The sequence below is a fragment of the Pseudomonas sp. LSJ-87 genome (assembly GCF_032971465.1).
In the GTDB taxonomy this organism is placed as follows: domain Bacteria; phylum Pseudomonadota; class Gammaproteobacteria; order Pseudomonadales; family Pseudomonadaceae; genus Aquipseudomonas; species Aquipseudomonas putida_Z.
In genome coordinates this window covers 169524-219209 of sequence record NZ_JAWJYQ010000017.1, presented here as the reverse complement: position 1 = coordinate 219209, position 49686 = coordinate 169524, and the positions used below count along the sequence as shown (strand labels likewise).

The following is a 49686-nucleotide window of genomic DNA, read 5'->3' as shown; positions in this document are numbered from 1 at the left end:
CAGTCGGCCAAGCAGGCGATTTCTACCCTGGGGCTGGATGGGGTGTTGTATCTGCTGGGCCTGCGCGACCGCGACGCGCGCGGCTGATTTGCAAATTTGGGGCTGCTTCGCAGCCCTTCGCGGGCACGCCCGCTCCCACAGAGAGAGCCGCGCTTACCCTGTGGGAGCGGGCGTGCCCGCGAAGGGCTGCGAAGCAGCCCCAATAAAAAGGCCCTGCAGTGCAGGGCCTTTTCATACTGCTCGAATCAAGCCTGCACAGGCACCGCCAACTGCTGGCCCATGCGCACCGCGGAACCAGCACCCAGGGTCTCCGCCCACTTCACCTGCTCCGGCCCGAACAGCACGATAGCAGTCGACCCAAGCTTGAAACGGCCCAGTTCGGCGCCTTTCTCCAGGTGGATCGGCGCGCGGCTGGCTTCGTCGTAGCGGAAGGTCTTCAGTTCACGCTTGGGTGGCGTCACCAGCCCGGCCCACACGGTTTCGATCGAAGCGACGATCATCGCGCCCACCAGCACCACGGCCATCGGCCCGCGCTCGGTATCGAACAGGCAGACCACACGCTCGTTGCGGGCGAACAGCTCGGGGACGTTCTCTGCGGTGGTCTGGTTGACCGAGAACAGGCGGCCCGGCACGTAGACCATTTCACGCAGGGTACCGGCCAGCGGCATGTGCACGCGGTGGTAATCCTTGGGCGACAGGTAGATGGTGGCGAACTCGCCGCCCATGAACGGCGCGGCCATGGCCGGGTCACCGCCCAGCAGCTCCTGTGCGCTGAAACCGTGGCCCTTGGCCTGGAAAATGCGACCGTGCTCGATCGGGCCAAGCTGGCTGACGGCACCGTCGGCTGGGCACAGGATGGCGCCCGGGGCCTCGTCCAGCGGGCGGGCACCCGGCTTCAGGGCGCGGGTGAAGAATGCATTGAAGTGCTCGTAGGCGCTCAGGTCCTCGACCAGCGCTTCGCTCATGTTGACCTGGTAACGCTTGGCGAACCAGGCGGTGAAGGCGTTCTTGAACCAGCGCACGCGGCACTCGGCGATGCAGCCGGCCAGCCGCGACAGCAGGTGGTGCGGCAGCAGGTACTGGCTGATGATGAACAAACGGGATTTCATGCAGGTTCCTTAGACTTCTACAGGCGTGTCCGGGTGGTTGCCCCATTCGCTCCACGAGCCGGCGTAGGCCTTGACGCGCGGGTAGCCGAGGGCCTTGGCCACCAGGTAGGTGAAACCGGAGCGGCGGTGGGTCTGGCAGTGGGTGATCACTTCCTTGTCGGGGGTGATGCCCAGGTTCTGCAGGACTTCGGCGATGTCCTGGCGGATGCGCAGGTGGTCGTTGAGGTCCATGCCGGCGGTCCACTCGAAGTTGATCGCGCCGGGGATGTGGCCGCCCTTGGCTGCCAGCACTTTCTCGCCGCTGAATTCCTGCGGGCCACGGGCGTCCCAGATGACCAGGTCGTCGGCGCCCAGGCGGCTTTGCAGGTACTCGCGGGTGGCGGTGGGCGAACTGTCGATGCGCAGGTGCACCGGCGTGTTGCCGCTGGCGGGCACTTCTGTGGAGAGCTTGTCGGCGGGCCAGGCCTGGATGCCGCCATTGAGGTAGTGGTAACGCTTGTGGCCGATCACGTCGAGCAGCCAGATGAAGCGCCCGGCCCAGCCGCCGCCCTCATCGTCATACACCACATACACGGCATCGTCGCGGTGGCCGAGTTCGCTGAACAGTTTTTCCAGCTCGCCCAGGGCCGGCAGCAGGCCGGGGGCGGGGGGCTGGCCAAGCTGGGTACGCTTGCCTTCGACGAAGCGTGCGCCGGGGATATGCCCGCTGACATAGCGGTTGGCGCTGCTCAGGTCGACCAGGATCAGCTGTGGCGAATCCAGGCGCGGCAGCAGGTCCGCGGCTTCGATCACCAGGGGCAGGCCGGAAAAGTCAGTCATCCACGGTCTCCAGTGTGGAAAGAGGGGCGATTGTAGCGCAAGGCTCAGGCCTTGCGGTTGGCAAACACCGACAGCGCCCGTTCGGTGCACTGTGCGGTCTTGCCGAAGGCTTGCACGCTGATGTCGGCCAGCGGCCGGCAGCCCTGGTCAGCCACCATCAGCATCAGCACCTGGTCCGCCACCGCCAGCGAGCGCAGCAGCACGTGTTCGCTGCGGAACAAGGCACGCAGCGGGGCCGGCAGCAGGGCCGAGAACTGGCTGTGGTTTTCCGGGGTGATACGCAATTGCCCGGCCTTGGCCAGCAGCTTTTGCAGCAGTTTGTTCTGCGCCACCGGCAGTACCAGTGCCCCGGCTTCCTTGGGCAGGCCGGCCATCTGTTGCACGCGCAGCTGGTCGTTGGCCTTGTCCAGGCTCAGCAGCAGGATCCGCTGCATGCCAGAGGCCAGAAGGGCCTCGATAACCTGCGTGGCCAGGTGCACGCTGTTGGTGAACGGGCTGGGCTGGGCCAGAAGGTCTTGGCACAGCTTGCGCCAGCGCGCCAGTTCGTCGCCGGTGGGCGGTGGCGGAGCCAGCATGTCTGGGTGCGGGCGGCGCTGGTGCCAGGGCCAGATCAGCGCTTCGGCCGGGTGGAACAGGGCATGCTGGGCATGGCGGCGGGCGCTGGCCGCAGCCTGCTGGTGCACCTGCTGCTGCACGTCTTCCAGCGAGGTCTGCAGGTACAGTGCGGTCAACAGCTGCCAGCGCAGCAGGTGCGGGTTGTCCCAGCCCACCTGTGCCGCCAGGGCCAGGTTATTGGCCAGCAGCACGGTGTTGGCCGGCTGGTTGAACCAGCGGCGCAGGCCAGGCTCGGCGTCCAGGCGGTGTTGTTGGCTGAGCAGGTCCGGGTCGCGGGCGATACTGAGCACCTGGGCCAGTTGTTCGCGTTCTTCCAGCAACAGGCGGTAACCCTGGGTCACCCATTGTGGCAGGCGCCAGTACTCCGCCATGGTCTGGCAAAGCTCCATGATGCGCACGCCAAACAGTTCTTCCTCGACATGGGCGGCGTCTTCGCCCTTGTGGATAACCCGCAGCTCCCAGGTATCGAGCAGCTTGGGGTAGGCCAGCGCCAGCGGCCAGAGTGGCGACAGGAACAACAGGCTGCCCCAGTGGATTTCCTGCCACAGCCGTGCCAGGCGGCTGGCGAACAGGCCGCTGGCCTGCTGCGAGGCGTGCTGGCTGATCAGCTGGAACTGGCACAGTACCGGCGGGATCTCTTCGACGGGCACAGCTGGCAGGCGTTTGAGCAGCTGTTCGCTGCGCTCCAGGCCCAGGCGGTTGAGGGCGACTTCCAGGCTTTCGGCGGGCTCTGCCAGGCTGGCATTGGTGGGGTGATTGGCTTCGCGCATCACCGACAGCACCAGTGCCGGGCTATCCTGCATCAGTTCGGCGATATCGCGCAGCGAGCGGCGGCTATCGTGGATGGCGGCCATGACCCGGTCGTAGCTGTGCTTCGGCACGGGGATGCGAACACTCTCGAGCAGCTTTACCCAGGCCTCTAGCGTACGTGGAGCCTGAGCGGGCACCTTGGTTTCAATTGGCATTTTGACATCAGTCCGAACTGGCTTTTCGCATTGAGTGGCTATAGTCTGGCGCAGTTCTGCCGATAAGTAGAAGAAGAGTTTTAAAGCTCCCGTCTCTTCCCCTGACCACGACAGCAAGTGCTTTGAACCTATGGCTAAAATTATCGGCATCATCGTCGTATTCGCGAGCGTGCTCGGCGGATACGTGCTTTCCCACGGCAAGATCGCGGCGCTGATCCAGCCGTTCGAAGTACTGATCATCGGCGGTGCGGCCTTTGGTGCATTCCTGCAGGCCAACCCTGGCCACATGACCATGCACGTCATCAAGAAGTCGATGAAGATGTTCGGCTCGCGCTTCACTCATGCCTTCTACCTGGAAGTGCTGGGCCTGGTGTACGAGATCCTCAACAAGAGCCGGCGCGAAGGCATGATGGCCATCGAGGCCGACATCGAGGATGCCGCCGCCAGCCCGATCTTCGCCAAGTACCCGACGGTGCTGGCCGATGAACGCATGACCGCGTTCGTTTGCGATTACCTGCGCATCATGTCCACCGGCAACATGGCCCCGCACGAGCTCGAGGGCCTGTTCGACATGGAACTGCTGAGCATGAAGGAAGAACTGGAGCACCCGTCCCATGCGGTGACCGGCATCGCCGACGGCATGCCCGGCTTCGGTATCGTTGCGGCGGTACTGGGTATCGTGGTGACCATGGCCTCGCTCGGCGACGGTGACCAGGCCTCCATCGGCCTCCATGTGGGTGCGGCACTGGTGGGTACCTTCTTCGGTATCCTGGCGGCCTACGGCTTCTTCGGCCCGTTGGCCAAGTGCCTGGAACACGATGCCAAGGAAGAGCTGAACCTCTACGAATCGATCAAGGCTTCGCTGGTGGCCTCGGCCTCGGGCATGCCGCCTTCGCTGGCGGTCGAGTTCGGGCGCAAGGTGCTGTACCCCAAGCACCGCCCAAGCTTCGCCGAACTGGAACAAGCGGTTCGCGGTCGCTGAGTCATGGAGAACAATCAGCCCATCATCGTCAAGCGCGTCAAGCGCTTTGGCGGCGGCCATCACGGCGGCGCCTGGAAAATCGCCTTCGCCGACTTCGCCACGGCGATGATGGCGTTCTTCCTGGTGCTGTGGCTGTTGTCCACGGCCACACCAGAACAGAAGATCGCCATTGCCGGCTACTTCAAGGACCCGATCGGCTTCTCGGAAAGCGGAACGCCCTACGTCATCGACTTGGGCGGCTCGCCTCAGCTGGCGCCGGAAAAGACCATCAACCCCGAAGCCAAGTCGGAGCCGACGCCTGATACCAGCATCCAGCTGGACAAGGACCAGGTGGAGACCATGGCCGAGCAGGTCGAGCGTGAGCGCCTGGAGTTGCTGCTGCAGGAACTGCAGAACAAGGTAGAAGAGAACCCGCAGCTGCAGAAGTTCAAGGACCAGATCCTGTTCGAGATCACCCAGGACGGCCTGCGCATCCAGATCATGGACGCCGAGAACCGGCCGATGTTCGACATTGGCAGCGCGCGCCTGCAGCCGTACTTCGAGGACATCCTGCTGGCCATGGCCGACACCATCAAGGCGGTGCCGAACAAGATCAGCATCAGTGGCCACACCGACGCCAAGCCTTATGCCGGTAGTGGCGAGTTCGGCAACTGGGAACTGTCGGCCAACCGCGCCAACGCCGCGCGCCGTGCACTCGTGGCCGGCGGCTACCCGGATGACCAGGTGGCGCGGGTGGTGGGTTATGCCTCGTCGTCGCTGTTCGATCGCAAGGACCCGTTCAACCCGGTTAACCGCCGCATCGACATCATCGTGCTGACCAAAAAGGCCCAGCGCAATATCGAAGGCGAACAGGGCGTGCCGGAAGCACCGGCTGCCGAGCCTGCACCGCCGGCCGCTGCGGCACCGGCGGCGCCAGGGGAGGCCGGGCAGGCCCCCATGCAGCCGCGTGAACTGCGCCAGAAGCTGAACATCTTCGAAGAGGGGACGCTGAAGATGGATGAGGCCAAGGACCAGTAAACCGTTTTTCGTCCGGCGCGGTCCCTTGTGGGAGCGGCCTTGTGTCGCGAAAGGGCCGCAACGCGGCCCCGGCAATATTTGCTGCTGATATCTGGGGCCGCTGCGCGCCCCTTTCGCGACGCAAGGCCGCTCCCACAGGATCGCGCCGTAGCTGAAGCCGGCGCAGAACCTGTGGCGCAAGCGGTCAGTAAGCGTCTTCCGGCAAACTGGCAATGATCGAACGGTAGCTGTTCATCCGTTGCTGCTTGATACGCCCCTCGTCCAGCGCCTTGAGCAGCGCACAGCCCGGTTCGCGATCATGCTTGCAGTCGCGGAAGCGGCAGGTGCCGAACAGGTCGCGGAACTCGATGAAACCATCCTCCACATCACTGCGGCTGACGTGACCCAGGCCGAACTCGCGGATGCCCGGCGAGTCGATCAGGTCACCACCATTGGGGAAGTGGTACAACCGCGCGGTGGTGGTGGTGTGCGTGCCCTGGCCAGACCACTCCGACAGGTCGCCGACACGGGTGCCGGCGTCCGGCAGCAGGCTGTTGACCAGCGACGACTTGCCCACCCCCGACTGGCCGACGAACACGCTGATGTGGCCGTCGAGCATCTGCTGCAGGCGTTGCATGCCGTCACCGTGGTGGGCCGAGACCTCCAGCAGCGGGTAGCCCAGCTCGCGGTAAACCTCCAGCAGCGCATGCAGGCCCGGGCCGTTTTCGTCGTTGATCAGGTCGGCCTTGTTCAGCAGCAGCAGCGGGCGAATGCCGGCGTGCTCCGCCGCCACCAGATAACGGTCGATGAGGTTGGGGTGCGGCTCGGGTGCGGGGGCGAAGACGATCACGATCAGGTCGACGTTGGCCGCCACCGGTTTCAGCTGGCCGTGGTTGTTTGGCCGGCACAGCTCGGTACTGCGCGGCATCTGCGCGACGATCACGCCAATGCCCTGGTTGCCCGAGCGCCATACCACGCGGTCGCCGGTAACCAGCGCCGGCAGGTTGGCGCGCAAGTGGCAGCGGAACACCTGGCCCGCGGCTTCGCCGTCCTGGGCTTCCACTTCTACCTGCACACCGAAGTGCGCAATCACCAGGCCCAGCTGCTCCGGCCCCAGGTCGCCACCCTCCAGTTCCTGCAGCACGTGCTGTTCGCGTTTGGCCGCACGCGCGGCGCGCTCGTTCTGGATTTTTTCGATGCGCCAGTTCTGGCGGCGATTGAGCTGGCGTTTGGCCATGAAGGTTCCGTGCGTGGGGGCAGGTTGAAAACGGCAGGCAGTTTAGCACGCCAGGCGCCGGACCATTTGGCTTACCTTCGCGCCGTGAATGGGCGTGCCTTGGCCACTACGCTACTATGACGGCCTATACGAGGAGCCCCCGCATGCAAAACCCACAGAACCTGATCTGGATCGACCTGGAAATGACCGGCCTGGATCCGGACAGCGACGTCATCATCGAGATGGCCACCATCGTCACCGACAGCGAACTGAACACCCTGGCCGAAGGGCCGGTGATCGCCATCCACCACAGTGACGAAGTGCTGGCGCGCATGGACGAGTGGAACACCCGCACCCATGGCGCTTCGGGCCTGACCCAGCGCGTACGCGAGAGCAAGGTCGACATGGCCGACGCCGAGGCGCAGACCATTGCCTTCCTCGAGCAGTGGGTACCGAAAGGCAAGTCGCCGATCTGCGGCAACAGCATCTGCCAGGACCGCCGCTTCCTCTACCGGCACATGCGCAACCTGGAAAACTACTTCCACTACCGCAACCTGGATGTCTCGACCCTGAAGGAGCTGGCTGCACGCTGGGCGCCTGATGTGCGTGACAGCTTCAAGAAGGGCAACACCCACCTGGCGCTGGACGACATCCGCGAATCGATCGCCGAACTGCGCCACTATCGCGAGCACTTCATCAAGGTATGAGCCGAAAAAGGCGCAGATATTGTATCTGCGCCCTCTTTTGGTGCCATGGGCAACTGGTTAGACTGCGCGCCTTTCTCGCCCGCCCGCACGGACCCCGCACCATGTTGTTGATGCTCTACCTCATCGCCATCACCGCCGAAGCCATGACCGGCGCGTTGTCTGCTGGCCGCCGCGGCATGGACTGGTTCGGCGTGGTGCTGATCGCCTGCGTCACCGCCCTGGGTGGCGGCTCGGTGCGTGATGTGCTGCTCGGGCATTACCCGCTGACCTGGGTGAAGCACCCGGAGTACCTGGTGCTGACCAGTTGTGCGGCGCTGCTGACCATCTTCATCGCGCCAATGATGCGCCGCCTGCGCTCGTTGTTCCTGGTGCTCGATGCCCTGGGGCTGGTGGCCTTTACCCTGATCGGTTGCATGACCGCACTGGAGATGGGGCAGGGCATGCTCGTGGCGTCGATCAGCGGGGTGATCACCGGGGTATTTGGCGGGATCTTGCGGGATATCTTCTGTAACGACATTCCCCTGGTATTCCGCCGCGAGCTGTACGCCAGCGTGTCGTTTGCCGCGGCTTGGTTCTACCTGGGCTGCGTGTATTTCAAGGTGCCGGCGGAGCAGGCGATGCTGCTGACCTTGTTTGGCGGGTTCCTGGTGCGGTTGCTGGCGATTCGGTTCCATTGGGAAATGCCCAAGTTCCACTACAACGACCAGCAGTAGCCTTGACATGCGCCCCCTGTGGGAGCGGGTTCACCCGCGAACACGGGCGCAGCCCGTGCCATCCACCGCGCGGGTAAACCCGCTTTCATAGAACTGTACATAACTCATTGAATTAGCAGGGACCCTGTGGGAGCGGCTTTAGCCGCGAACACCGGCGTAGCCGGTGCCATGCACCGCGTTGGATTCTTCGCGGCTAAAGCCGCTCCCACAGGGTACGAGGATCGCTTGCGAGTTCAGTTATCTGTGCGACAACGCAGCCCATATGGCTGGGCAATCTCCCTCAGGGGGGCTACGAAATGCCGTGCTGCGCCAGCGCCCACTCCACATGCTCCCTCACCAGCTCCGAGGCATCTTCGCGCCGCGCCTTCAGCGCTTCGATCACCGGGATCGTAGATGGCGCATTGCCAAGCCCCACCGCCAGGTTGCGCAACCAGCGCCCATACCCGGCCCGGCGCAATGGCCCGCCTTCGGTCTTGCGCAGGAAGGTCCTTTCATCCCACAGGAACATCTCCGCCAGCTCGGCATTCTCCAGCCCGTGCCGTGGCTGGAAGTCCTGTTCCTGGCTGTGCCTGGCAAAGCGGTTCCACGGGCAGACGATCTGGCAGTCATCGCAACCGAACACCCGGTTGCCCATCTTCGAACGCAACTCGACGGGGATCGGCCCCCGCAGTTCGATGGTCAGGTAGGAGATGCAGCGTCGTGCATCCAGCACATACGGCCCGACGAAGGCCTGGGTCGGGCAGATGTCCAGGCAGGCCTGGCAGCGCCCGCAGTGTTCGCTGGTGGTGGCTTCGTCCACCGGCAGCGGCAGGTCGACGAACAACTCGGCGAGGAAGAAGTAGCTGCCCGCCTTGCGGTTGAGCAGCAGAGTGTTCTTGCCGATCCAGCCCAGCCCGGCCTGCTCGGCCAGGGCCTTTTCCAGCACCGGAGCGCTGTCGACGAAGGCGCGGTAGCCGAACGGGCCGATGGCTTCCTGAATGCGATCGGCCAGGAACTGCACGCGCTTGCGCACCAGCTTGTGGTAGTCCCGGCCCAGGGCGTAGCGCGATACGTAGGCTTTTTCCGGCTGTGCCAGGCGCTGCGCCATCTGCGTGTCGCCAGGCAGGTAGTCCATGCGCAGCGATACCACGCGTACCGTGCCGGGGATCAGTTGCTCTGGGTGCGCGCGTTTGCTGCCGTGGGCGCCCAGGTAATCCATCTCGCCCTGGTAGCCGGCGTCGAGCCAGCGCTGCAGGTGGTGTTCGTGTTCGCCAAGGTCGACCCCGGCGATGCCGACATGGGCAAAACCGAGTTCTTGGCCCCAAATCTTGATCGATTGGGCCAGTTGGGCGAGGTCAGGCGTACAGGCGGACATGGATGGGCAAGGCAATACGGGCTCAGGTGCGTATAATTCTGCCAGACATTGGAGCCTTTGACCCCATGCCGCAGACCAAACACCCCGGCCATACCCCTCAATTGCTCAGCAGCGTGACTGTCGCGCACCTGCCGGCACGGCATGCGCATGCCCATAAAGGCGACTTCGGCCATGTACTGGTGGTCGGTGGCGACCTCGGTACCGGCGGCGCCGTGCTGCTCAGTGCCGAGGCCGCCCTGCGCTGTGGCGCGGGGCTGGTCAGCGTGGCGACCCGGCCTGAACACGTGACTGCCAGCCTGGCGCGCCTGCCCGAGGTCATGTGCCTGGGCGCCACTTCGGCCAACCAGCTGATGGGCGTGCTGGAGCGCGCTTCGGTGCTGGTGGTCGGCCCTGGCCTGGGCCAGGCGGCCTGGGGCCGCAGCCTGCTGTCGGCGGTGGCCAATGCCGAGCGCCCGCAGGTGTGGGACGCCGATGCCCTGAATTTGCTGGCGCGCACCCCGCTGGCCCTGCCCAGTGGCAGCATCCTTACCCCGCACCCCGGGGAGGCGGCGCGGCTGCTGGGTATTTCCACCGAGGCTGTGCAGGCGGACCGCGCGGGCGCCGCACGCAAGCTGGCGCGCCGTTACAACAGCGTCTGCGTGCTCAAGGGAGCCGGCACTCTGGTGGCCGACCCGGCCGGGCAGCTGCTGCTGTGCGAACGTGGCCACCCGGCCATGGCCGGTGCCGGCCTGGGCGATGTGCTGACCGGTGTATTGGCGGCGCTGCTGGCCCAGGGCCTGGATGCCTGGCATGCCGCGGGGCTGGGGGTATGGCTGCACGCCTGTGCCGGCGAGCGTCTGGGCGTTAAAGGTAGAGGCCTGGCTGCCAGCGATCTGGCGCCGGTCATTCGTGAGTTGTTGGAGGAGCATTCTGCGTGTCTGGCTTAAACCTGTTTCTGGCCGATGAAGCGGCCACGGTCGAATTCGGCGCACAACTGGCCGGGGTGACCGGCGGTCACGGCGTGATTTTTCTGGAAGGTGACCTGGGCGCGGGCAAAACCACGCTGTCGCGTGGCCTGATTCGTGGCCTGGGCCATACTGGTGCAGTGAAAAGCCCGACCTTCACCGTGGTCGAGCCTTACGAGATCGGTGAGGTGCGGGCATTCCATTTCGACCTGTATCGCCTGGTCGATCCGGAAGAGCTGGAGTTCATGGGCATTCGTGACTATTTCGAGGGCGACCCGCTGTGCCTGTTCGAGTGGCCACAAAAGGGTGCGGGCGTTTTGCCAAAGCCCGACCTGACCATTACCATAAGCCCCCAAGCGGGCGGACGCTCGCTGATCCTTTCGCCGCAGGGGGCTCGCGGCGAGGCCTGGTGCGTTGCACTGGCCGAACACTATAAACAGTAAGTGGGGTAGGTATGCGCATACGCGCACTGGTCGCCATCGTTGGGCTGCTGCTGACAACGGTGACCGTTGACGCTCTGGCCGTCACTCAAGTCAAGAGCATGCGCCTGTGGCGCGCGCCGGACAACACGCGGCTGGTCTTCGACCTGTCTGGCCCCGTGCAGCACAGCGTCTTCACCCTGAGCGCACCTGATCGCCTGGTTATCGACATCAATGGCGCGACCTTGGCCGCGCCACTGAACGTGGCTACCTCCAATACGCCGATCAGCAGCGTGCGTTCGGCTCAGCGCACCCCGACCGACCTGCGCGTGGTGGTCGACCTGAAAAAGTCGGTCACCCCAAAAAGCTTCACCCTGGCGCCCAACGCCCAGTACGGCAACCGCCTGGTGGTCGACCTGTACGACCAGGAGGCTGACGCCATCGCGGCCAGCGCGCCTGCTCCGGCCCCGACTCCGGCACCAACGCCTGCAACCACGCCAGCAGTGCCGGTGACCCCGGCCCAGCCTGCCATCAAGCTGCCGCCGGTTCCCAACGGCAAGCGTGACATCGTGGTTGCCATCGACGCCGGTCACGGCGGCGAAGACCCGGGTGCATCCGGGTCGCGTGGCCAGCATGAAAAAGACATCGTGCTGCAGATCGCCAAGGAACTGCAGCGCCAGATCAACAGCGAAAAAGGCTTCCGGGCCGAGCTGACCCGTACCGGCGACTACTTCATCCCACTGCGCAAGCGCACGGAAATCGCCCGCAAGAAGGGCGCCGACCTGTTCATCTCGATCCACGCCGACGCCGCGCCGTCCCGCGCCGCCTTTGGCGCCTCGGTGTTCGCCCTGTCCGACCGCGGTGCTACCTCCGAGACCGCGCGCTGGCTGGCTGACACGGAAAACCGTTCCGACCTGATCGGTGGTGCCGGTAACGTCAGCCTCGACGACAAGGACCGCATGTTGGCCGGCGTGCTGCTCGACCTGTCGATGACCGCCACGCTCAGCTCCAGCCTCAATGTCGGGCAGAAGGTGCTGGGCAACATGGGCCGCATTACCTCGCTGCACAAGCAGCGGGTGGAACAGGCCGGCTTCATGGTGCTGAAGTCGCCGGATATTCCGTCGATCCTCGTTGAAACCGGGTTCATCTCGAACAACAACGAAGCCGCCAAGCTGGCCACCGCCAGCCATCAGCAGGCCCTGGCCCGTTCGATCCACACCGGTGTGCGCCAGTACTTCCAGCAGAACCCGCCGCCTGGCACCTACATCGCCTGGCTGCGCGACACCGGCAAGATCGCCGCTGGCCCGCGTGAGCACACGGTACGCCCTGGCGAGACCCTGGCGATGCTTGCCGTGCGCTACCAGGTCAGCGTGACCAGCCTGCGCAGCACCAACAGCCTCAAGACCGATGAGCTGAAGGTCGGCCAGCGCCTCGATATCCCCGCTACCACGTTGGCCTCGCAATGAGTGGTGGTTCGCGCATCCAGCTGCTCAGCCCGCGGCTGGCCAACCAGATTGCCGCCGGTGAGGTTGTCGAGCGGCCGGCTTCTGTCGCCAAGGAGTTGCTGGAAAACAGCCTGGACTCCGGCGCCCGGCGTATCGACGTGGAAGTGGAGCAGGGCGGCGTCAAGCTGCTGCGGGTGCGTGACGATGGCAGCGGCATTTCCGCCGACGACCTGCCGCTGGCCCTGGCCCGTCACGCCACCAGCAAGATCCGCGAGCTGGAAGACCTGGAAGGGGTATTGAGCCTGGGCTTCCGTGGTGAGGCCCTGGCCTCGATCAGCTCGGTGGCGCGCCTGACCCTGACCTCGCGTACCGCCAGCGCTACCGAGGCCTGGCAGGTGGAAACCGAAGGCCGCGACATGACCCCGCGGGTGCAGCCGGCGGCGCACCCGGTGGGTACTTCGGTTGAAGTGCGCGACCTGTTCTTCAATACCCCGGCCCGGCGCAAGTTCCTCAAGGCCGAGAAAACCGAATTCGATCACCTGCAGGAAGTGATACGGCGCCTGGCGCTGGCGCGCTTCGATGTCGGCTTCCACCTGCGCCACAACGGCAAGAGCATCCTCAGCCTGCACGAGGCCCACGATGAAACCGCCCGTGCGCGGCGGGTGGGCGCCATCTGCGGCCCGGGCTTCATGGAGCAGGCGCTGCCGATCGACGTGGAACGCAATGGCCTGCGCCTGTGGGGCTGGGTCGGCCTGCCGACCTTCTCGCGCAGCCAGGCAGACCTGCAGTATTTCTTCGTCAACGGCCGTGCGGTGCGCGACAAGCTGGTCGCCCACGCCGTGCGCCAGGCCTACCGTGACGTGCTGTTCAATGGTCGGCATCCGACCTTCGTGCTGTTCCTGGAGCTGGAGCCCAACGGCGTCGACGTCAACGTGCACCCGACCAAGCACGAAGTGCGTTTCCGCGAGGGGCGCTCTGTGCACGACTTCCTGTATGGCACCTTGCATCGCGCCCTGGCCGATGTGCGCCCGGAAGACCAGTTGGCGGCGCCTGCTGCCGTGCCCGAAGTGGTTCGCCCCACGGGCCAGCAGGCCGGTGAGTTCGGCCCCCAGGGCGAAATGCGCCTGGCCTCGCCGGTGCTCGAGCAGCCGCGAGCCCCGCAGCAGTCGTTTTCCAGTGGCGGCAGTGGCGCGGGTTACCAGTACCAGTACGCCCCGCGCCCCTCGCAGCCGCTGCCAGCCGCCGAGGCACAGGCGGTTTATCGCGAGTTTTACAAACCGCTGGATGAAGACGCGGCGCCAACGGCGTTGCCCGAAAGCCAGGGTGACATTCCCCCGCTGGGCTACGCGCTGGCGCAGCTCAAGGGCATCTATATCCTGGCCGAGAACGCCATCGGCCTGGTGCTGGTAGACATGCATGCGGCCCATGAGCGCATCATGTACGAGCGCCTGAAGGTAGCCATGGCCAGCGAAGGCCTCAGCGGCCAGCCGCTGCTGGTGCCCGAGACCCTGGCCCTGAGCCAGCGTGAAGCAGACTGCGCCGAAGAGCACGCGCAGTGGTTCCAGCGGCTGGGCTTCGAACTGCAGCGGCTGGGCCCCGAGACCCTGGCCATCCGCCAGATCCCGGCTTTGCTCAAGCAGGCCGAGGCCAACCGACTGGTGCAGGATGTACTCGCCGACCTGATGGAATACGGCACCAGCGACCGTATCCAGGCGCACCTCAACGAGCTGCTCGGCACCATGGCCTGCCACGGCGCCGTGCGCGCCAACCGGCGCCTGGCGATCCCCGAGATGAACGCCCTGCTGCGTGACATGGAAAACACCGAGCGCAGCGGCCAGTGCAACCATGGTCGCCCCACCTGGACCCAGATGGGCCTGGATGACCTGGACAAACTCTTCCTGCGCGGTCGATGAAATGAGTGGCAAGCCCCCTGCAATATTCCTGATGGGCCCGACGGCGGCCGGCAAGACCGACCTGGCCATCGAGCTGACCAAAGTGCTGCCGTGCGAGCTGATCAGCGTCGATTCGGCGCTGGTCTACCGCGGCATGGACATCGGTTCGGCCAAGCCGTCGAAAGAAATCCTCGCCGCTCACCCGCACCGGCTGATCGACATTCGCGACCCGGCCGAGAGCTATTCGGCTGCGCAGTTCCGTGCCGATGCCCTGGAGGCCATGGCCGAGATCACCGCGCGCGGCAAGATCCCGCTGCTGGTGGGCGGCACCATGCTCTATTACAAGGCGTTGATCGATGGCCTGGCCGACATGCCGGCGGCCGATGCCGCGGTGCGTGCCGAGCTGGAAGCCCAGGCCGAGGCGCTGGGCCTGGCCGAGTTGCACCGCCAGTTGGCCGAGGTTGACCCTGAGTCGGCGGCGCGCATCCACCCCAACGACCCGCAGCGGTTGATCCGGGCGTTGGAGGTGTACCGGGTGAGTGGCGAGAGCATGACGGCACATCGACAGCGTCAATTCGCGGAAAGTCGCGGCGCAGACGCAGGCGCTGGCGGACATTTGCCCTATACTGTCGCGAGTTTGGCGATTGCTCCTACAGATCGTCACATTTTGCATCAGCGAATTGCGTTACGATTTTCACAGATGCTGGAACAGGGCTTCGTCGACGAGGTCCGATCGCTGCGAGCCAGAAGTGACTTGCACGCCGGGCTGCCGTCTATACGGGCAGTGGGGTATCGGCAGGTCTGGGATTACCTGGACGGCAAGCTGACTGAGAATGAGATGCGTGAACGCGGTATCATTGCCACCAGGCAGCTGGCCAAGCGGCAGTTCACCTGGTTGCGTGGCTGGCCCGAAGTACACTGGCTTGACAGCCTGGCCTGCGACAATCTGTCCCGCACCTTGAAATACCTTGGGGCCATCTCCATATTGAGCTGAGTCCCTGCTGATTGCCGTCTATTCTTGCGAAGGGGCGGCCTAATTTATCGATTTTCTTGATTTTCTATTATTTATCCTTACAGGAGTGCGGCATATGTCAAAAGGGCATTCGCTACAAGACCCTTACTTGAACACCTTGAGAAAAGAAAAGGTCCCGGTATCCATCTACCTGGTCAACGGCATCAAACTGCAGGGTTCGATCGAGTCCTTCGACCAGTTCGTGGTACTGCTGAAGAACACCGTCAGCCAGATGGTCTACAAGCACGCCATCTCGACCGTGGTTCCTGCCCGTCCGGTTCGTCTGCCAAGCCCGTCCGATTCCGAACACGGCGACAGCGAGCCAGGCAACGCCTGATAGGAGCCTGCATTGTTCTTTGAGCGCCACGGTGGTGGTGAGCGGGCGTTGCTCGTTCACTTGGAAGGTCAGAACCCTGAGGCGCGCGAAGACCCGCAGGAGTTCCAGGAGCTGGCATTGTCGGCCGGTGCCGACATCGTCTCGCTGGTCACGGTGACAAGGCATCAGCCTTCCGCCAAATACCTGATTGGCAGTGGCAAGGTCGAAGAGTTGCACGACCTGGTCCATGCCGAACAGGTAGACCTGGTGATTTTCAATCACACCCTCACGCCCAGTCAGGAGCGCAACCTCGAACGTGTGTTCGAGTGTCGTGTGCTCGACCGTACCGGGCTGATCCTCGATATCTTCGCCCAACGGGCGCGTACCCATGAAGGCAAGCTGCAGGTCGAACTGGCCCAGCTCGAACACATGAGCACGCGGCTGGTGCGCGGCTGGACCCACCTTGAGCGACAGAAGGGTGGTATCGGCCTGCGTGGCCCGGGTGAAACCCAGCTGGAAACCGACCGCCGCCTGTTGCGGGTGCGCATTCGCCAGATCAAGTCACGCCTGGAGAAGGTGCGCAGCCAGCGCGAGCAGGCGCGCCGCGGGCGCAAGCGCGCGGACATTCCGTCGGTATCGCTGGTGGGTTATACCAACGCCGGCAAGTCCACGCTGTTCAACGCCCTGACCGAATCCGAGGTGTATGCCGCGGACCAGCTGTTCGCCACCCTCGACCCGACCCTGCGTCGGCTCGAGCTGAACGACCTGGGGCCGATCGTGCTGGCCGACACCGTGGGCTTCATTCGCCACCTGCCGCACAAGCTGGTCGAGGCATTTCGGGCTACGCTCGAAGAGTCGAGCAACTCCGACTTGTTGCTGCATGTGATCGACGCCCATGAGCCGGAGCGCATGGAGCAGATCGAGCAGGTGCTGGCGGTGTTGGGCGAGATTGGTGCCGAAGGGTTGCCGATCCTCGAGGTGTATAACAAACTCGACCTGCTCGAAGATGTCGAGCCGCAGATCCAGCGCAATGCCGATGGCAAGCCGGAACGGGTCTGGGTATCGGCACGCGATGGGCGTGGCCTGGAGCTGGTCGGCCAGGCGATTGCCGAGTTGCTGGGGGATGATCTGTTTGTCGGTACCCTGTGTCTGGAGCAGCGTTTTGCCCGCTTGCGCGCGCAATTCTTTGCCCTGGGTGCCGTGCAGAGTGAAGAGCATGATGAAGAAGGGCGCAGCCTGCTGAGCGTGCGACTGCCCATGGTCGAACTGAATCGCCTGGTCAGCCGCGAAGGCATGGAGCCGCAAGTGTTTGTCGAGCAACACACTTTGCAATAAATGCTCGTCGAGGTCGCCGGGCAGCAGTGACAGGCATTCTGTAGCATTGGACGGCGCGCCGTGGGCGCGTCTTTGCTTTATCAGATGGAGAGCGCTATGGCTTGGAACGAGCCGGGTGGCAACTCGAACAATCAGGATCCCTGGGGCGGTCGCCGGAATGGCGGTGGCGGCGGTGGTGACAAGAAAGGTCCACCGGACCTGGACGAGGCCTTCCGCAAATTGCAGGACAGCCTGAACGGCATGTTCGGCAGTGGCAAGAAACGTGGCGGCGGTGACCGCAATGTCGGCAAGGGCGGTGGCCTGGGCCTGCTGGGCATCGGCCTGGCGGTGCTGGCTGCTATCTGGCTGTACAGCGCCGTGTACGTGGTCGACGAGCAGGAGCAGGCCGTGGTGCTGCGCTTCGGCAAGTACTATGAGACGGTCGGTCCCGGCCTGAACATCTACTTCCCGCCGATCGATCGCAAGTACATGGAGAACGTCACGCGCGAGCGTGCCTACACCAAGCAGGGCCAGATGCTGACCGAAGACGAGAACATCGTCGAGGTACCGCTGACCGTCCAGTACAAGATCAGCAACCTGCAGGACTTCGTGCTCAACGTCGACCAGCCTGAGGTCAGCCTGCAGCACGCGACCGACAGTGCCCTGCGCCACGTGGTGGGTTCCACCTCGATGGACCAGGTGCTGACCGAAGGCCGCGAGCAGATGGCCGTGGATATCCGCGAACGCCTGCAGCGCTTCCTCGACACCTACCGCACCGGTATCAGCGTTACCCAGGTCAACGTGCAGAGCGCGGCAGCCCCGCGTGAAGTGCAGGAAGCCTTCGACGACGTGATCCGTGCCCGCGAAGACGAGCAGCGTGCCCGCAACCAGGCCGAGTCCTACGCCAATGGCGTGGTGCCGGAAGCCCGTGGTCAGGCCCAGCGCATCATCGAGGACGCCAACGGTTACCGCGACGAAGTCATCGCCCGCGCCAAGGGTGAGGCCGACCGCTTCACCAAGCTGGTCGCCGAGTACCGCAAGGCACCTGACGTGACCCGTCAGCGTCTGTACCTGGAGACCATGCAAGAGGTCTACAGCAATTCGAGCAAGGTCATGGTGGCGACCAAGGACGGGCAGAACAACCTGCTCTACCTGCCGCTGGACAAGATGGTCGAAGGCAGCCGCAACCCGTCCGCGCCGACCGCCAGTGTGTCGCCATCGGTCAACGATGCGGCCGCGCGTGCAGCGCAGGACCTGCAACAGCAACAGCAGCCGCTGCGCACTAGGGAGAGCCGCTGATGAGCAACAGATCGCTGATCGCCCTGATCGCCGCCGTGGTCCTGGCCATCGTGGCCTGGAACAGCTTCTACATCGTGTCCCAGACCGAACGTGCGGTACTGCTGCGCTTCGGTAAGGTGGTCCAGGCGGATGTCCAGCCGGGCATGCACGTGAAGATTCCGTACGTGAACCAGGTGCGCAAGTTCGACGCCCGCCTGATGACCCTCGACGCCCCGACCCAGCGGTTCCTGACCCTGGAGAAGAAAGCGGTGATGGTCGACGCCTACGCCAAGTGGCGCGTCAAGGACGCCGAACGCTTCTACACCGCCACGTCCGGCATGAAGCAGATCGCCGACGAGCGTCTGTCGCGTCGTCTGGAAAGCGGCCTGCGTGACCAGTTCGGTAAACGTACCCTGCACGAAGTGGTTTCCGGTGAACGTGACGCGCTGATGGCTGACATCACTGCTTCGCTGAACCGCATGGCCGCCAAGGAGCTGGGTATCGAGGTGGTCGACGTGCGCGTCAAGGCCATCGACCTGCCGAAGGAAGTCAACCGCAGCGTATTCGACCGCATGAGCACCGAGCGTGAGCGTGAAGCCCGCGAGCACCGCGCCAAGGGTAACGAGCTGGCTGAAGGTATCCGTGCCGATGCCGACCGTCAGCGCCGCGTATTGCTGGCTGAGGCCTATCGCGAAGCAGAGGAAACCCGCGGTGACGGCGACGCCCAGGCGGCCGCCATCTACGCCAAGGCCTACACCCAGGACGCTGATTTCTATGCGTTCTACCGTAGCCTGCAGGCGTACCGCGAGAGCTTCTCGAGCAAGAGCGACGTGCTGGTCCTGGACCCGAAGAACGAGTTCTTCCGCTTCCTGGACAAGAGCAGGCCGTGATGCTCAGGCCCTGATTTTCATGCAGCGGCGCCCCGCCTGGCAGCTAAAACACCAGGCGGGGTGCATCCTGAATGAAAAGGGGTGTATGATGAGGCAGCCGGGAAATTTCCCGGCTTTTTTGCGTCTGCAAGGTTGATTGGCAAACCGCCAGTTGACGGTTTGGTCAGGTCGCAAGGCAATTCGAGGGTGTCGGGTACGGTGGCTGCGCTGGGATCAGTGCTGCCCGCTGCTGTGCGCGATACCGGCTTTACTGACGGCTAGCCTGCTGGCAAGCCGCCCGGACCAGAGGGGAAATGGCGTAATGGCAACGGTAGACCGCTGGCTGCTGCCAGATGGCATCGAGGAAGTACTGCCACCTGAGGCTGCGCGTATCGAGATCGCGCGCCGCCAGGTGTTGGACCTGTTCCAGAGTTGGGGCTACGAACTGGTCGTCACCCCGCATATCGAGTACCTGGAGTCGCTGCTCACCGGCGCCGGCCAGGACCTGGATCAGCGTACCTTCAAGGTAGTGGACCCGCAGTCCGGCCGCCTGATGGGCTTCCGCGCCGACTTCACCCCGCAGGTGGCACGTATCGACGCCCACACCCTGCGCCGTGAAGGCCCGAGCCGCCTGTGCTATGCCGGCAGCGTGCTGCACGCCCAGCCGCGTGCCTTGTCCACCTCGCGCAGCCCGATCCAGCTGGGTGCCGAGCTGTACGGCGACGCCAGCCCCACCAGCGATGTCGAAGTCATCAGCCTGATGCTCGCCACGCTGCAACTGACCGATGTGCCGGATGTGCACATGGACCTCGGCCACGTCGGTATCTATCGCGGCCTGGCCCGTGCTGCCGGCCTGTCCGGTGCGGTCGAGCAGCAGCTGTTCGACGCGCTGCAGCGCAAGGCCGTGGATGAAGTTCAGGTGCTGACCGCCGACCTGCCGAAGGACCTGGGCAACATGCTGCGCGCGCTGGTCGAGCTGTGCGGTGGCCGCGAAGTGCTGGCCGAAGCCCGCGTGCGCCTGGGCCGTGCCCCGGCCAGCGTGCTGGCGGCGCTGGACGACCTGCTGGCGATCGCCGATCGCCTGGCGTCGCGCTTCCCGGACCTGCCGTTGTACTTCGACCTCGGCGAGCTGCGCGGTTACCACTATCACACTGGCGTGGTGTTCGCCGTGTTCGTGCCGGGCGAAGGTCAATCGATCGCCCAGGGCGGGCGCTATGACGACATCGGCGCCGATTTCGGCCGGGCTCGCCCGGCCACCGGTTTCTCCACGGATTTGAAGACCCTGGTCACACTGGGGCGAGCGGAGGTCGTATTGCCAACTGGCGGCATCTGGATGCCGGACAGTGGCGACGCGGCCCTCTGGCAGCAAGTCTGCCAGTTGCGCAACGAGGGCCAGCGTGTGGTCCAGGCCCTGCCTGGCCAGCCGTTGAGTGCTGCTCTCGAGGCGGATTGTGATCGGCAATTGATTCAGCAAGACGGGCGCTGGCAGGTTCTGCCGCTGGCCCAGTGAGTTTCTGCGCCGGCAGTAGGCCGGCAACCAAGTTTGCGTGAATGAGGACCAATGTAATGGGTAAGAATGTCGTCGTCCTGGGCACCCAGTGGGGTGATGAGGGCAAAGGCAAGATCGTCGATCTGCTGACCGAACATGCTGCCGCCGTAGTGCGCTACCAGGGTGGCCACAACGCGGGTCACACCCTGGTGATCAACGGTGAAAAGACCGTTCTGCACCTGATTCCGTCCGGTATCCTGCGTGAAGGCGTACAGTGCCTGATCGGCAACGGCGTGGTCGTTGCCCCGGATGCCCTGATGCGTGAAATCACCAAGCTGGAAGAGAAGGGCGTACCGGTGCGCGAGCGCCTGCGCATCAGCCCGGCTGCGCCGCTGATCCTGTCGTACCACGTTGCCCTGGACCAGGCCCGCGAAAAAGCCCGTGGCGAAGCCAAGATCGGCACCACCGGCCGTGGTATCGGCCCAGCCTACGAAGACAAGGTCGCACGCCGCGGCCTGCGCGTGGGCGACCTGTTCCACCGCGAGCGTTTCGCCGCCAAGCTGGGTGAGCTGCTGGACTACCACAACTTCCAGCTGGTGAACTACTACAAAGAGCCGGCCATCGACTTCCAGCAGACCCTGGACGAATGCATGGCCTACGCCGAACAGCTCAAGCCGATGATGCTCGACGTCACCGCCGAGCTGCACAACCTGCGTCGCGCCGGCAAGGACATCATGTTCGAAGGTGCCCAGGGCTCGCTGCTGGACATCGACCACGGTACCTACCCGTACGTCACCAGCTCCAACACCACCGCTGGCGGTATCTCCACCGGTTCTGGCGTTGGCCCGATGTACCTGGACTACATCCTGGGTATCACCAAGGCCTACACCACTCGCGTAGGTTCCGGTCCGTTCCCGACCGAACTGTTCGACGAGACTGGCGCTACCCTGGCCAAGCGTGGCCATGAGTTCGGCTCCACCACCGGCCGTGCACGCCGTTGCGGCTGGTTCGATGCCGTGATCCTGCGTCGCGCCATCGACGTCAACAGCATTTCGGGGATCTGCCTGACCAAGCTGGACGTGCTGGATGGCCTGGAAACCATCAACATCTGCGTTGGCTACAAGAACGAGAACGGTGCCGTCATCGACGCGCCTTCCGATGCCGACAGCTACATCGGCCTGGAGCCGGTGTACGAAGAGATGCCAGGCTGGAGCGAGTCGACCCTGGGCGTGAAAACCCTGGAAGATCTGCCAGCCAACGCTCGCGCCTACATCAAGCGCATCGAAGCGCTGATCGGCGCGCCGATCGACATCATCTCCACCGGCCCGGACCGCAACGAGACCATCGTTCTGCGTCATCCGTTCGCCTGATCTGCCTTCCAGGCTGATCTGACGCCGTGGCCCTGAAAGGGGCTGCGGCGTTTTCATTTGTGGGGTATGCCTGTCCCGGCCCTATCGCCGGCAAGCCAGCTCCCACAGGTACACCACAGGCCTCAAGACATGTGGAGTACCTGTGGGAGCGGGCAAGCCCGCGAAGAGGCCAGTACAGGAAAACCCATTGCTGAACCTTGGCACTTATCCCTGCTGACCCCGGCACAACCCTTGCTGTAAGAAGTTTCTGAAGATGCCATCAAAATAGTGGCGCCAGAAAACACGAGGGTTACACCGTGTCTGCCATCCTCTCACTGTTACGAAGCCGCCTTTTGCGGCCTGTGTTTGTTGCCCTTGGTATCGCTCTTTTGGTGCAGGTGCTGGTCGCCGTTGCGCTTACCCGAAGCACGGTCACCGCCTTGGAAGCCGACCTGGGCGAACGCCTGGGCAATGACAGCCGCCAGCTCGCCAGTGAGCTGGAGCAAGCCGGGCAAGACGTGCGCTCAGGCCTCGACGGCCTCTCCAGCAGCACCCGCCAGCGCCTTAGCGCAGGTTTGTCGGCGCGCCTGCAAAGCGAGCAGCAGCAGCTGCGCAGCACGTTGGAAAAGAACCTCAAGGACTCCGCCAACGATATGGCCGAGCTGCTGGCGTCGGTCGCACCGCGGGCGATATGGGACAACGACGTGCCGGTGCTCTCCGACTTCGCTCGGCGTGCGCAGCGCAACCCTAACGTGCTGTTCGTGGTCTACGACGACGCCCAGGGCCAGCACCTGACTCGCTACCTGAACCGGCAAAACCCGATCAACCAGGCATTGATGGACAAAGGCCAGGGCGAGCGTGCGCTGGACAAGGTGATCGACGCGGCCCGGCGCGACCCGGCGGTGTACTTCGTCGAGGCCTCGATCAACCCCAATGGTGCAGAAATCGGCAAGGTGGTGATGGGCGTTTCCACCGCCGGCATCGACCAGGAGCTCAAGGCTCTCGACCAGCGCTTCGCCGCCCTGATCGCCAGCGGCGAGCAACTGGTCGGCGACAGCCTGGTCGGTGCTGCAGCCGACAGTGGCAAGACCTTGCGCGAGCGCCTGGAAAAGGCGCAGGGCAGCGCAGCCGCGATGCAGGCCAATACCGCACAGACCGTGCGCGATGCTGCCGCCGAACTGCGCTGGCGTATCGGCCTGGGCCTGATGCTGGTCGGCCTGGGTGTGCTGGTTGTGGTGGCTGTGGTGCTTGGCCGCCGGGTGCTGAGCAAGCTGCGCCTGCTGATTGCCGCCCTCGATGACCTGGCGGCTGGCGAAGGCGACCTGACCAAGCGTGTGCCCCTCGACAGCCGCGACGAAATTGGCGACATGGCTTCGGCGGTGAACCGCTTTGTCGACAAGCTGCAACCCATCGTGCGCGAGGCGGGCGAGGTGGCGCAGCGCACCGGCGTTGAGATTGGCGCGATGGCCCAGCGCAATGCCGGTGCCGATGCTGCTGCTGCACTGCAACGCGACGAAGTGGCGGCCAGCCTGCGCGACCTGTCGAGCATGGCCGACGAGGCCCAGGCTGAAAGCCACGCGATGCAGGCAGCCCTGCAGCAGGTGGTGGATATCCGCCAGGCAACTGACGAGAACAGCCGCACATCGACCCAGCTAGCCGGTCTGATCGAGAACTTGGCCGGGCAGGTGGAGGCCGGCTCCCAGGTGATCGAGCGCCTGGCCAAGCAGAGTGAGCAGATCGAAGTGGTGCTGACGGTTATCCACGGCATCGCCGAACAGACCAACCTGCTGGCCTTGAACGCGGCCATCGAAGCCGCCCGTGCTGGCGAAACCGGGCGCGGGTTTGCCGTCGTGGCCGATGAGGTGCGGGCGTTGGCGAGCAAGACGCAAAGTTCCACGGGAGATATCCAGGCGCATATCGCCGCGCTGCAGAAGGGGGCCAAGGAGGCCGTGGCCACCATCAGCCAGGCCGGGCTCAAGGCCAGCGAAGGGCTGCTGGTGCTGCGTGACAACGAGCGCCGCCAGCAGTCGGTGCAGGCAGCGGTGGAGCAGGTGCACGCGGCCATCGGCCTGGCCACCCGGGCGGCCGAACAGCAGGCGAGCGGGGCGCAGGCAGTGCGTGGACGGGTGGAAACCATACACGCCCAGGCCGAACGCTCGGCCGAGGTGGTGATGCAGACCACCGCCAGCAGCAAGGTGCTGGATGACCTGGCGGCACAGCTGCGTGCCAGCCTGGGCCAATTCAGAGCCTGACCCGATCATTGTGGGAGCGGGCGTGCCCGCGAAGCAGGCGACACGGTGGATGGCACCGGCTTCGCCGGTGTTCGCGGGCATGCCCGCTCCCACATCGATCGCGACACAGGGCCCTTACCTCTGTGGGCAGCAGGGCTGCGCGGTATCTGTGGGAGCGGGCAAGCCCGCGAAGAAGGTTACGCCTTGTTCAGATACATCCGCGTAGTCAGCAAATACACTGGCAACCCCGAAACCACAATCAACAACGCCGCATAAGGCGCTGCCGCCGCGAACTCGACGTTGGCCGTGTGTGCCCACACCTCCGTGGCCAGGGTGGTCATGCCGGTCGGGCTGAGCAGCAAGGTAGCTGTCAGTTCCTTCATGGCATCCAGGAACACCAGGGCAAAGGCTGCCGCCATGGCCGGGAAGATGATCGGCAGGGTCACCCGGCAGAACGCGGCAAAGCTGCTCGCGCCCAAGGTTCGTGCCGCTTCCTCCAGGGTAGGTGAAGCCTTGTTCAGTGCGGTGCGCACCGGCGACTGCGCCAGCGGCAGGAACAGCAGCGCATAGGCCAGCAGCAACAGTGCCGTGGTCTGGTACAGCGCCGGCACGTAATGCAGGGCGAAGAATACCAGGGTCAGGGCAATCACCAGGCCGGGCAGGGCGTGCAACAGGTATGGCAGGCGCTCGGCCCAAATTGCCAGGCGGCCCTTGTAGCGCACCACCAGGAAGCTGATTGGCAGGGCTAGCAACACGCAGAAACCGGCACCCCCCAGCGACACCGACAATGAGGTGAACAGCGCCTTGGAAATGGCTGCCACAGGGAATGCCGCCGATGAACCCACGCTCAACCAGTAGCCGAGCATGGCCAGCGGAATACCGCTGCCCAACACCGCCAGGCCCACGCAGAACAGTTGCGCCAGCACTGCCCAGCCACGCAGCCGCACCGGCTGTGCTCGCCGCGCCACACCCTGGCCGATGCGCACATGACGGGCTTTGCCACGTACCCGCAGTTCAAGCCACAGCATTACCAGGCACATCGCCAACAGTACGGCGGACAGCATGGCCGCGTTGGCATTGCTGAACTCCAGTTCGAACTGCTGGTAAATCGCCGTGGTGAAGGTTTGCAAGCCGAGGATCGACAAGGCGCCGAACTCTACCAGCATGTGCAGGGCGATCAGCAGCGCGCCGCCCAGCATCGATGGCCATAGCAGCGGCAGGGTGACCTTGATGAATACGCCCCAGCGGCTGCAGCCCAGCGTACGTGCCGACTCCTCCAGCGAGGTATCGAGGTTGCGCAGGGTCGCGGCCACCGGCAGGAACACCAGTGGGTACTTGGACAGGGCCATGACCATGATCGCCCCGCCCAGCCCTTCGAAGTCCGAGCTCAGCGACACCCAGGTGAAGCTGCTGACGAACGACGGCACGGCGAACGGCAGGCACAGCACCACGCCCCACAGCCGGCGGCCGGCCAGGTTGCTGCGCTCCAGCAGCCAGGCCAGGGCCAGGCCGACCACCATGCAGGTCAGCGTCACCCCGACCATCAGCATCAGGGTGTTGCGCATCAGCCCCCAGACAAACGGCCGCCACAGCAGGTGCAAGGCTTCGCGCCAGCCGGCCTCCCAGGCTTTCATGGCAACGTACAGCAAAGGCAGCAAGCTCATCGCTACCAGGAACAGCACAGGCAGCACCACCCAGACAGAGGGGCGCTTGCGGCGCGGTACGAAGCGTACCGGCACCGGCTCGGACAGGGCGGCAGTCATCAGAGCAGGCCGACCTCGCGCTCAAGCTCGATCGCTTCCTCGGCATTGCCCAGGTCGGCTGGTGAGATCTTCGGTGGGCGCAGGTCCTCGAACGGCTTCAGGCCACGGTCGGAGACCATGCCTTTGTGCAGCGGGTACTCGGCGGTGGTCTGGGTGATCACGCGCTGGCCTTCTTCGCTGGCCATCCAGTTGAGCAGGGCCTGGGCTTCTTTCGGGTGCTTGCTGGCCTTGACCACGGCTGCGCCGGAAATGGTGACCAGGTTGCCGGCATCGCCATCGGCCAGGTAGTAGAGCTTGGTGTCCAGCTTGCCGCGCTCGCGCTCAAGCGCATACCAGTAGTAGTTGTTCACCAGTACCGCAGCCACTTCGCCTTTTTCCACGGCTTTGAGGGCGACCATGTTGTTGGTGTAGGTCTTGCCGAATGCCTTCAGGCCGGTCAGCCATTCTTCGGTGGCTTCTCGCCCGTGCATCTTCAGGATGGCCACGGCCTGTTCCTGGAAGGCGCCGCTGGTGGGCACATAGCCGACGCGGCCTTCCCACTCAGGGTTGGCAAAGTCCATCACTGTGGTCGGCAGGTCTTTCTCGTCGACCTTCTTCGGGTTGAACACGACGATGCGCGTACGGGCGGTAATGCCCATCCAGGTGCCGTTGGCGCCAACGTACTCCTTGGGCATCATGTTCGCGGTGGCGTCGTCGATCTTCGCCAACAGGCCCAGTTCGCCCAGGTTGTTCAGGGGAGGGGACTCTTCGGTATAGATGATGTCGGCCGGCGAGCGTTCGCCTTCCTCGATGATCTGGCTGGCCAGCTGGTTGCTGCTGCCCTTGCGGATATCGATGTGGATGCCGGTCTTGGCCTCGTAGGCCTTGGCGATGGCCTCGCCGATTTCCTTGTGCTGACCGTTGTACATGGTCAGGGTGACCGGTGCGTCTGCCATGGCGGCCGGAGCGCCGATGGCCAGGCTCAGCACGGCGGCGGCCAAGGTACGCATCAGCGGTTGCGGGCGGATCGTCATGCGGGTACTTCCTCGCTTACGGCTACATATTTGGAAACAATGGTAAACGAAATCGTTTCTCAAGTGGCCGGGTGACGAGAAATTCATGGTCAGACCATGGTGCAAGAGTCTGAAGGTGGGTTGGCTGTGTTGGCCTCTTCGCGGGTAAACCCGCTCCCACAGGGGCATCACAGGTCTTGAGGGGAGTGAAATACCTGTGGGAGCGGCTTTAGCCGCGAAGAGGCCGGCACAGGTTTGCACCTATGACTGAAAGAGGAGGGATATAAAAATCGCAGGCAAGAAAAAACCCACTAGCAAGCTAGTGGGTTTTTGTATGGTGCCCAGGAGAAGACTCGAACTTCCACGACCGTTAAGTCACTGATACCTGAAACCAGCGCGTCTACCAATTCCGCCACCTGGGCAAAGCTTTACATCATCTGGAGAAGGCGACTATCGTTCGCTTTCACACAGTAGTAACAGATCCTTGGTCATCTGTTACTTGAAAATATTTGGTGCCCAGGAGAAGACTCGAACTTCCACGACCGTTAAGTCACTGATACCTGAAACCAGCGCGTCTACCAATTCCGCCACCTGGGCAAAGCTTTACATCATCTGGAGAAGGCGACTATCGTTCGCTTTCACACAGTAGTAACAGATCCTTGGTCATCTGTTACTTGAAAATATTTGGTGCCCAGGAGAAGACTCGAACTTCCACGGCCGTTAAGCCACTGATACCTGAAACCAGCGCGTCTACCAATTCCGCCACCTGGGCACACATTCGAGATTACTTGATGCTTTACAGCGCCGCTCATCTCTACTACAACTTCGGGGTTGTCCGTCGTTGTGGTGCGCACTATACGGACGGTCCGGGGGGCTGTAAACCCCCCAAGCGAAAAAAATTTCAAAAAATTCAACTTGTTGATTCCGCAGGCCTATTCCTGCTCGCCGGAGGCGCCGGTGGGGCTGTCCAAGGCTGACATTTCCGGTTTCAATACGCCTATGCCAGAATTCATATCTATATACCCCAAGGTGAACCCCTTCTGATGGCCGATTGGCAATCCCTCGATCCCGAGGCCGCTCGCGAAGCGGAAAAATACGACAACCCCATTCCCAGCCGTGAGCTGATCCTGCAGCGCCTCGCCGACCGTGGCGAACCGGCCGCACGCGAGGAACTGGCGGCCGAGTTCGGTCTTTACGACGAAGACCAGATCGAAGCCCTGCGCCGCCGACTGCGTGCAATGGAGCGCGATGGCCAGCTTATCTATACCCGGCGCGGCACTTATGCCCCGGTAGACAAGCTGGACCTGATCTGCGGCCGCGTCTCCGGTCACCGCGATGGCTTCGGCTTCCTTATTCCGGACGACGGCAGCGAAGATCTGTTCCTCAGCCCGTCGCAGATGCGCCTGGTGTTCGACGGCGACCGCGGCCTGGCCCGCGTATCTGGCGTCGACCGCCGTGGCCGCCGTGAAGGCGTGCTGGTCGAAATCATCTCCCGTGCCCACGAAAGCGTGGTCGGCCGTTACTTCGAAGAAGGCGGTATCGGCTACGTGACCCCGGACAACCCGAAGATCCAGCAGGAAGTGCTGGTCACCGCCGGGCGCAACGGCGGGGCCAAGATCGGCCAGTTCGTCGAGATCAAGATCACCCATTGGCCGACCCCGCGCTTCCAGCCGCAAGGCGATGTGGTCGAGGTCATCGGCAACTACATGGCGCCGGGCATGGAAATCGACGTTGCTCTGCGCAGCTACGATATCCCGCACGTCTGGCCCAAGGACGTGATCAAGGAAGCGCGCAAGTTCCGCTCCGAAGTCGAAGAGAAGGACAAGGAGAAGCGCGTCGACCTGCGCCACCTGCCGTTCGTCACCATCGACGGCGAAGACGCCCGTGACTTCGACGACGCCGTCTATTGCGAGCCGCTGGGCAAGCTGCGCCTGTTCTCCGGCGGCTGGCGCCTGTATGTGGCCATTGCCGACGTGTCCAGCTACGTGCGCCTGGGTTCGGCCCTGGACGTCGAGGCCCAGCAGCGCGGCAACTCGGTGTACTTCCCCGAGCGCGTGGTGCCGATGCTCCCCGAAGAGCTGTCCAACGGCCTGTGCTCGCTGAACCCGCATGTCGATCGCCTGGCCATGGTCTGTGAAATGACCATGAACAAAGCCGGCCAGATGGTCGACTACCAGTTCTACGAAGGCGTCATCCACTCCCACGCCCGCCTGACCTACAACAAGGTCAGCAGCATGCTCGAGCACTCCCGCACCCGTGAGGGCAAGGCGCTGCGCGAGGAGTACAAGGCAGTCGTGCCGGACCTGAAGAACCTGTACAACCTGTACAAGGTGCTGGTGGACGCCCGTCACACCCGTGGCGCGATCGACTTCGAGACCCAGGAAACCCGCATCATCTTCGGTGACGAGCGCAAGATCGCGGAAATCCGCCCGACCGTGCGCAACGACGCCCACAAGCTGATCGAGGAATGCATGCTGGCGGCCAACGTGGCCACCGCCGAATTCCTGCAGAAGCATGGCGTGCCGGCCCTGTACCGCGTGCACGACGGCCCGCCGCCGGAGCGTCTGGAAAAGCTGCGCGCCTTCCTGGGCGAACTGGGCCTGACCCTGCACAAGGGCAAGGACCCGTCGCCGAAGGATTACCAGGCTCTGCTGGCGAGCATCGCCGGGCGCCCGGACTTCCACCTGATCCAGACCGTGATGCTGCGTTCGTTGAGCCAGGCGGTGTACAGCACCGACAACAACGGCCACTTCGGCCTGAACTACGAGGCGTACACCCACTTCACCTCGCCGATCCGTCGCTACCCGGACCTGCTGGTGCACCGCGCCATCCGCAGCATCATCCGTTCCAGGGTCGAAACCCCGCACGTCAAGCGTGCCGGCGCCATGAGCATCCCCAAGGCGCGCATCTACCCGTACGACGAGAACACCCTCGAGCAGCTCGGCGAGCAGTGCTCGATGACCGAACGCCGGGCCGATGAAGCCACCCGTGACGTGGTCAACTGGCTCAAGTGCGAGTTCATGAAGGACCGCGTGGGCGAGACTTTCCCGGGTGTGATCACTGCGGTGACCGGTTTCGGCCTGTTCGTCGAGCTGACCGATATCTATGTGGAAGGCCTGGTGCACGTCAGTGCGCTGCCGGGCGACTACTACCACTTCGACCCGGTGCACCACCGCCTGTCTGGCGAGCGTACCGGGCGCAGCTTCCGCCTGGGCGACACGATCGAGGTCAAGGTCATGCGCGTCGACCTGGACGAGCGCAAGATCGACTTCGAAGTGTCGGAAAAGACCCTCGCCGCCCCGATCGGCCGCAAGCAGCGTGGTGCCGCACCGGCTGCCGGCCAGGCCGAGCAGGCTCCGGTCGAGGCCAAGGCCACGCCGAAGCCACGCAGCCGCAAGAGCGAGACCGCCGAGGCGTACTTCCCGAAAGACGCTGTGCAGCGTAACGCCGAAGTGCGCAAGAGCCGCGAAATGAAGAAGGCGCTGATGAGCGAGGCGCGCAGTGGCGGCCATGCCAGCAGCAAGTCGGACAAGGGCGGCAAGGCCTCCGGCAAGCCGACCAAGCACCGTAAAGGCCCGTCGAAGTCCGGCGCGCCACGCAAGAGCAAGAGCAAGTCATGAGTCAGCTGGAAAAGATCTACGGCGTGCACGCCGTGCAGGCATTGCTGCAGCACCATCCGAAGCGGGTCAAGCAGATCTGGCTGTCGGAAGGGCGCAGCGAGCCACGCCTGCAGGCGCTGCTGGCGCTGGCCGCGGAAAATCGCGTGGCGGTCGGCCAGGCCGAGCGCCGTGAGATGGATGCCTGGGTAGAGGGCGTGCATCAGGGTGTGGTCGCCGAGGTGAGCCCGAGCCAGGTCTGGGGTGAGTTGATGCTCGAGGAGTTGCTCGAACGCACCGAAACACCACCGTTGATCCTGGTGCTGGATGGCGTGACCGACCCGCACAACCTTGGCGCCTGCCTGCGTACCGCCGATGCCGCCGGTGCCACGGCAGTGGTGGTGCCCAAGGACAAGTCCGCAACCCTGACGCCGGTCGTGCGCAAGGTGGCCTGTGGCGCTGCGGAGGTGATCCCGCTTGTGGCCGTGACCAACCTGGCGCGCACCCTGGAAAAACTGCAGCAGCGTGGCCTGTGGGTGGTAGGTACCGCCGGCGAGGCCGAACAGGAAATCTACCAGCAGGACCTGACCGGGCCGCTGGTGATGATAATGGGCGCGGAAGGCAAGGGCATGCGCCGGCTGACCCGCGAGCATTGCGATTTCCTGGTGAAGTTGCCGATGGGCGGTAGTGTCAGTAGCCTGAACGTGTCGGTGGCGACTGGCGTGTGCCTGTTCGAGGCTGTGCGTCAGCGTCAGGCCAAGCGCTGATCTTCGGCCTGTACCGGCCCTATCGCCGGCAAGCCGGCTCCCACAGGTGCAACACAAGGTTCAGCACCTGTGGCGATCCTGTGGGAGCTGGCTTGCCGGCGATAGGGCCAGTGCAGGAATAAAGTGCTTCAGGCTGTTCAAATATTCACCAATCACCTTGCTTGTACGCCTCGCCTTCTCTACAATTGCGCCCCTTGCCGAGCTGGCAGGCGCACATGTGCCTCCCCTCCGTGCAAGACATACAGTGTCATTCACTCCTTGTCTGACCAGATTCGCTGGCAGACTACTAACCCGTAAGGAGCATTCATGCGTCATTACGAAATCATCTTCCTGGTTCACCCGGACCAGAGCGAGCAAGTCGGCGGCATGGTTGAGCGTTACACCAAGCTGATCGAAGAAGATGGTGGCAAGATCCACCGCCTGGAAGACTGGGGCCGTCGTCAACTGGCCTACGCAATCAACAATGTTCACAAGGCTCACTACGTGATGCTGAACGTTGAGTGCACCGGCAAGGCCCTGGCCGAGCTGGAAGACAACTTCCGCTACAACGATGCCGTTATCCGTAACCTGGTCATCCGTCGCGACGAAGCCGTTACCGGCCAGTCCGAGATGCTGAAGGCTGAAGAAAACCGCAGCGAGCGCCGTGAGCGTCGTGAGCGTCCTGAGCATGCTGAATCCGCCGACGGCGACGACAGCAATGACAGCGACTCCAGCGATAACGCTGACGAGTAATCCACGGACCTTTAGAGGAGCCTATTAAATGGCACGTTTCTTCCGTCGTCGTAAATTCTGCCGCTTCACTGCTGAAGACGTGAAAGAGATCGACTTCAAAGATCTCAACACCCTGAAAGCTTACGTATCCGAAACCGGCAAGATCGTTCCAAGCCGTATCACCGGTACCAAAGCTCGTTATCAGCGTCAGCTGGCTACCGCTATCAAGCGCGCCCGCTTCCTGGCCCTGCTGCCCTACACCGACAGCCACGGCCGCTGAGACCGGGTCGTCGACAAGCAGTAAGGGATTAGCATGCGAGCGTTAGCAAGTTTCATCATGCGCGGTCGTGTGCAGGCCACCCTGGTGGTGGTCATCAGCGCGGTACTGCCGCTGCTGTTCTGGTTGAGTGCCGCTGCCGGCAGCCTTGTGCTGCTGCGGCGTGGGTTCAAGGATGCTACAACGGTCATCGCCGGCGGCCTGCTGGCCGGGCTGGCCGTGTGGGTCATGGGCGATCCCATCACCTTTCTGGTGATCGCGGGTGCCCTGGGCCTGGCTGCGCTGTTGCGCGCCGAGCATCCCTGGAGCCGGGTGTTGCTGGTCAGTGCCGTGTTCGCCGTGGCTTTCAGCCTCGTGCTCGATCTGGCGCTGGCGCAAACCTTCGATGTGCTGGCCAAGGCGTTTGCCGAAGCCATGCCGAAAATCGAGGGGCAACCGGTGCTCTCCGGTGAGCTGATCCGCCCTGTGCTGGTCGCTTCCACAGCAGTGACGGTGCAATTGTTCAGTGTGCTGGCCCTGGTGCTGGCGCGCTACTGGCAGGCAGCGTTGTACAACCCTGGAGGCTTCGGTCGCGAGTTTCGCGCGCTGAGGTTGCCGAAACAGACCATGGCGGTCTTGGTGGCAGTGATGGTGGTGGCCCCGTTCATCGGGCCGCAGTTCATCGTCCTGGCATCGGCCTCGAGCCTGGTACTGGTGCTGGCCGGCATCGCCTTGATGCACGGGCTGGTGGCGCAGGGGCGACTGGCCGGTTTCTGGCTGGTGGGCATGTACGTGACGTTGCCGCTGATCATGCAGCTGATTTATCCGTTGCTGGTGGTTTTGGCCATTGTCGACAGCCTGATTGATTTTCGCGGTCGCAAGTCCCCCAAGGGGAATGACTCCGCGAACGGTGAAGGTTAAAAGTTAAGAGGTTTTACCAAATGGAACTGATCCTGCTGGAAAAAGTCGCTAACCTGGGCAACCTGGGCGACAAAGTAAAAGTTAAGGCTGGTTACGGCCGTAACTTCCTGCTGCCATTCGGCAAGGCCACCGTTGCCAACGCCGCCAACCTGGCTGCGTTCGAAGAGCGTCGCGCCGAGCTGGAAAAAGCAGCTGCTGACAAGAAAGCTTCGGCTGAAAGCCGCGCTGCCCAACTGGCCGAGCTGGAAGTGACCATCACTGCCACCGCTGGCGACGAAGGCAAGCTGTTCGGTTCGATCGGCACCCACGACATCGCTGACGCCCTGACCGCCTCCGGCGTTGAAGTGGCCAAGGCTGAAGTTCGTCTGCCGAACGGCACCATCCGTCAGGTTGGCGAATACGACGTAGCCGTGCACCTGCACAGCGACGTTGAAGCCACCGTACGCGTGGTCGTCGTAGCTGCCTAAGCTGCGCTGACTGGCTGGCTCCTTGTGGGTCAGGCGGTTAACATCGGGCACGGTCCTGTTTTCGACAGGCCGTGCCCTTTGTCTTTTTCATCCTCCAGAATTCTTTCGTGGCCATGAACGAGATCACCACCTCCGAACAGCTAGACCTGCAAACCGCAGCCCTGAAGGTGCCGCCGCATTCCATCGAGGCCGAACAGGCCGTGCTCGGTGGCCTGATGCTGGACAACAATGCCTGGGAGCGGGTGCTGGACCAGGTATCGGATGGCGACTTCTACCGGCATGACCACCGCCTGATCTTCCGTGCCGTGCACAAGTTGGCCGACGCCAACCAGCCATTCGACGTGGTGACCCTGCACGAGCAGTTGGACAAGGAAGGCCTTTCTTCGCAAGTCGGTGGGTTGGCGTACCTGGCCGAGCTGGCCAAGAACACCCCGTCGGTAGCCAACATCAAGGCCTACGCCGCGATCATTCGCGAGCGCGCCACCCTGCGCCAGCTGATCAGCATCAGTACCGATATCGCCGACAACGCGTTCAACCCGCAAGGGCGCAACGCCGAAGAAATTCTCGATGACGCCGAGCGGCAGATCTTCCAGATCGCCGAGGCTCGCCCGAAAACCGGCGGCCCGGTGGGGGTCAACGAACTGTTGACCATGGCCATCGACCGCATCGACACGCTGTTCAACTCCGACAGTGACATCACCGGCGTGTCCACCGGCTTTACTGACCTCGACGAGAAGACCAGCGGCCTGCAGCCAGCCGACCTGATCATCGTCGCCGGCCGACCGTCGATGGGTAAGACTACCTTCGCCATGAACCTGGTGGAAAACGCCGTACTGCGTACCGACAAGGCGGTGCTGGTGTTCTCCCTCGAGATGCCAGGTGAATCGCTGATCATGCGTATGCTTTCGTCCCTGGGCCGTATCGACCAGACCAAGGTGCGTTCTGGCCAGCTGGACGACGACGACTGGCCGCGCCTGACCTCGGCGGTGAACCTGCTCAACGACCGCAAGCTGTTCATCGACGATACCGCCGGCATCAGCCCCTCGGAAATGCGCGCCCGTACCCGCCGCCTGGCCCGCGAGCATGGCGAAATCGCCATGATCATGGTCGACTACCTGCAGCTGATGCAGATCCCGGGTTCGGCCGGCGACAACCGGACCAACGAAATTTCCGAGATCTCCCGCTCGCTCAAGGCCCTGGCCAAGGAATTCAACTGCCCGGTCATCGCCCTGTCGCAGCTGAACCGCTCCCTGGAACAGCGCCCGAACAAACGCCCGGTGAACTCCGACTTGCGTGAATCTGGTGCGATCGAGCAGGACGCCGACGTGATCATGTTCGTGTACCGCGACGAGGTGTACCACCCCGAGACCGAGCACAAGGGCGTGGCGGAAATCATCATCGGTAAACAGCGTAACGGCCCAATCGGCTTCGTGCGCCTGGCCTTCATCGGCAAGTACACCCGCTTCGAGAACCTTGCGCCGGGCATGTACAACTTCGACGACGACGAATAAGCCACCGGCCTCATCGCCGGCAAGCCAGCTCCCACAGGGGCTCCACCGGCCTCAAGGCAGTGATCTCCTGTGGGAGCTGGCTTGCCGGCGATGAGGCCGGTACAGGCAACCCATGAATCCGACAACCATCGTCGGATTTGGTCAAAATTTGTGCTATATTCCGCGCCCGCGATTTCCCTGCACACCAGAACCGGTCACTGACATGCAAGCAGCCAAACCACTCTACGACTATCCCAAGTACTGGGCCGAATGTTTCGGGCCAGCACCTTTCCTGCCGATGAGCAGGGAGGAGATGGATCTGCTCGGCTGGGATTCCTGCGACATCATCATCGTGACCGGTGATGCCTACGTCGACCACCCGTCGTTCGGCATGGCCATCATCGGCCGCCTGCTGGAGGCCCAGGGCTTCCGCGTGGGCATCATCGCCCAGCCGAACTGGCAGTCGAAAGACGACTTCATGAAGCTCGGCGAGCCGAACCTGTTCTTCGGCGTGGCCGCGGGCAACATGGACTCGATGATCAACCGCTACACCGCGGACAAGAAGATCCGTTCCGACGACGCCTACACCCCTGGTGGCCTGGCCGGCAGCCGACCGGACCGCGCCAGCCTGGTGTACAGCCAGCGCTGCAAGGAAGCCTACAAGCATGTGCCGATCGTGCTCGGCGGCATCGAGGCCTCGCTGCGCCGCATCGCCCACTACGACTACTGGCAGGACAAGGTCCGCCACTCGATCCTGATCGACGCCAGCGCCGACATCCTGCTGTTCGGCAACGCCGAGCGCGCGGTGGTCGAGGTGGCCCAGCGCCTGTCCAACGGCGAGAAGATCGAGACCATCACCGATGTGCGCGGCACTGCTTTCGTGCGTCGTGACACGCCTCAGGGCTGGTACGAGATCGATTCGACCCGCATCGACCGCCCGGGCCGCGTCGACAAGATCATCAACCCGTACGTGAATACCCAGGACACCCAGGCCTGTGCCATCGAGCAGGCCAAGGGCGACCAGGAGGACCCGAACGAAGCCAAGGTCGTGCAGATTCTCGACAGCCCGAGCATGACCCGGGAAAAGTCGGTGATCCGCCTGCCGTCGTTCGAGAAGGTGCGTAACGACCCGGTACTCTATGCCCATGCCAACCGGGTGCTGCACCTGGAGACCAACCCGGGCAACGCCCGCGCCCTGGTGCAGAAGCATGGCGAAGTGGATGTGTGGTTCAACCCGCCACCCATCCCCATGAGCACCGAGGAAATGGACTACGTGTTCGGCATGCCCTATGCCCGTGTGCCGCACCCGGCCTACGGCAAGGAGCGCATCCCGGCCTACGAGATGATCCGTTTCTCGGTGAACATCATGCGTGGCTGCTTCGGTGGCTGCACCTTCTGCTCGATCACCGAGCACGAAGGCCGCATCATCCAGAACCGCTCGCACGAGTCGATCCTGCACGAAATCGAAGAGATGCGTGACAAGGTGCCGGGCTTCACCGGCGTGGTCTCCGACCTTGGCGGCCCGACTGCCAACATGTACCGCATCGCCTGCAAGAGCCATGACATCGAGAAGCACTGTCGCAAGCCGTCGTGCGTGTTCCCGGGCATCTGCGAAAACCTCAACACCGACCACAGCTCGCTCATCGAGCTGTACCGCAAGGCTCGTGCCTTGCCGGGTGTGAAGAAGATCCTGATTGCCTCTGGCCTGCGTTATGACCTGGCGGTGGAGTCGCCGGAGTACGTCAAGGAACTGGTCACCCACCATGTCGGCGGTTACCTGAAGATTGCCCCGGAGCACACCGAGCGTGGCCCGCTGGACAAGATGATGAAGCCGGGCATCGGCACCTATGACCGCTTCAAGCGCATGTTCGAGAAGTTCTCGAAAGAGGCGGGCAAGGAGCAGTACCTGATCCCGTACTTCATCGCCGCGCACCCGGGCACCACCGACGAAGACATGATGAACCTCGCCCTGTGGCTGAAGGGCAACGGCTTCCGTGCCGACCAGGTGCAGGCGTTCTACCCGTCGCCGATGGCCTCGGCCACGGCCATGTACCACTCGGGCAAGAACCCGCTGCGCAAGGTGACCTACAAGAGCGAAGGTGTGGATATCGTCAAGAGCGAGGAGCAGCGCCGCCTGCACAAGGCGTTCTTGCGTTACCACGACCCGAAGGGCTGGCCGATGCTGCGTGAGGCGTTGCAGCGCATGGGCCGCGCCGACCTGATCGGGCCGGGCAAGCACCAGCTGATCCCGCTGCACCAGCCGCAGACCGATACCTACCAGAGTGCACGTCGCAAGAACTCGACCCCTGCGGGTAGCCACAAGGTGGGCAAGGAGCAGAAGGTTCTTACCCAGCACACCGGCCTGCCGCCGCGTGGCAGTGATGGCAGCAAGCCGTGGGACAAGCGTGAAAAAGCCAAGGCCGAAGCGTTTGCGCGTAACCAGCAGGCGGCCAAGGAGCGCAAGGAAGCGGCCAAGGGTGGCAAGGGCAACAAGAAGCCGCGTCAGCCAGTGATCCCGCGCTGATCTCGGGGGGCCGCTTTGCGGCCCCATCGCCGGCAAGCCAGCTCCCACAGGAATTGCACAAAGCCCAAGGCTTGCACTGTACCTGTGGGAGCTGGCTTGCCGGCGATTGGGCTGCAAAGCAGCCCCTGTAACAGGTTTAGTCAGGCTTCTTGTCGACCCACTTCGGCGCCACCGGCGCAACAAAGCTGTCCATCCCGTCCAGCAGCTCATCAGGCTGCTGCCCCAGCAGCAACATCGCCCGATGCTGCGGCCGCACGAAGCCTTCTTCGACGATATGGTCGAGGAACCCGCCCAGCTTCTCGTAGAAGCCGTTCACATCCAGCAGCCCCAGCGGCTTGGCGTGATAGCCCAATTGGCCCCAGGTCCATACCTCGAACAACTCCTCCAGCGTACCCAGCCCACCGGGCAGGGCGATGAAGGCATCGCTCAGCTCGGCCATGCGTGCCTTGCGCGCGTGCATGCCGTCGACCACTTCCAGGCGGCTGAGGCCCTTGTGGCCGATTTCGGCATTCATCAGGCTCTGGGGGATGATCCCGATCACTTCGCCACCGGCCGCCATGGCCGCGTCGGCGACGGTGCCCATCAGGCCGACCGCGCCACCGCCATAGACCAGGGTCAGGCCGCGACGGGCAATCGCCTGGCCCAGCGCGATGGCCGCTTCACGGTAGGCAGGGTTGGCACCAATGCTGGCGCCGCAGAACACACAAACGGAACGTACGGGCATTGCTCATCTCCAGTCACTCAGGCTGACAGGGTAAGGCCCATGTCCTACAGTTCCAAGGCTGCTTTCACTCCGGTCGGGAGAATTCGCAGATGGCGCCGGTCGCTCCGTGGGCGTAGGCCGCCAGCAGGCTGTTCATCAGGCTACCAAGGGTCATTTCGTATTGCTCCTAAATGAGAGGTTGTCCCATCGTCCAATAAAAGGGCATGATGTGCCCTTGAATTGGTTGTATACAATCCATTGAACAATTCTACTGGCTGGCCTCTTGACAGCCCCTTGACCCATATCAGCAAGGGGCTGAACGGTTTCAGGCAGTCTCGCAATTGATAAAACCCTGCCAAGGAGATTCATGATGTTTGCGAAAGCTGTAGCGGTATCCCTGCTGACCCTCGCCAGCGCCTCTGTCTTCGCAGCCGAGTGCTCGGTGACTGTCGACTCCACCGACCAGATGTCCTACAACACCAAGGAAATCACCGTCGACAAGAGCTGCAAGGAATTCACCGTCAAACTGACCCACTCCGGCAACCTGCCGAAGAACGTCATGGGCCATAACCTGGTAATCAGCAAGACTGCCGACATGCAGGGCATTGCCACCGAAGGCATGAGCCAGGGTCTGGAAAAGGACTACATCAAGGCTGACAACGCCGCGATCATTGCCCACACCAAGATGATTGGTGCTCCTGAGAAGGAGACCGAGGTGAAGTTCGACGCTACCAAGCTGGAAGCCGGTGGCGACTACAGCTTCTTCTGCACCTTCCCGGGCCACATCTCGATGATGAAGGGCAAGGTCGTCGTCAAGTAATCAAAGGCTGACGGTGAACCCTGTGGGAGCGGGTTCATCGGGGCGCCGAACCGCCGCGAATACGTCGGTGGGTTCACCATTGCATTCGCGGCGGTTCGGCGTCCCGATGAACCCGCTCCCACAGGTCCGTCTATAGCCTTATCAAGGGGCGAACGGCAGTTCGCGCTTGTGCTGGGTCTTGCGGTAGGTGGCGACGATGATATCGAACGCTTCCTGGTCAACCGGCTGCCCATGCAGGAAGGCATCGATTTGCTGGTAAGTCACGCCATGGGAGGCTTCGTCCGGCTTGCCCGGCGCCAGGTCTTCCAGGTCCGCAGTCGGGACCTTTTCCACCAGTGACTCCGGCGCACCGAAGCTGCGCGCAATCGCCCGCACCTGGTTCTTCACCAGCCCGCTCAGCGGCGCCAGGTCGCAGGCACCATCACCGAACTTGGTAAAGAACCCCATCACCGCCTCGGCGGCGTGGTCGGTGCCGATCACCAGGCCCGCGCGGGCACCGGCGATGGTGTACTGGGCGACCATGCGGGTACGCGCCTTGACGTTGCCGACCACGAAGTCCACCAGCGTCGGCGAGCCGTTCTTCAACTCCACCACTTCAGCCGCCAGCGCCCGTACTGCCGGGGCGATATCCACGGTGTGCACTTCGTCGGCCTTGATCACTTCCAGGCACGCCTGGGCGTCATGCTCGTCATGCTGGACCTGGTAAGGCAGGCGCACGGCGATGAAGGTGTAGGCCTTGTCGCCGGTTTCGGCGCGCAGCTCGTTGATGGCGCGTTGGGCGAGCAGGGCGGCGGTCAGCGAGTCGACGCCGCCGCTGATGCCCAGCACCAGGGTCTTGAGCCGGGCGTTGGCCAGGCAATCCTTGATGAACGCCACGCGCCGGGCCACTTCGGCCTCGAGCGCGGCGGCGTCGGCGAACGGCGGCTGTACCTTCAGCGCCTGGGCAATCTCTTGCTGAACCGCTTGCATGGGTTACTCCTTGCTGGGGACTTTGAATACATGGCGCATGTAGGCGACGAAGTTCTCGTCGCGGCATTGGGTCTTGGCGGCTTCGTCCGAGATCTTCGCCACCGGCGCGCCGTTGCAGTCGGTCATTTTAAGCACGATGCTCATCGGGGCCACGCCCGGGATATCACAGGTCAGGTTGGTGCCGATGCCAAAGCTGACGTTGATGCGACCGCGCAGGGCACGGAAGATTTCCAGCGAGCGGGTCAGGTTGAGACCGTCGGAAAACACCAGGGTCTTGGTCATCGGGTCGATACCTAGTTTCTGGTAATGGGCAATGGCCTTTTCCGCCCAGGCCACCGGTTCGCCCGAGTCGTGGCGCAGGCCATCGAACAGCTTGGCAAAGTACAGGTCGAAATCGCCGAGGAAGGCATCCATGGTGATGCAGTCGGTCAGGGCGATGCCGAGCAGGCCGCGGTACTCGCGCACCCAGCAGTCCAGCGCGGCGATCTGGCTGTCGATCAGTCGCGGGCCGAGTTGCTGGTGGGCCATGATCCATTCATGGGCCATGGTGCCTAGCGGCTTGATATCCAGTTTCCATGCCAGGTCGACGTTGCTGGTGCCGACGAAGCGGCCCGGGAAATCGTCGCGCAGCACACGCACCACTTCTTCCTGCACACGGCTGGAAAAGCGCCGACGGGTGCCGAAGTCGGCCACCTGCAGTTCGGCCAGTTCATCGTCGCTGGCATGTGCGCGCAGCCAGTCGAACTTGCGGTACAGCTGGTCGCGGGCCTCGGCCAGGCGCATGCGCGGGTGCAGGTGGCGGTTGCGCACTTCGCTGATGATCGCCAGCAGCGGCACTTCGAACAGGATCACATGCAGCCACGGGCCTTTCAGGCGCAGGAACAGCTGGTCGTTTTCTATCCCCAGGCGTACGTAGCGCAGGTTGAAGCGGAACAGGCGCAGAAAGCGCAGGAAGTCAGGCTTGAGGAAGCTGATACGTTCGAGGAAGGCCAGCTGGCCGTCATCCAGGGTAAGGTCGCTGAGCAGTTCGAGCTGGTTGCGGATCTCGCCGAGGTAGGGGCGCAGGTCCTCGCCGTTGCGGCAGCGGAATTCCCACTCGACGTCGGCGTCCGGGTAGTTGTGCAGCACGCCCTGCATCATGGTGAGTTTGTAGAAGTCGGTGTCGAGCAGGTTGTGCACGATGCGCTCGGCGAATGCGCTCTCGCTCATCAATGGGGCTCCGGAAGCGGCGAATGGCGGACATTGTGCCAGCCTTTTCGGCCTTGTTGTGCCTGTTGCGGCCCTATCGCCGGCAAGCCAGCTCCCACAAGTAACCCACAGGGCCGGAATTTGCAGTGTTCCTGTGGGAGCTGGCTTGCCGGCGATAGGGCCGGAACTGCCAAAACAGAGGTGTTTTTCCGTGCACCAGCTAGCCTTGAAACGGTGCCGCCTGTAGCAGTCGCGCACCAGCTGTGTGCAGTTCGGTGACGTCCGCTGTTACAGGGCGGTTGCACGTAAACACTTGCCAGGGTTGCAATGATGGCACCCGATGGTTGCTCCTTGTCTGTACGTGTGGTGGCGCCTGCCGCGTGGCAGACGGTTGCACGCTCAATAAAGAAAAGGCCGTCGGTCGCCTGCCGGCAACCTGCACAGTGTGTTTTCCCGGAAGACAAAACCTATGGCACGGCCCTTGCTCGGAGCACAGGGCTGAGAAGTTGTAGTGCCAACCAAAAAAAACTCTAGGAGCACCACCTCATGTCGCAGACGTTTTACAAGAAAGGTTTCCTGGCTCTGGCCGTAGCTACGGCACTGGGTGTTTCTTCGTATGTTCAGGCCGACGTCAAGATCGGTGTAGCGGGCCCGATGACCGGGGCTAACGCAGCGTTTGGCGAGCAGTACATGAAAGGTGCGCAGGCAGCGGCCGACAAGATCAACGCCGCCGGTGGCGTGAACGGCGAGAAAATCGTGCTGGTCAAGGGCGATGACGCCTGCGAGCCGAAGCAGGCCGTGGCCGTGGCCAACCGTCTGGTCGACCAGGACAAGGTGATCGGCGTGGTCGGCCACTTCTGTTCCTCCAACACCATCCCGGCCTCCGAGGTGTATGACGAGGCTGGCGTCATCGCCATCACCCCTGGCTCCACCAACCCACAAGTCACCGAGCGCGGCCTGGGCGCCATGTTCCGCATGTGCGGCCGTGACGACCAGCAGGGCATCGTCGCCGGCGATTACATCGTCGACGTGCTCAAGGGCAAGAAAGTCGCGGTGCTGCACGACAAGGACACCTACGGCCAGGGCCTGGCCGACGCGACCAAGGCACAGCTGGAGAAACGCGGCGTCAAGCCGGTGCTGTACGAAGGCCTGACCCGCGGCGAGAAGGACTTCAGCGCCGTCGTCACCAAGATCCGTTCCACCGGTGCCGACGTGGTCTACTTCGGCGGCCTGCACCCGGAAGCCGGCCCGCTGGTACGCCAGCTGCGCGAGCAGGGCCTGAAGGACGTCAAGTTCATGTCCGATGACGGCATCGTCACCGACGAACTGGTGTCCACCGCCGGCGGCGCGCAGTACGTCGATGGTGTGTACATGACCTTCGGCGCCGACCCGCGCCTGCTGCCGGACAGCAAGGCGGTGGTGGAGGAGTTCCGCAAGGCCGGTACCGAACCTGAAGGCTACACCCTGTACGCCTACGCCTCGCTGCAGGCCCTGGCTGCCGCGTTCAACGGCGCCAAGTCGAACAAGGGCGAAGACGCTGCCAAGTGGCTCAAGGCCAACCCGGTGCAGACCGTCATGGGCGAGAAAAAGTGGGACTCGAAGGGTGACCTGACTGTGTCCGACTATGTGGTCTACCAGTGGGATGCCCAAGGCAAGTACCACCAGCTGGAAAAACAAAAATAACAACGGCCCACGGCCCGGGCGCGTCAGCCCCCGGGCCAAAGCCCCGCGGTACCTGTCTTTATCCGTAGATCTGCACAGTACTGCGCTGCGAGGGCCGCCTTGTCCCAGGCCCGCCGTGGTCGGCGCTCGTGCAATCTCAATCAGGTGAGATTGCGTTATGGATGGTATTTTCCTGCAGCAACTGGTCAACGGCCTGACCCTCGGGTCGGTCTATGGCCTGATCGCCATCGGCTACACAATGGTCTATGGCATCATCGGCATGATCAACTTCGCGCACGGCGAGGTGTATATGATTTCCGCGTACCTCGCGGCGATCAGCCTGGCATTGCTGGCTTATTTCGGTATCGAGTCGTTCCCCCTGTTGATGCTGGGCACCCTGTTGTTCACCATCGTCGTCACCGGTGTGTACGGCTTCACCATCGAACGCATCGCCTACAAACCCCTGCGCAACTCCACCCGCCTGGCGCCGCTGATCAGTGCCATCGGCATCTCGCTGATCCTGCAGAACTACGCGCAGATCAGCCAGGGCGCCCGCCAGCAAGGCGTGCCAACCCTGCTGGAAGGTGCCTGGCGTGTCGACGTGGGTACCGGCTTCGTGCAACTGACCTACACCAAGATCTTCATTCTGGTGGCAGCCTTCGTTGGCATGGGCCTGCTCACCTACGTGATCAAGTACACCAAGCTCGGCCGCATGTGCCGTGCTACCCAGCAAGACCGCAAGATGGCCTCGATCCTGGGCATCAACACCGACCGGGTGATCTCCTACGTGTTCGTCATCGGTGCGGTGATGGCCGCCCTGGCCGGCGTGCTGATCACCATGAACTACGGCACCTTCGACTTCTACGCCGGCTTCATCATCGGCATCAAGGCGTTCACCGCCGCGGTGCTCGGCGGTATCGGCTCGCTGCCTGGCGCCATGCTCGGCGGGATCATCCTGGGTATTTCCGAGTCGCTGTTCTCTGGCCTGATCAACTCCGACTACAAGGACGTGTTCAGCTTCTCGCTGCTGGTGATGATCCTTATCTTCCGCCCACAAGGCCTGCTGGGTCGCCCGCTCGTGGCTAAGGTGTGAACATGTCCATTGCCAAAACTGCCTCCGTTACTGAAACCAGAAGTTTCGACATCAAACGCAGCCTGCTGGAGACCATCGTCGCCGGCCTGCTGGCACTCATCGTATTTGGCCCTGTGGTCGGCGTGGTGCTCGACGGCTACACCTTCAATGCCGAGCCGCGGCGTGTGGCCTGGCTGGTCGGCGGGGTGATGCTGGGGCGCTTCCTGCTCAGCCTGTACCTGCAGACGGCCGCCGGCTCGCGCATGCTCCAGGGCTTCGAAAGCGGTGGCTCGGGCGTGCATGTGCGCGCGCCGGACTACGTATCGCGGCTGCGCTATATCATCCCTGCGCTGGTGGTGATTGCCATCGTCTTCCCGATCTTCGCCAACAAGTACCTGCTGACCGTGGTCATCCTCGGCCTGATCTACGTGCTGCTGGGCCTGGGCCTGAACATCGTGGTTGGCCTGGCCGGCCTGCTCGACCTGGGCTACGTGGCGTTCTATGCCATCGGTGCGTACGGCCTGGCGCTGGGTTACCAGTACCTTGGCCTGGGCTTCTGGAGCGTGCTGCCACTGGCGGCCATCGCCGCGGCGCTGGCGGGGTGCATACTCGGCTTCCCGGTGCTGCGGATGCACGGCGACTACCTGGCGATCGTGACCCTGGGCTTCGGCGAGATCATCCGCCTGGTGCTGAACAACTGGTTGTCGTTCACCGGCGGCCCGAACGGCATGCCGGCACCGGCACCCACCTTCTTCGGCCTGGAGTTCGGCCGCCGGGCCAAGGACGGCGGGGTACCGATCCACGAGTTCTTCGGCTTCGAATACAACGCCAACCTCAAGTTCGTGTTCATCTACGCGGTGCTGTTCATCGTTGTGCTGGCCGTGCTGTACATCAAGCAACGCCTGACCCGCATGCCGGTCGGCCGTGCCTGGGAAGCGCTACGCGAAGACGAGATCGCCTGCCGCTCGATGGGCCTGAACCACGTGCTGGTCAAGCTTTCGGCGTTTACCCTGGGTGCCTCCACCGCTGGCCTGGCCGGGGTGTTCTTTGCCACCTACCAGGGCTTCGTCAACCCGTCGTCGTTCACCTTCTTCGAGTCGGCGCTGATCCTCGCCATCGTCGTGCTTGGTGGCATGGGCTCGACCGTGGGTGTGGTGATCGCAGCCTTCGTGCTGACCGTGGCGCCCGAGCTGCTGCGCAGCTTCTCCGAATACCGCGTGCTGCTGTTCGGTGTGCTGATGGTGCTGATGATGATCTGGCGACCGCGTGGGCTGATCCGCATCAGCCGTACCGGTGTGACCCCGCGTAAAGGAGTGGCGCCATGAGCGACGATATCATTCTCTCGGTCGACAACCTGATGATGCAGTTCGGTGGCATCAAGGCGCTCAGCGATGTCAGCCTGAAGGTCCGGCGCAACCAGATCTTCGCCCTGATCGGCCCCAACGGTGCGGGCAAGACCACCGTGTTCAACTGCCTGACCGGGTTCTACAAGGCCAGTGGCGGGCGCATCGAGCTGAACGTGCGCGGCAGCCACACCAATGTCATCCAGCTGCTCGGCGAGCGCTTCCAGGTGGCGGACTTCGTCTCGCCGGCGCGCTTTGCCAACCGCATGTACTACAAGATGTTCGGCGGTACCCATCTGGTCAACCGCGCCGGCCTGGCACGCACCTTCCAGAACATTCGCCTGTTCAAGGAAATGTCGGTGGTGGAGAACCTGCTGGTGGCCCAGCACATGTGGGTCAACCGCAACCTGCTGGCCGGGGTGCTCAACACCAAGGCCTACCGCAAGGCCGAGAGTGACGCACTGGACCACGCGTTCTACTGGCTGGAGGTGGTCGACCTGGTCGATTGCGCCAACCGCCTGGCTGGCGAGTTGTCGTACGGCCAGCAGCGCCGCCTGGAAATCGCCCGGGCCATGTGCACGCGGCCGAAGATCATCTGCCTGGACGAACCGGCGGCTGGCCTGAACCCACAGGAAACCGAGGCTCTCAGCCGCATGATCCGCGTGCTGCGCGACGAGCACGACATCACCGTGGTGCTGATCGAACACGACATGGGCATGGTCATGAGCATTTCCGACCATATCGTGGTGCTCGACCACGGCAACGTGATTGCCGAAGGCGCGCCGCAGGATATCCGCCACAACCCGACGGTGATCGCCGCCTACCTGGGTGCCGATGAAGAGGAACTGGTATGAGTGCACCCATTCTCGAACTGAAGGATCTGGACGTGTTCTACGGCCCGATCCAGGCGCTGAAAAAGGTCTCGATGCACATCAACGAGGGCGAGACGGTCAGCCTGATCGGCGCCAACGGTGCTGGCAAGTCGACCCTGCTGATGTCGATCTTCGGCCAGCCGCGGGCGGCGTCGGGGCATATCGTGTACCGCGGCACCGACATCACTCGCAAGTCGTCGCACTACATCGCTTCCAACGGCATCGCCCAGTCGCCGGAGGGGCGCCGTGTGTTCCCCGACATGACCGTCGAGGAGAACCTGATGATGGGTACCATCCCCATCGGTGACAAGCATGCCGACGAAGACATGCAGCGCATGTACGAGCTGTTCCCGCGCCTGAAAGAGCGGCGTAACCAGAGGGCCATGACCATGTCCGGTGGCGAGCAGCAGATGCTGGCCATTGCCCGCGCGCTGATGAGCCGGCCAAAGTTGTTGTTGCTGGATGAGCCATCGCTGGGGCTGGCGCCGATCGTGGTCAAACAGATCTTCTCGACCCTGCGTGAGCTGGCCAAGACCGGGATGACCATCTTCCTGGTGGAGCAGAACGCCAACCATGCGCTGAAACTGTCGGACCGGGCTTATGTGATGGTCAACGGGCAGATTCGCATGAGCGGCACGGGGCAGGAGCTGTTGGTCAACGAGGAAGTGCGTAACGCCTATCTCGGCGGGCATTGAGTTGCATGCGGGGGCCGCTTTGCGGCCCTTTCGCCGGCAAGCCAGCTCCCACAGGTACTGCGCTGCCCTCAGGGCCTGTGTGGTCCCTGTGGGAGCTGGCTTGCCGGCGAAAGGGCTGCAAAGCAGCCCCATTCTGGATGTGGACAACTTCTACCACACCTCTCCGTTCACGCATCGCCACCCCATCCCAAGCCCTTGTTTCCACAGGCCCGATCTTTTCCACGGATAATGTGGAACCGCCTGTGGAAAACATGGTGGCATCTCGCTCAAGCCCTTTGATACCAAGCCCTGCAGCTTCATGATCATTTTTTGATCACAGGCACCTTGTGGATGATTTTCCCAGGCTTTTCAAAGCCCTGCATTCATTCCAAGGCTCCCGCAAAGCCTGTGGATAACCCTGTGAAAAAACCTTGGACAGACCGCTGCAGACGGCATGCTTGAAAGCCTTGCGCCATCACCGAAAAGATATCCACCGACCACAAGTCGCTGAAAGGGTTCCGCACCGTGGACAAGTTGCCCCCAATCCGTGGGGAAAGCCTTGTGGATAACATGCGCATAGCTGGTGCCGAGCCCTCTGCTGCAAGGGTTTGCCGCATATGATCAAAAAATGAACAGTGCCCCGGGCGGGTTGCTGCAAGCGCCCGGCGCGGGCATGCTGCAAGCCTGCCGATGACAATCCACCGTGAGGAACAGAGCATGACGTCCACCGTATTCATCACTGGCGCGACTTCCGGTTTCGGCGAGGCCACTGCCCGCCGCTTCGCCGAAGCCGGCTGGAAGCTGGTGCTCACTGGCCGCCGCAAGGAGCGCCTGGACGCCCTGTGCGCCGAACTGTCGGCCAAGACCGAAGTACACGGCCTGGTGCTCGACGTGCGTGACCGCAAGGCCATGGAGCAGGCCATCGCCAGCCTGCCGGCCGGCTTCGACAAGCTGCGCGGCCTGGTCAACAACGCAGGCCTGGCGCTGGGTGTGGACGCGGCGCAGAACTGCAGCCTGGACGACTGGGAAACCATGGTCGACACCAACATCAAGGGCCTGATGTATACCACCCGCCTGCTGCTGCCACGGCTGATCGCCCATGGCCGTGGGGCGTCGATCCTCAACGTAGGTTCGGTGGCGGGCAACTACCCGTACCCGGGCAGCAACGTGTACGGCGGCACCAAGGCCTTCGTCGGCCAGTTCTCGTTGAGCCTGCGCTGCGACCTGCGGGGTACGGGCGTGCGCGTGAGCAACATCGAGCCGGGCTTGTGCGAGAGCGAGTTCTCGCTGGTGCGCTTCGGCGGTGACCAGGCCAAATACGACGCCACCTATGCCGGTGCCGAGCCGATCCAGCCGCAGGACATTGCCGAAACCATCTTCTGGATCCTCAACCAGCCGGCGCATATCAACATCAACAGCCTCGAGCTGATGCCGGTGAGCCAGGACTGGGCAGGGTTCTCGATCGACCGATCGGTCAAAGGCTGATCCGAGGGCCTCTTCGCGGGTAAACCCGCTCCCACAGGTACCGCACCGGTTTCGGAGCAGGCGCTATCCCTGTGGGAGCGGGTTCACCCGCGAATGCGTCAGCTCAGGCGCTGCAACCCTTCCAGGCAAGTCGCCAAATGATAGGGCGTAGTAGAAGGCATATCATGCCGGCTGACACTACCTTGCCCATCCCGGCACTCATACCAGCCCGCCTCACGCAAGAACCGCGCTTCCAGCGCCTGCAACTGCCCGGCCAGCTTCGCCTCGCCCCCCGCCCGCAACACCAGCGCCCGCAGGTATTCCGCCTGTGCCCAGATCCGCTGGGTGGCGTCGAGCACCTGGCCATCCACATCCAGCATCGCCAGTACCGCGGTGTCCTTCACCCCGTATTGCTCGGCGTAGCCGAAAGCCCGGTCGATGGACGCATGCAGCGGCGTATCACGCAGCAGTGGCGAGGTATGCAGCAGGTAGAACCACTCGAACTGGTGCCCCGGCTCGAACCAGTTATCCACAGTGCCGCGTGGCTTTTCCAGCATCAGGCCGTGGGCGGGGTCGATGAAGTGTTCCTGCAGCGCCGCGCACAGGTGCAGCAACGACTGCCGGGCATGCTCGTCGTCACGCACCGCCAGCACCTGCAGGAAGGCTTCGGCCAGGTGCATCTGCGGGTTCTGCAGCGGGCCGCTGCCAAGGTCGGCCCAGTCTTCAGCGAGGCTGGCTTCGTACAAGCCATCGTCGCGGGCGAACTGCTGGTCGATGATGTCCAGCGCGGCGTTCAGCGTGGACTCCACCAGGTTTTCACGCACCTTGCCCCAGTAATGTGCACAGGCGAAGACGATGAAGGCGTGGGTGTAGAGGTCCTTGCGCCGGTCCAGCGGTTTGCCCTGGGCGTCGATGCTGTAGAACCAGCCGCCGTGTTCGGCGTCGTGGAAGTGCTTCTGCAGCGAGCGGAACAAGGCGGCCGCACGCTCGGCTGCGCCCGGTTGCCCGATGCGGCTGCTGAACAGGTACAGCTGACGCGCGCAGGCCATGGCCCGGTAGCGCTGCACCGGCAATGGCTGGTGCTGGGCGTCCAGTGCCTCGTAGGGCAGGGCCATGTCGGCGTTCCAGCCCGGGCCTTGCCACAACGGCACGATGCGTTCGGCGAAGTGCTGATTGAAGCGGGCCAGTTCGGGCAGGGTGGGGCGGGGGTCGGACATTTCGGCGCTCGTCGCTGTCGGGCAGGGCGCCATGGTAGCAGAACTGGGTTGTGGGTAGCCTGTGCCGGCCCTATCGCCGGCAAGCCAGCTCCCACAGGTACTTCACATTGCGCGGGCCTGTGGTGATCCTGTGGGAGCCGGCTTGCCGGCGATAGGGCCAGTACAGGCTACCGATCAGCCC

Annotated in this window: 43 protein-coding genes, 3 tRNA genes and 1 pseudogene (1 of these 47 cut by a window edge); 32 read left to right on the top strand and 15 right to left on the bottom strand. The window is 63.4% G+C overall.

Features of this window, described 5'->3' with window-relative positions; genetic code table 11:
• Positions 1 to 245: 245 nt before the first annotated feature.
• Genes asd through RYH74_RS12260 form a run of 3 tightly spaced genes read right to left on the bottom strand, consistent with a single transcriptional unit; the run spans position 246 to position 3508 of the window.
• Positions 246 to 1109, bottom strand: a complete 864-nt coding sequence (asd, locus tag RYH74_RS12270) for an archaetidylserine decarboxylase (RefSeq protein WP_075046534.1) — start codon at positions 1107 to 1109, stop codon at positions 246 to 248.
• 9 nt (positions 1110 to 1118) lie between these two features.
• The gene (locus RYH74_RS12265) at positions 1119 to 1928 is read right to left on the bottom strand and encodes a rhodanese-like domain-containing protein (RefSeq protein WP_075046533.1); all 810 of its coding nucleotides are present in this window, start codon (positions 1926 to 1928) and stop codon (positions 1119 to 1121) included.
• Between the two features lie 44 nt (positions 1929 to 1972).
• Positions 1973 to 3508: an HDOD domain-containing protein gene (locus tag RYH74_RS12260; RefSeq protein WP_075046532.1), complete on the bottom strand. Its 1536-nt coding sequence runs from the start codon at positions 3506 to 3508 to the stop codon at positions 1973 to 1975.
• Between the two features lie 130 nt (positions 3509 to 3638).
• Between RYH74_RS12260 and motA the strand changes: the two genes are divergently transcribed.
• Together motA and motB are read left to right on the top strand one after the other, a co-directional pair.
• The gene (gene motA / locus RYH74_RS12255) at positions 3639 to 4490 is read left to right on the top strand and encodes a flagellar motor stator protein MotA (RefSeq protein WP_015272014.1); all 852 of its coding nucleotides are present in this window, start codon (positions 3639 to 3641) and stop codon (positions 4488 to 4490) included.
• Positions 4491 to 4493: 3 nt separating this feature from the next.
• A complete protein-coding gene (gene motB, locus RYH74_RS12250; protein WP_075046531.1) occupies positions 4494 to 5507 on the top strand; it encodes a flagellar motor protein MotB in 1014 nt (337 codons plus the stop codon).
• Positions 5508 to 5691: 184 nt separating this feature from the next.
• Here the strand turns inward: motB and rsgA are convergent, their stop codons facing one another.
• Positions 5692 to 6723, bottom strand: a complete 1032-nt coding sequence (gene rsgA, locus RYH74_RS12245) for a small ribosomal subunit biogenesis GTPase RsgA (RefSeq protein ID WP_025340832.1) — start codon at positions 6721 to 6723, stop codon at positions 5692 to 5694.
• Between the two features lie 143 nt (positions 6724 to 6866).
• Here rsgA and orn point away from each other — a divergent pair, with 143 nt between their 5' ends.
• Both orn and RYH74_RS12235 read left to right on the top strand, forming a co-directional pair.
• On the top strand, positions 6867 to 7409 hold the full coding sequence (gene orn / locus RYH74_RS12240) for an oligoribonuclease (protein WP_317409466.1): 543 nt from the start codon (positions 6867 to 6869) through the stop codon (positions 7407 to 7409).
• A 101-nt stretch (positions 7410 to 7510) separates the two neighbouring features.
• Entirely contained in the window at positions 7511 to 8122 is a 612-nt protein-coding gene (locus tag RYH74_RS12235; protein ID WP_013974442.1) for a trimeric intracellular cation channel family protein, read from the top strand.
• Positions 8123 to 8411: 289 nt separating this feature from the next.
• Here RYH74_RS12235 and queG read toward each other — a convergent pair whose 3' ends face one another.
• A complete protein-coding gene (queG, locus tag RYH74_RS12230; protein ID WP_317409465.1) occupies positions 8412 to 9476 on the bottom strand; it encodes a tRNA epoxyqueuosine(34) reductase QueG in 1065 nt (354 codons plus the stop codon).
• 65 nt (positions 9477 to 9541) lie between these two features.
• Between queG and RYH74_RS12225 the strand changes: the two genes are divergently transcribed.
• The 13 genes and pseudogenes from RYH74_RS12225 to RYH74_RS26485 all read left to right on the top strand — a co-directional run bounded on the left by RYH74_RS12225 (position 9542) and on the right by RYH74_RS26485 (position 24055).
• A complete protein-coding gene (locus RYH74_RS12225) occupies positions 9542 to 10402 on the top strand; it encodes an NAD(P)H-hydrate dehydratase (protein ID WP_286100655.1) in 861 nt (286 codons plus the stop codon).
• Positions 10390 to 10863 carry a tRNA (adenosine(37)-N6)-threonylcarbamoyltransferase complex ATPase subunit type 1 TsaE gene (gene tsaE, locus RYH74_RS12220; protein ID WP_025340827.1) on the top strand — a complete coding sequence of 158 codons (474 nt, stop codon included), beginning with the start codon at positions 10390 to 10392 and terminating at the stop codon, positions 10861 to 10863. Before RYH74_RS12225 ends, tsaE begins: the two co-directional genes overlap by 13 nt.
• Positions 10864 to 10874: 11 nt before the next feature.
• Complete coding sequence (locus tag RYH74_RS12215) at positions 10875 to 12305, top strand: N-acetylmuramoyl-L-alanine amidase (protein ID WP_075046528.1); 1431 nt, start codon at positions 10875 to 10877, stop codon at positions 12303 to 12305.
• Positions 12302 to 14197, top strand: coding sequence for a DNA mismatch repair endonuclease MutL (mutL, locus tag RYH74_RS12210; RefSeq protein ID WP_317409461.1), 1896 nt, complete (start codon positions 12302 to 12304; stop codon positions 14195 to 14197). The genes RYH74_RS12215 and mutL overlap by 4 nt, the downstream gene beginning before the upstream one ends.
• Before the next feature lies 1 nt (position 14198).
• The gene (gene miaA / locus RYH74_RS12205) at positions 14199 to 15170 is read left to right on the top strand and encodes a tRNA (adenosine(37)-N6)-dimethylallyltransferase MiaA (protein ID WP_013974436.1); all 972 of its coding nucleotides are present in this window, start codon (positions 14199 to 14201) and stop codon (positions 15168 to 15170) included.
• Between the two features lie 94 nt (positions 15171 to 15264).
• Positions 15265 to 15525: an RNA chaperone Hfq gene (hfq, locus tag RYH74_RS12200; RefSeq protein WP_003258160.1), complete on the top strand. Its 261-nt coding sequence runs from the start codon at positions 15265 to 15267 to the stop codon at positions 15523 to 15525.
• A 12-nt stretch (positions 15526 to 15537) separates the two neighbouring features.
• Positions 15538 to 16839 carry a ribosome rescue GTPase HflX gene (hflX, locus tag RYH74_RS12195; protein ID WP_144175168.1) on the top strand — a complete coding sequence of 434 codons (1302 nt, stop codon included), beginning with the start codon at positions 15538 to 15540 and terminating at the stop codon, positions 16837 to 16839.
• A gap of 96 nt (positions 16840 to 16935) precedes the next feature.
• A complete protein-coding gene (gene hflK / locus RYH74_RS12190) occupies positions 16936 to 18117 on the top strand; it encodes an FtsH protease activity modulator HflK (protein ID WP_025340824.1) in 1182 nt (393 codons plus the stop codon).
• Positions 18117 to 18986: a protease modulator HflC gene (gene hflC / locus RYH74_RS12185; RefSeq protein WP_013974432.1), complete on the top strand. Its 870-nt coding sequence runs from the start codon at positions 18117 to 18119 to the stop codon at positions 18984 to 18986. Before hflK ends, hflC begins: the two co-directional genes overlap by 1 nt.
• A 301-nt stretch (positions 18987 to 19287) precedes the next feature.
• The gene (locus RYH74_RS12180) at positions 19288 to 20475 is read left to right on the top strand and encodes an ATP phosphoribosyltransferase regulatory subunit (protein WP_013974431.1); all 1188 of its coding nucleotides are present in this window, start codon (positions 19288 to 19290) and stop codon (positions 20473 to 20475) included.
• A gap of 56 nt (positions 20476 to 20531) precedes the next feature.
• The gene (locus tag RYH74_RS12175) at positions 20532 to 21824 is read left to right on the top strand and encodes an adenylosuccinate synthase (protein ID WP_061550605.1); all 1293 of its coding nucleotides are present in this window, start codon (positions 20532 to 20534) and stop codon (positions 21822 to 21824) included.
• A 632-nt stretch (positions 21825 to 22456) separates the two neighbouring features.
• A pseudogene (locus RYH74_RS26490) lies at positions 22457 to 23149 on the top strand (methyl-accepting chemotaxis protein); the annotation flags it as partial.
• Positions 23150 to 23170: 21 nt separating this feature from the next.
• Entirely contained in the window at positions 23171 to 24055 is an 885-nt protein-coding gene (locus RYH74_RS26485) for a methyl-accepting chemotaxis protein (RefSeq protein WP_371034222.1), read from the top strand.
• Positions 24056 to 24231: 176 nt separating this feature from the next.
• Here the strand turns inward: RYH74_RS26485 and RYH74_RS12165 are convergent, their stop codons facing one another.
• The 5 genes from RYH74_RS12165 to RYH74_RS12145 form a co-directional block, all read right to left on the bottom strand.
• A complete protein-coding gene (locus RYH74_RS12165; protein ID WP_013974423.1) occupies positions 24232 to 25797 on the bottom strand; it encodes an ABC transporter permease in 1566 nt (521 codons plus the stop codon).
• Entirely contained in the window at positions 25797 to 26810 is a 1014-nt protein-coding gene (locus RYH74_RS12160; protein WP_013974422.1) for an extracellular solute-binding protein, read from the bottom strand. The genes RYH74_RS12165 and RYH74_RS12160 overlap by 1 nt, the downstream gene beginning before the upstream one ends.
• Before the next feature lie 314 nt (positions 26811 to 27124).
• Positions 27125 to 27211 (bottom strand) — tRNA-Leu (locus RYH74_RS12155).
• 88 nt (positions 27212 to 27299) lie between these two features.
• Positions 27300 to 27386 (bottom strand) — tRNA-Leu (locus RYH74_RS12150).
• 88 nt (positions 27387 to 27474) lie between these two features.
• Positions 27475 to 27561 (bottom strand) — tRNA-Leu (locus tag RYH74_RS12145).
• 271 nt (positions 27562 to 27832) lie between these two features.
• Here RYH74_RS12145 and rnr point away from each other — a divergent pair.
• The 8 genes from rnr to RYH74_RS12105 all read left to right on the top strand — a co-directional run bounded on the left by rnr (position 27833) and on the right by RYH74_RS12105 (position 37521).
• A complete protein-coding gene (gene rnr, locus RYH74_RS12140) occupies positions 27833 to 30409 on the top strand; it encodes a ribonuclease R (RefSeq protein WP_075046523.1) in 2577 nt (858 codons plus the stop codon).
• Positions 30406 to 31152 carry a 23S rRNA (guanosine(2251)-2'-O)-methyltransferase RlmB gene (gene rlmB, locus RYH74_RS12135; protein ID WP_003259007.1) on the top strand — a complete coding sequence of 249 codons (747 nt, stop codon included), beginning with the start codon at positions 30406 to 30408 and terminating at the stop codon, positions 31150 to 31152. The genes rnr and rlmB overlap by 4 nt, the downstream gene beginning before the upstream one ends.
• A gap of 306 nt (positions 31153 to 31458) precedes the next feature.
• Complete coding sequence (rpsF, locus tag RYH74_RS12130) at positions 31459 to 31884, top strand: 30S ribosomal protein S6 (protein WP_013974420.1); 426 nt, start codon at positions 31459 to 31461, stop codon at positions 31882 to 31884.
• 28 nt (positions 31885 to 31912) lie between these two features.
• Complete coding sequence (rpsR, locus tag RYH74_RS12125) at positions 31913 to 32143, top strand: 30S ribosomal protein S18 (protein ID WP_003249563.1); 231 nt, start codon at positions 31913 to 31915, stop codon at positions 32141 to 32143.
• Between the two features lie 33 nt (positions 32144 to 32176).
• A complete protein-coding gene (locus RYH74_RS12120) occupies positions 32177 to 33040 on the top strand; it encodes a hypothetical protein (protein ID WP_025340821.1) in 864 nt (287 codons plus the stop codon).
• A gap of 20 nt (positions 33041 to 33060) precedes the next feature.
• A complete protein-coding gene (gene rplI / locus RYH74_RS12115; RefSeq protein ID WP_003249568.1) occupies positions 33061 to 33507 on the top strand; it encodes a 50S ribosomal protein L9 in 447 nt (148 codons plus the stop codon).
• A 113-nt stretch (positions 33508 to 33620) separates the two neighbouring features.
• The gene (gene dnaB, locus RYH74_RS12110; protein WP_015271992.1) at positions 33621 to 35018 is read left to right on the top strand and encodes a replicative DNA helicase; all 1398 of its coding nucleotides are present in this window, start codon (positions 33621 to 33623) and stop codon (positions 35016 to 35018) included.
• A gap of 202 nt (positions 35019 to 35220) precedes the next feature.
• A complete protein-coding gene (locus tag RYH74_RS12105) occupies positions 35221 to 37521 on the top strand; it encodes a YgiQ family radical SAM protein (protein WP_025340820.1) in 2301 nt (766 codons plus the stop codon).
• Between the two features lie 136 nt (positions 37522 to 37657).
• On the opposite strand, the gene RYH74_RS12100 is transcribed toward RYH74_RS12105, so the two are convergent.
• A complete protein-coding gene (locus RYH74_RS12100; RefSeq protein ID WP_025340819.1) occupies positions 37658 to 38245 on the bottom strand; it encodes a TIGR00730 family Rossman fold protein in 588 nt (195 codons plus the stop codon).
• A 349-nt stretch (positions 38246 to 38594) separates the two neighbouring features.
• Between RYH74_RS12100 and azu the strand changes: the two genes are divergently transcribed.
• Positions 38595 to 39044 carry an azurin gene (gene azu / locus RYH74_RS12095; protein WP_015271990.1) on the top strand — a complete coding sequence of 150 codons (450 nt, stop codon included), beginning with the start codon at positions 38595 to 38597 and terminating at the stop codon, positions 39042 to 39044.
• Positions 39045 to 39185: 141 nt separating this feature from the next.
• Here the strand turns inward: azu and nadE are convergent, their stop codons facing one another.
• Positions 39186 to 40013 carry an ammonia-dependent NAD(+) synthetase gene (nadE, locus tag RYH74_RS12090; protein ID WP_013974414.1) on the bottom strand — a complete coding sequence of 276 codons (828 nt, stop codon included), beginning with the start codon at positions 40011 to 40013 and terminating at the stop codon, positions 39186 to 39188.
• A 3-nt stretch (positions 40014 to 40016) separates the two neighbouring features.
• A complete protein-coding gene (gene pncB, locus RYH74_RS12085) occupies positions 40017 to 41222 on the bottom strand; it encodes a nicotinate phosphoribosyltransferase (RefSeq protein ID WP_025340817.1) in 1206 nt (401 codons plus the stop codon).
• Positions 41223 to 41747: 525 nt separating this feature from the next.
• On the opposite strand from pncB, the gene RYH74_RS12080 reads away from it, so the two are divergent.
• The 6 genes from RYH74_RS12080 to RYH74_RS12055 all read left to right on the top strand — a co-directional run bounded on the left by RYH74_RS12080 (position 41748) and on the right by RYH74_RS12055 (position 48309).
• Positions 41748 to 42884: a branched-chain amino acid ABC transporter substrate-binding protein gene (locus tag RYH74_RS12080; protein ID WP_015271988.1), complete on the top strand. Its 1137-nt coding sequence runs from the start codon at positions 41748 to 41750 to the stop codon at positions 42882 to 42884.
• A 157-nt stretch (positions 42885 to 43041) separates the two neighbouring features.
• On the top strand, positions 43042 to 43956 hold the full coding sequence (locus RYH74_RS12075) for an ABC transporter permease subunit (protein WP_317409451.1): 915 nt from the start codon (positions 43042 to 43044) through the stop codon (positions 43954 to 43956).
• A gap of 2 nt (positions 43957 to 43958) precedes the next feature.
• Positions 43959 to 45260: a high-affinity branched-chain amino acid ABC transporter permease LivM gene (gene livM / locus RYH74_RS12070; protein WP_317409450.1), complete on the top strand. Its 1302-nt coding sequence runs from the start codon at positions 43959 to 43961 to the stop codon at positions 45258 to 45260.
• On the top strand, positions 45257 to 46132 hold the full coding sequence (locus RYH74_RS12065) for an ATP-binding cassette domain-containing protein (RefSeq protein WP_025340815.1): 876 nt from the start codon (positions 45257 to 45259) through the stop codon (positions 46130 to 46132). The genes livM and RYH74_RS12065 overlap by 4 nt, the downstream gene beginning before the upstream one ends.
• The gene (locus RYH74_RS12060; protein ID WP_015271986.1) at positions 46129 to 46845 is read left to right on the top strand and encodes an ABC transporter ATP-binding protein; all 717 of its coding nucleotides are present in this window, start codon (positions 46129 to 46131) and stop codon (positions 46843 to 46845) included. Before RYH74_RS12065 ends, RYH74_RS12060 begins: the two co-directional genes overlap by 4 nt.
• Before the next feature lie 696 nt (positions 46846 to 47541).
• On the top strand, positions 47542 to 48309 hold the full coding sequence (locus RYH74_RS12055) for an SDR family oxidoreductase (protein ID WP_075046516.1): 768 nt from the start codon (positions 47542 to 47544) through the stop codon (positions 48307 to 48309).
• A gap of 98 nt (positions 48310 to 48407) precedes the next feature.
• Here RYH74_RS12055 and RYH74_RS12050 read toward each other — a convergent pair whose 3' ends face one another.
• Both RYH74_RS12050 and fabR read right to left on the bottom strand, forming a co-directional pair.
• A complete protein-coding gene (locus RYH74_RS12050) occupies positions 48408 to 49505 on the bottom strand; it encodes an AGE family epimerase/isomerase (RefSeq protein ID WP_317409449.1) in 1098 nt (365 codons plus the stop codon).
• A 174-nt stretch (positions 49506 to 49679) separates the two neighbouring features.
• Positions 49680 to 49686, bottom strand: the 3' end of a protein-coding gene (fabR, locus tag RYH74_RS12045; RefSeq protein ID WP_015271984.1) for an HTH-type transcriptional repressor FabR. It continues 626 nt past the right edge of the window; 7 of the gene's 633 nt are visible here — the last part of the coding sequence; its start codon lies beyond the right edge, outside the window — the gene reads right to left on this strand; it ends in the stop codon at positions 49680 to 49682.

Excerpts from the sequence above, each read along its gene's own strand:
- asd (WP_075046534.1), bottom strand. The coding sequence starts at position 1,109 with ATGAAATCCCGTTTGTTCATCATCAGCCAGTACCTGCTGCCGCACCAC.
- RYH74_RS12265 (WP_075046533.1), bottom strand. The coding sequence starts at position 1,928 with ATGACTGACTTTTCCGGCCTGCCCCTGGTGATCGAAGCCGCGGACCTG.
- RYH74_RS12260 (WP_075046532.1), bottom strand. The coding sequence starts at position 3,508 with ATGCCAATTGAAACCAAGGTGCCCGCTCAGGCTCCACGTACGCTAGAG.
- motA (WP_015272014.1), top strand. The coding sequence starts at position 3,639 with ATGGCTAAAATTATCGGCATCATCGTCGTATTCGCGAGCGTGCTCGGC.
- motB (WP_075046531.1), top strand. The coding sequence starts at position 4,494 with ATGGAGAACAATCAGCCCATCATCGTCAAGCGCGTCAAGCGCTTTGGC.
- rsgA (WP_025340832.1), bottom strand. The coding sequence starts at position 6,723 with ATGGCCAAACGCCAGCTCAATCGCCGCCAGAACTGGCGCATCGAAAAA.
- orn (WP_317409466.1), top strand. The coding sequence starts at position 6,867 with ATGCAAAACCCACAGAACCTGATCTGGATCGACCTGGAAATGACCGGC.
- RYH74_RS12235 (WP_013974442.1), top strand. The coding sequence starts at position 7,511 with ATGTTGTTGATGCTCTACCTCATCGCCATCACCGCCGAAGCCATGACC.
- queG (WP_317409465.1), bottom strand. The coding sequence starts at position 9,476 with ATGTCCGCCTGTACGCCTGACCTCGCCCAACTGGCCCAATCGATCAAG.
- RYH74_RS12225 (WP_286100655.1), top strand. The coding sequence starts at position 9,542 with ATGCCGCAGACCAAACACCCCGGCCATACCCCTCAATTGCTCAGCAGC.
- RYH74_RS12215 (WP_075046528.1), top strand. The coding sequence starts at position 10,875 with ATGCGCATACGCGCACTGGTCGCCATCGTTGGGCTGCTGCTGACAACG.
- mutL (WP_317409461.1), top strand. The coding sequence starts at position 12,302 with ATGAGTGGTGGTTCGCGCATCCAGCTGCTCAGCCCGCGGCTGGCCAAC.
- miaA (WP_013974436.1), top strand. The coding sequence starts at position 14,199 with ATGAGTGGCAAGCCCCCTGCAATATTCCTGATGGGCCCGACGGCGGCC.
- hfq (WP_003258160.1), top strand. The coding sequence starts at position 15,265 with ATGTCAAAAGGGCATTCGCTACAAGACCCTTACTTGAACACCTTGAGA.
- hflK (WP_025340824.1), top strand. The coding sequence starts at position 16,936 with ATGGCTTGGAACGAGCCGGGTGGCAACTCGAACAATCAGGATCCCTGG.
- hflC (WP_013974432.1), top strand. The coding sequence starts at position 18,117 with ATGAGCAACAGATCGCTGATCGCCCTGATCGCCGCCGTGGTCCTGGCC.
- RYH74_RS12180 (WP_013974431.1), top strand. The coding sequence starts at position 19,288 with ATGGCAACGGTAGACCGCTGGCTGCTGCCAGATGGCATCGAGGAAGTA.
- RYH74_RS12175 (WP_061550605.1), top strand. The coding sequence starts at position 20,532 with ATGGGTAAGAATGTCGTCGTCCTGGGCACCCAGTGGGGTGATGAGGGC.
- RYH74_RS26485 (WP_371034222.1), top strand. The coding sequence starts at position 23,171 with ATGGCTTCGGCGGTGAACCGCTTTGTCGACAAGCTGCAACCCATCGTG.
- RYH74_RS12165 (WP_013974423.1), bottom strand. The coding sequence starts at position 25,797 with ATGACTGCCGCCCTGTCCGAGCCGGTGCCGGTACGCTTCGTACCGCGC.
- RYH74_RS12160 (WP_013974422.1), bottom strand. The coding sequence starts at position 26,810 with ATGACGATCCGCCCGCAACCGCTGATGCGTACCTTGGCCGCCGCCGTG.
- rnr (WP_075046523.1), top strand. The coding sequence starts at position 27,833 with ATGGCCGATTGGCAATCCCTCGATCCCGAGGCCGCTCGCGAAGCGGAA.
- rlmB (WP_003259007.1), top strand. The coding sequence starts at position 30,406 with ATGAGTCAGCTGGAAAAGATCTACGGCGTGCACGCCGTGCAGGCATTG.
- rpsF (WP_013974420.1), top strand. The coding sequence starts at position 31,459 with ATGCGTCATTACGAAATCATCTTCCTGGTTCACCCGGACCAGAGCGAG.
- rpsR (WP_003249563.1), top strand. The coding sequence starts at position 31,913 with ATGGCACGTTTCTTCCGTCGTCGTAAATTCTGCCGCTTCACTGCTGAA.
- RYH74_RS12120 (WP_025340821.1), top strand. The coding sequence starts at position 32,177 with ATGCGAGCGTTAGCAAGTTTCATCATGCGCGGTCGTGTGCAGGCCACC.
- rplI (WP_003249568.1), top strand. The coding sequence starts at position 33,061 with ATGGAACTGATCCTGCTGGAAAAAGTCGCTAACCTGGGCAACCTGGGC.
- dnaB (WP_015271992.1), top strand. The coding sequence starts at position 33,621 with ATGAACGAGATCACCACCTCCGAACAGCTAGACCTGCAAACCGCAGCC.
- RYH74_RS12105 (WP_025340820.1), top strand. The coding sequence starts at position 35,221 with ATGCAAGCAGCCAAACCACTCTACGACTATCCCAAGTACTGGGCCGAA.
- RYH74_RS12100 (WP_025340819.1), bottom strand. The coding sequence starts at position 38,245 with ATGCCCGTACGTTCCGTTTGTGTGTTCTGCGGCGCCAGCATTGGTGCC.
- azu (WP_015271990.1), top strand. The coding sequence starts at position 38,595 with ATGTTTGCGAAAGCTGTAGCGGTATCCCTGCTGACCCTCGCCAGCGCC.
- nadE (WP_013974414.1), bottom strand. The coding sequence starts at position 40,013 with ATGCAAGCGGTTCAGCAAGAGATTGCCCAGGCGCTGAAGGTACAGCCG.
- pncB (WP_025340817.1), bottom strand. The coding sequence starts at position 41,222 with ATGAGCGAGAGCGCATTCGCCGAGCGCATCGTGCACAACCTGCTCGAC.
- RYH74_RS12080 (WP_015271988.1), top strand. The coding sequence starts at position 41,748 with ATGTCGCAGACGTTTTACAAGAAAGGTTTCCTGGCTCTGGCCGTAGCT.
- RYH74_RS12075 (WP_317409451.1), top strand. The coding sequence starts at position 43,042 with ATGGATGGTATTTTCCTGCAGCAACTGGTCAACGGCCTGACCCTCGGG.
- livM (WP_317409450.1), top strand. The coding sequence starts at position 43,959 with ATGTCCATTGCCAAAACTGCCTCCGTTACTGAAACCAGAAGTTTCGAC.
- RYH74_RS12065 (WP_025340815.1), top strand. The coding sequence starts at position 45,257 with ATGAGCGACGATATCATTCTCTCGGTCGACAACCTGATGATGCAGTTC.
- RYH74_RS12060 (WP_015271986.1), top strand. The coding sequence starts at position 46,129 with ATGAGTGCACCCATTCTCGAACTGAAGGATCTGGACGTGTTCTACGGC.
- RYH74_RS12055 (WP_075046516.1), top strand. The coding sequence starts at position 47,542 with ATGACGTCCACCGTATTCATCACTGGCGCGACTTCCGGTTTCGGCGAG.
- RYH74_RS12050 (WP_317409449.1), bottom strand. The coding sequence starts at position 49,505 with ATGTCCGACCCCCGCCCCACCCTGCCCGAACTGGCCCGCTTCAATCAG.